Consider the following 57,671-nt stretch of genomic DNA (forward strand, 5'->3'; position numbering starts at 1 on the left):
AAAATGGTCGGGGCGACTGGATTTGAACCAGCGACCTCCTACTCCCGAAGCAGGCGCGCTAACCGAACTGCGCTACGCCCCGAATCATCCGGTAAAATATCATTTTATAGACCATAACTCAAACAAAAACAGACATTGTGACGAATTAATCCCGAATTGATCTGGTCTATATTCCCCAGAACGTTATGACTCCCTGACTTGCGAGAGTCACTATCGCGCCGGCAATCAGGATTCCAGCGGCAACTGCCGGTATCGCCATCCGCAGGGGAATCTTGAAAAGGAACGCCGCGGCGCATCCTGTCCACGCACCGGTGACCGGAAGAGGTATCGCTACGAACAAGATCAGACCAAGGGCTTCGAATCTCTCTATCAGTTTTCCCTTCCTTACCGTGCGCTTGAAGAACCAGTCAAAGAACCTGTCAAAAAGAGGGTATCTCCTTAACCAACCGGAAACCCGTTCAAAAAAGAGCAACAGAGGAATTACGGGGAGAAAATTCCCGAGTACGGCGAAGATATACGCTTCCGGCCAGTCAAGCCCTCCCTTTGTCAAAGCGTACGGAATTGCGCCCCTGAGTTCCGATACAGGAAGAATGCTTATAAGAAATGTCATCAACCTTGGAGATACGTTGCTGATAAAAGCGAAAATCGGGTAATGCACTATCCCACTCCCTTCAATAATGGAACAAAGGCGCATTGCGACAGGCGCTCTTCCTCTATGGCTTCATTTTTTTTGCTGAAAAGCACCAGGTATTCCCCGTCGGAAGCAACAGGGGCTATCAGCATACCTTCTTCGGCCAGCTGCTCAAGAAGCCTGTTCGGCCTTCCCGGCATGGCGGCCGAGACTATGATCTTGTCGAATGGAGCGTAGAATCTCCATCCATTCGACCCGTCAGCGACCTTGATCCGGATCCTGCCGGTCCTTACGGTTGAAAGTGTATCGCCAGCCTTTGTCGACAACTGAGCGAGTCTTTCCACCGAATAGACTTCTCTGCACAGGAGAGAAAGTATCGCTGTCTGATAACCTGAACCGGTACCGACTTCAAGTATCCTGTCATCAGGCTTTATCTTCAGATATTGCATCATAAGAGCCTGGATGTAAGGTTGAGAGATCGTCTGCGCGAGACCTATCGGAAACGAACAGTCGTCATACGCCCTGGCGCCTATGGCCGGGTCTACGAAGAGATGTCTCGGGACCTCCATGAACGCCTTTAGAACGCGTTCATCGCGGATGTCTCTCGAGGAAAGCTGTTCCTCTACCATCCTTCTTCGAGCTATTCTGTAATCGAACCCTTTTTCCACTGCAGATCCCACTTCTTGAGGTCGAATATCCTTTTGTAATCGGTCATTTCTATTGATAAAGGAGTGATCGAAATATAATTTTCCGATATCGCCGCAAAATCTGAATCGCTGTCCCTGTTCCAGCCGGGCTTACCGCCGCCGATCCAGTAGTATTCCTTCCCCCTTGGATCAGTCTCCTTAAGGATCGTGTCATTATAAACGCGGGAACCCAGTTTTGTGATCCTGATGCCCTTGATCTCCTCACCCTGAACCGGTGGAATATTGACATTCCACAATACCGGATTCTTTTCTTTTTTTTCGAGTACCCTGAGCGCGAGATATCGGGCTACAGAAGAAGCCGGATCGAAAGAACGTGGCTCCCAGGAAGTCACTGATACTGCTATCGATGGTATTCCAAGCAGGGAACCTTCGATAGCTGCGGCGACCGTGCCGGAATAAAAGACATCCTCGCCCATATTCGGTCCATGATTTATCCCCGAGACTATCAGGTCGGGCTGCGATGCAAGTATGCTGTTGACGGCGAGGAAAACACAGTCAGTCGGAGTTCCCGAAACGCCGAATCTGCTGTCGCTGTATTTTGTTATTCTCAGTGGCCCGTCCAGTGTTATCGAATGGCTAGTGGCGCTTTGTTCCAGTTCCGGGGCTACCGTCACAATCTCGCAGATTCCTTCCAACCCCTTAATAAGCGCTTTGATACCCTCGGCCCTTATTCCGTCGTCATTCGTCACTAAAATGGTCTTTTTCGATTCCAAGCAAGAACCTCGGTGATGTGATCAAGATACTGTCTAACCGTTAATTACCGAATAATCAGAGCCTTAACCTACCAGAAATAACTTTTGAATACCAGTCTGAAAAACCTGACAGTATCAATAAATGGATTGATCTTGCTTTTTTCGGCGGCGTATATCGACTTGATCGTTATGGAACCGATCGATGCTCCATTTCTGGCGGATTTTATAAGGATCTCGCTTTCGCCATCGAAACGGTCGGAACTCAGTTCGATATTTCTGAGCAGATCGGTCCTGATCAGTCTGTACCCCGACTGGCTGTCCCTGATAGTACATCCCGCGAGCCTGCTTATCACTTTCGATGTCAGACGGTTGGTCATTTTCCTGACAAACGGCATCTCTGCCGTCTCAGACATTCTGTTACCGACTATGATATCGTCTCCACTTTCATTGAATTTTTTCACAAAAAGGGGGATTTCCGCGGGATCATGCTGGCCATCAGCATCCAGAGTAATGACCGCTTCTATGCCTTCCAGACAGGAGAGATGATCGAAACCCCTCCGCAGGGCTTTTCCCTTTCCGGAATTGATCTCCTGCTCAAGCAGCGTCACTCCCGCCTCTGTCGCTATTTCGGCGGTACGGTCTGAAGAACCGTCATCGACAACGATGATATTTTCAGCGGCAATATATTTCTTTACATTTTCCAGGACTGAAGACAGGTGGTGTTCTTCATTATATGCAGGGATTACCGCGCCGATAGTAGAAAACATCCCACCCCCGGGAGGCTTGATATTGTTTAAAAGTGGTCGGGGCGACTGGATTTGAACCAGCGACCACTTGCCCCCCATGCAAGTGCGCTACCGGACTGCGCCACGCCCCGACAGAAGATAAAATAAACGTGTATCAGATGAAAAAACAAGCCTTAAATTCACTGCGCGGTGGAATCGTTTGAGACGCGCGTCAGACCTCATCGACCTCAAAGGCTTTCAACCAGATCTTTCAGCTCAAAGAGGTCCTGTTTAAGCGAAAGGACAATATTGAATTTTTCCGGATCGGCAAAGGGTATACTGAGCTGTTCAATGAGAGAATCAGGATTGTCCCTTGTTTCCCTGAGTTTCTGCACAGCTCCGGCGATCGTATATCCTTTTCCGTAGAGAAGTTTTTTAATGGTCATAATATATTTTATATCCCTGACCTTGTAGGTCCTGTTTCCCGCTCTGTTCTTCTTCGGCTTAAGCACGGAAAACTGGGTCTCCCAGTATCTTAAAACATGTGGTTTTACACCTGCAAGCTCGCTCACTTCGCCGATCGAATAGTACAGTTTGTTTGTTTTCTGCTTCATTCCCGATACGCTCCCTTGGTCTTCTGGGACATTTCTATCTGTACATCTCGCTTCTTGCTTTTCTTATCATAAGGTCTCTTATCGCGTTTCGTGGATTCTTGTTATTGAAAAGAACCTTGTAGACCTGTTCGGTTATTGGAAGTTCGACGTTGACTCTCGCCGACAGTTTAAGCGCGGCCTTCGTTGTCTTTACACCCTCAGCTACCATGACCATATCCTTCAGTATCGCCTTCAGTTTTCTGCCTTTTCCTATCTGCTCCCCCACATACCGGTTTCTGCTGTGTCTGCTCATGCAGGTCACTATCATATCTCCTACTCCGGCCAACCCGCTCAAAGTGTTATCCTTCGCCCCAAGCCTGCAGGCAAGCCGTTTTGTCTCCGCAAGGCCTCGAGTCAACAGCGCAGCCTTGGTATTATCTCCAAATCCCAACCCGTCGCATATTCCCGCCGCTATGGCTATTGTGTTTTTAAGCGAGACGCCGAGTTCTACTCCGATTATATCGCTGTTGGTATAGACCCTGAAATATTCGGTCATGAATATATCCTGGATCCCTGAAAGTACCCTGTTATCGGTTCCGGCGACTACGATCGATGTCGGCATTTTCCGGCTGACCTCTTCAGCGTGGCTGGGACCGAGCAGGCCGGCGATCCTTCCGTCTGGAATCTGCAGTTCCTGAGACAGGACCTCGCTCATCCTGCAAAGCGTTTTTTCTTCCAATCCTTTCGACGCGTTTATGACAATCGATCTTTTATTGAAATACCTTGAATTCCTGACAGATCTGGAGACTTTTCTCATCGTATGGCTCGGTGTCACAAACAGGAGATGCGTGTTCCCCTGGAGAGCTTCGTCGAGGTCCGAAGTGACACCCAGGGACCTCGGGATCCTTATGCCTGGAAGAAATCTTTTATTCTCATGGTCTCTGTTTATATCTTCGGCGTAAGCGGGATAAAATTCCCACAACTTCACCGAAATCCCTTTCGAATCAAGAAGCAGAGCGAGAGTCGTGCCCCAGCTTCCCGCTCCGAGCACGCAGATATTAATGTCTCGTGTCTTTTTTTTCTTTTTAATCATGCCTTTTAAAATATTTTTCCTTCCTCGCCCTTGATCAGTCTTTTTATGTTGGACCGGTGCTTGTATATGACCATTAAAGCCACGAATATGGAAAGATAGAATATCGAAACGTGCGTTCCCTGCCCCATGTAGCGGTCAGTCACGAGTATCATGACCGGAAGCATTGAGGAAGACAGGATGCTGGCAACAGAAACGATCCTGAAGATCAACAGGATGATAAGCCATATCACGAAACATATCCCTACTGCCAGTGGCGCGAGAGCGGCGAACGCTCCCGTGGTCGTCCCTACTCCCTTACCTCCGGAAAAATTGACGAATACAGAATAATTGTGCCCAAGGATCACTATCAGTGCCGCGAGAAGTGAAAAAACGAAATGTTCAAGACCAAGAAAAGAGACTATCCTGACCGCAAGGAATCCTTTTCCGATATCTATAAGAAGTACGGGGATCGCCGCTTTCGCGCCCAGTACCCTGAAAGTGTTTGCCGCTCCGAGATTGCCGCTTCCAAAACCGCGAAGATCTATCCCTTTCATCAACCTGCCCATCATATAACTTGAAGGGATCGATCCCAGAATATAGCTGGTGATGATGACGAGGACGATTTTTAACAGCTGATCCATCTCGGTCACTCCTTGGATTTGAGCGTGATTTTAATCGCTGTCCCCTCAAAGGTAAAGGTATTTCTTATGTGATTGTTGAGATAACGGATATAAGAACGAGGGAAATAGCTCGATTTGTTAACAAAAAGGGTGAAGGAAGGAGGTTCCGATCCCGTCTGGGTGCCATAATAGACTTTACCGGTGCCGGTTTTATAGAATCTTGGCGGATTCTTAGAAACTGCATCTTCGATGATCCTGTTCAATTCCGATGTCGATATCTTTTTTTCGCGTTCTTCCTGTATCTGAAAGCAGAGAGGAAATATTTTCGACAGCCTCGTTCCCTCGGTTGCTGAAATAGTCAGGATCGGAGCGTATGTCAGAAAAGGCATGGCCTCCCTGACCATTGTGATGAATCTGCCGAGAGTCCTGTTATCTTTCGTCAGCAGGTCCCATTTGTTCAGGAGGACGATCACTCCTTTTCTTTCCTTGTGAGCTACGGAAGCTATCCTTGTATCCTGCCTTGAAATATCATTGAGTGATGCGTCGACTACCATAAGTACTATATCGGCATCCTTGATGCTCTGAAGACTTTTAAGACTGCTTATCACATCGAGCCCTTTTTCAGTCCTGGATCTCCTCTTTACCCCCGCTGTGTCCACAAGGATAACATCTTTGTTATGATATTTTATTCTCAGGTTTATAGTATCTCTTGTCGTCCCTGGTTCTTCCGATACTATATGCCTGTCCTCTCCTATCAAGGCGTTTAGAAGCGAGCTTTTCCCCACGTTTGGTTTGCCGACGATGGAAATACGAAGATCAGTAGTGACATCACTCGGTTCAGGTTTCCTGGGAAGACGAAGCACTACTTCGTCAAGAAGATCCCCTATGCCCTGGCCATGAAGAGAACTGATGCTGTGGATCTCGCTGAACCCCATAGCATAGAATTCTGCCGCATCGACAGTATCCTGCCGGCTTTCCACCTTGTTCACCGCCAGGATTATCTTTTCCCTTGCCATTCTCGTAGCTTTAAGAAGATTCTCATCCTCGGCCGTTATACCGGTATCGACGTCTACAAGAAAGATAACGACTGATGATTCCAGGACCGTTCTCTGTATTCTTTCCGTTATCTGAGCCTGCAACGGATCTTCGTCACTAAGTGAGAAACCCCCGGTATCTATGACCCTGAATTCAACGCCATTCCATGACGCGGTCTCTTCCATCCTGTCTCTTGTCACTCCCGGCGTTTCGTAGGTAATTGCCTTTCTTGAGCGGGTGATCCGGTTAAAAAGCGTCGATTTACCTGAATTTGGTTTTCCAATTATCGCTACCGTCGAAAGTCTTTTCATCTAACCTGCTCCAATTATTTTACAATTTTTGACGACTTCTTTTTCGAGAAAATTACTTTCAGGGACGATGACCTTTATCCCCAGTTCGGTCTTCAGGTCAGAGACCGTCATATCATCAAGAAATCTGCCGTTGTGATTGACGCAATTCGGAGGCAGAATGACTGGTCTGTCCATCATCCCAGTTTCACGCACCGCTTTAATGATGTCACTCCCGCTTAAAAGGCCGGATACGGTCACCATATTCCCAAAAAGCCTGTTCCGAACCTTAACAAAGGCGATATCGTGCGACGGTATATACTCTTCCAGGATCGGAGCAATATACCTGCTAACCAGGATATCTCCGAGTCCTCCAGTGACTACCAGCATCGAGAAAGGCGAAATCCTTTTTTTCGCGAGATCGATCGCCGCTTCGCGTATCTCGTCAACAAAAAGCCTCGACATGCCGACTCCGTTCGACACCTGATCGAAATCACGATATTCCCCGGCAGAGGGAAATATTATTCCTGATAAAAGATAGAACTCGTCCGATGGAAAAACAAATGGGTCCCCGCCTGTCCTGTCCTTGTACTCCTGCTGCTTTATTTCTACGCGTTCGATCAGGTCGAAAGCTTCCCGTTTTTTAAACCTCCTCAGCTCAGGCAGGCCCTTCCTGTGCCTGGTCAGTCCTACAGGCACGAGAGCGAGAGATTTGCACATGGGATATAACTGGAAAAGGTCGTCGGATGTCTTGATGGCCACCGGTCCGTCATTTATGCCAGGCACGAGAACAGCCTGGGCATGCACGACTATTCCGCTTGCGGTCAGTATCTTAAGGATATCGACGATACTCCGCTCAAGAGGCCGCCCGAAGAGTTCCTCTCTTTTCCGAAGATCCGTAGAATGGACCGAAACATATATTGGAGAAAGCCGATATTCGATTATCCTGGCGATCTCCTCGTCAGTGATATCGTTAAGAGTGACATAGTTGCCGAAAAGAAAACTCAACCTGTAGTCGTCATCCTTGAGATATAGCGTCTTTCTCAGGCCCGGAGCCATCTGGTCGACGAAACAGAACTTGCATTTGCTCCTGCAGGTTATAAAAGACATCTCTTCGAATAATGGCTGATATCGATGGAAAGTCTCCATGGATATCCTTTTCGTGATCACTTTGCCGTTTTTCCTGCGAATCACAAAATCAGCCGAACCGGAACCGGATGTGTGATATATAATATCAAGCTGATCTTCTACCTCTCTGCCTCCTATTGAGAGTATCTCGTCTCCGACAGCAAGAAATCCTTTTTCCCCGAGTATATCATTGATCACTACCGGCATTTTACCACCTGAAAAAACCCCCCGCAAGTCGCATTGACCGGACGGGGGATCATCGTGTATATGGAGCGGGCAACGGGATTCGAACCCGCGACGTTCAGCTTGGGAAGCTGATACTCTACCAGCTGAGTTATGCCCGCATTTATGGCGACCAGAATGAAAATTATCAGCTTCCACCTCTCCTGTCAAGACACTTAATAAGAGTCTCAAAAGGATCATTTCTGCCGGTATCGATCCATGTCACCCCTGATTCCTTGTTGAACCAGGTCATCTGCCTTTTCGCGTACTGCCTGGTGAGAAGGATTATTCTTTCGACAGTATCTTCCTTATTTTCGACCCCCCTAATATACCGGACGATTTGTGGATATCCTAGAGTCATCATGCCGGGCCATGATCTTTCTGCTCCGCTTTTCAGAATCGAATCAACCTCTTCGACCCAACCGTTATGGAACATTTCAAGAGTTCTTTCTCCAATAATCCTTTTCAGTTCGCCGCGCTCCATTTTCAATCCAGTCTTCACCAGGTTATGGGCAAAAAGTTCTTTCTTCTCATATCTGTGCCTCGCAAAAAACTCGCTGATCGTCGTACCTGTCAGAGCGTGCACCTCAAGCGCTCGGACGATCCTGTACCTGTCGTTATGATGGATCCTTAGAGAACTTTCCGGATCGACCGCGCGTAACCTTTCATAAAGGGCCTCAGTCCCGGTTCCTTCGATGCTGGCGGCGAAAGATATTCTTTCTGCAGGCTTAAGGTCGACACTGAAAAAACCTTCGAGGACAGCCCTGAGATACATACCGGACCCCCCCACAAGGATCGGAAGCTTTCCACGGCGCAATATATCATCTATCACTTTACGCGAGAGTAGGCCGAATGTGTTCGCGTCTGATTTTTCGTCGATATCAATAATGTCTATCATGTGGTGGGGAACCTTCATCCTTTCGTCGAAAGAAGGTTTAGCCGTCCCAATGTCCAGTTTTCTGTATATCTGCCTTGAATCTATCGAGACGATTTCGGCATCGAATTCAGAGGCGACGCGCATCGCGAGAGCGCTTTTGCCTGCCGCGGTAGGTCCAATGATCAACAATGGGTCCATAATGCTCCCCGGGTCATGTCCTGTGAAATCGTTTATCAAGGTCGTCCAGTTCCACCCTGAGGATCGTCGGCCTTCCATGCGGGCATGTGAATGGGAATTCGGTAGCAAATAACTGGTCGGTCAAGCTTTCCATTTCCTGCGGTGAGAGCCTTTCCCCTGCCTTGATAGCTCCATGGCAGGCGTAGCGGCGCAACAGATCGTCCATGCTGTTTCTATCCACACCTTTTTCAGCGAGGATATCCTGAAGCAGTTTCCCATCATTCCAGTTTTTGACTCCGGCAGGGATCCCCCTTACGATTATCGAACGCGGTCCGAACGGTTCCACCTCAAACCCGATAGAGGGGAGTTTATCGGAAAACCTTTCATAATTTGAATACTCGTCATGCGAGAGTTCGAGGGTGGCTGGAAACAGAAGCGATTGCACGACAGGTTTTACTCCTTCGAAACTGCTTTTAGCCTGTTCATACAATATCCGCTCATGCGCGGCATGCTGGTCGATAATCACCATCCCTCCCCTTATCTGGATAAAGATATAGCTTTCGTGAAGCTGCCAATATAACCCCCCCGATCTGTTCATGTCGATCACATCGGCATCTTTGCCGAAAAGTGATTCCGGTGACTCCCTGAAAAGCCAATCGCTCCCTTGACCTTCTTCCGGCCTTACCCTGCCATCTGTGTCTGTCAATATATGTCTGCCGGAATATTTCCCCCTGTCAAAATCCCCTCTGCCAGACGGAAATATCGTTTTATAGACAGATTCGACCTTTTCCCTGAACGATATCGTCTTCTCCTGGAGTGATTCCCGAAGTGCTTCGGATATCGCCCGATGCAGATCTCTTTCATTCTGAAACCTTATCTCCGTTTTTGCAGGATGAGCATTGATGTCTATTTCGTCAGGAGGTATTTCCAGATAGAGGATAACGACCGGGAAGCGATCTGATGGTATCAGGGAAGCATATGCCTGCCGTAAAGCGTGACCTATCGTCTTGTCCCTTATCGCACGCTTGTTGACATAGATATACTGCATTGAACGGTTTCCCCTCGTATAAGCGGGGAGGGAGAGATAACCAGATATTTTTATCGATCCGTCGCGTTTTTCAAAATACTTCAGATTCGGAAAGATACCAGACCCGAAGACGATCTCTACCCTTTCCTCGAGAGAGGAACCGGGATACCTTAAAATATCATTACTGTTCGATCTGAACGAGAAAGTCACTTCGGGGAAAGCCAGTGAAAAGCTCTGGATCATTGCTGATATACGCCTCGACTCTGACGGGCCGGACGAGAGAAATTTTTTTCGCGCGGGAAGATTAAAAAAGAGGTCTGTCACCTCGACATCTGTTCCTGGATTTCTGGCGATCCGTTCGTCTTTGAGCTTTTCCTCTCCTCTCCAGACTATTTTTCGACCAGTCTCTTCTACGGAAGTCCTTGAGGAAATCGTCAGATTCGATACGGATCTGATGCTCGCCAGCGCTTCTCCCCTGAATCCAAGAGACTTTATCTTCGATATATCCTCTATACAGTTTATCTTGCTGGTAGAGAAATTCTCAGCCGCAAGGTGTATTTCATCGTTTTTTATTCCGGAGCCGTTATCGGAGATCCTTACAAGGTTTTTGCCACCTTCGATGATCTCCAGGGAAATCTCTGAAGCTGCCGCGTCAAGCGAGTTTTCAATGAGTTCTTTTATGACATTGACTGGCCGCTCGATTATCTCGCCAGCCGCTATTTTAACACTTGTCTCGTCTGACAACCTTTTTATTCCGGGCAAAATATACCTCTATATATCTATCGCTGATTTCTGCCATACCCCTCCGGATAACGCCGTTCACTGAACGTTGTACGATAACATACGATGCCGCCTTTCAGCAACATCGAATCTGGGATTATCTAACTGCTATTATAATTTTGATTTAGCGTCTGTTATGAGAGCCGCTGCCGACCCCGCTTTTCCCGGATACAGCGAACATGAAGACTTTGGGAAAAAGTTTTCATTATCGAACAGGCCCCGCTCTTCAAGAGTCTTTCGGATGAAACCGCTTATCCTCGTTTCAAGATCGGATATGCGCTGATAGCTTTCCAGTGATATCACGCCAAAGAGATCGATCTCGATCCATGAAAAATAATCGGTCTTTCGCACTTCTCTGCGCAATCCTACGCTAAGGCGGTTCACCAGTTCAAGAGCATGGCTGGAAGATACTTTATAATATTCGGATAATCCCCTGATATTAAATAGTGTTAGAGCGATACCATGGTGGTACCTGTTCGCTCTTTCGATTTCCTCGTTTATTCTGTCGATAAAGATCTTCTGATTTACCGATAACAGTTCGTTAAAATCGGAGGGTGTTTCCCTTCTGTCGCTTCGGGAATTCTTTTTCAGGATCGGGATGAGAATATCGCGAATTCTGTCGAGGATCTTGAGTTCATGTTGGCCGAAGATCGACGAATCCAGCGGCGATTGAGCATTCTTTTCATAACCGTTGTAACAGGCATGGATGCCCTCTGAAATCCTGAAAGGATAGGTTATTACCGATCTGTAAAGGGGGACTCTCTCGTAAGTGTCTACTTCTTTTGAAAGATAGCTTATCGTATCAGGTTTTTCAGTATTCAGGCTCAATTTTCTGATTTCATCATCATAATCCTTGAATCTCTCCCTGGCCACCTTCTCTTCGGGTAGTCCGGAATAGGTCACCGTTTCCCTGCCGTGCATTGAAAAGTAGAAACTTCCCCTGGAAGCACTTACAAGGGAAGACATGATTTCAGGAATATGCTTCAATCTCTCTTCCACTTTCTCTATACCCATAATAAAAGGAGTCATCGATGACAATTCCTCATATCTCTTCAGTTTCCTCTGCTGTTTCAATTCTTTCAGTTGCGAATAGACAAAAAATCCGACCTGGAAAGAGAGAGTGTCTTTCAGTTTTAAAAATCTCTCCATCGCGTGTAATTGCGAAAACTCCATCACGAGGACTCCAAGAGGCATATGATGTGACAGAGGAATATAGATAGATGTTATTGAGCCGCTTTGCGACTTTATTTTCAATGATGTCTCATGAACCGCTTCAGTCATGATGATCTCTTCGCCATTAAGAAAGGATTTTGCCAGCGTTCCTTTGCTGCAATGGATCCTTGGTGCCTTTTCGTCTACCGTATCATGCTGCGCGCTTCCTCCGAGGATCAACCAGTCTCCTTCATCAGTGGCGGTATATATCGTGACCGTATCGGCCTCGAGTTTTTCCGCAAGAGATGCGCTAAGAACCGTGAACTTTTCATGAAAACCAAGCTCAGACCTGAAAAGGGATTCCAGAGTGTTCCTTGTCTGATATTCAATGTCTTTTATATTTTCCGTATCGATCCTCAGGTGTTGATCAAGGATCGGTGATATCTTTGAAGCAAGAAGTTCAACAGTCGACAGGTCGTTTTCAGTTAAAAATTTCTCGCCTTTTGAAGTGGAGATATTCAGCACTCCGATAAGGTGTTCGTTGAAAAGCAGCGGAGTCGATATCGCGCTGATGATGTCAGGCCTTTCCCTTTCTCTTGAATAAAGAGTGTTTTCGCGAATATCGCTTATCAGTTTCGATATTCTTGAGGCTGCCACCTCTCCAGCTATTCCCTCCCCGATTTTCTGTCGAGTATTCTTGATCACATTACTGCTCAATCCACTTGCGTATCCGATGTACAGTTCACTTGCGTGTTCGCTGTGCAACATGATTGAACCGGAAGTCGCCCCTACAGCTCTTACCGAGATCTCAAGGAGCCATTTTAGAAGCCTTCCTCTATCGGTTATTCTTCTTATATATTTTAACGCGGTCTCAAGATGCTGCGGCCATGGTGGTTGGTTCATATTCTGTTTTGGGATATCGGCAACCAGGTGGTTCGCAGCTTCGGATGGATTGATTATCTTTAGATTTTCATTCTGAAGAAGCTGGATTTCTTCGGCGAATCTTTTTCTTCTGTCGGTGACGATAATATAATCGGCATTCCTGAATTCCGATATGAAGGATCGGTCGCTGAACTTGGGGATACCAATTATCTCGGCGATCTCAAGGGCCACTGCTCTTGGATCGCTGTCGTATACAGCGATTACCTTGTATCCGGGGTTTCTGTGAAACTCGCTGAGAATATTGAGTTCATCTTCTCCACCGCCGAGAATAGCAATATTCTTTGTCGTTTTCACGATTCACCCCTGCAATATAGATCAATTAGAATGTTCAATCGCTCTATATGCAAGAGTCAAGCCATTTTAGCAGTTATTGCGAACCTTCTGACATCTTTTGGATCTCCGCAATGATCTGCAGAGCTTGCAAAGGCGTAATTGTATTTGTATCAATCTCTTGCAGAAGGCTAACCCTCGGGTCGACTTCTCTGAAAAGATCTCTTTGCCCGGTCTCTTCCCTGCCGGAGTCTACAGGCAGCAGTTCTTCCTTTTCGATCGAATTGAATATCTTCCATGCCCTGTCAATCACTTTCTGCGGAATCCCCGCAAGTTGCGCGACATGTATCCCATAACTTCTGTCACCTGTTCCTTCAATTATCCGGTAAAGAAAGACTATGGAATCTCCCCACTCCCTCACCTCTACTTTCATGTTTCTGATTCTTCTGTATTTTTCCGCCAGAGAAGTCAGTTCGTGAAAATGAGTGGCAAAGAGAGCTTTCGGTTTTTTCCCCTCCTCTTCGAGGAGAAATTCTGTTACTGCCCAGGCTATGCTCAATCCGTCCCTGGTAGAAGTCCCCCTGCCGATCTCATCGAGCAAGACAAGGCTTGAAGATGTACAGTTATTCAAAATTTTCGCAGTCTCACCCATCTCGACCAGAAAAGTGGATTGCCCCCTGGCAAGGTTATCACTTGATCCGACACGCGTGAATATCCTGTCCATCAGACCTACCTCAGCTCTCGCCGCGGGCACGAAGCTACCCATCTGTGCCAATATTGAGATCAGAGCGGCCTGTCTGATATATGTCGATTTTCCTCCCATGTTAGGCCCTGTTATCAGGAGAAATTGCCGGTCTTCAGGTTTAAGTATTATATCATTCGGTATGAAGTTCTTTCCCGAGATCACCTCTACCACCGGATGTCTCCCCTCGGAGATGATCAGGTCGCGCGATTCGTTGACGACAGGCCTGCAATACCCTCTTTCGATCGCCAGATCGGCGAGAGAGGAGATACAATCAAGGGCGGCTATCCCCCTCGCGATCCTCTGAAGGACCATGCTTTCTTCAGCGATCTGTTCGCAGATAGCGGAAAAGATCTCTTTTTCAAGATCCGTCCTTCTCGAATCCGCGCTAAGGATATCGTTTTCACGCTCTTTCAGTTCATTGGTTATATATCTCTGCGAAGATACAAGAGTCTGTTTTCCCGTATATTCCGCCGGAACCTTGTCAAGATGTGTCTTGGAGACTTCAATATAATACCCGAATACCTTGTTATACCCGATCTTCAGAGAAGATATCTTTGTGCGCTCCCTCTCTCTGCTTTGCAGGGATGCTATCCATTTTCTTCCCTCCTCGGAACCGTCTATGAGGACATCGAGCTCATTGCTGAACCCACGCCTGATAATGCCTCCATCACGGATTCTGGCAGGAGATTCGGGATCGATGCTTCTCTCGATAAGTGACCTGGTCCTGTTTTCTTCTCCCGCGTCCTCGACTGAGCGTTTGACGATTCCCGCTGGAGGTTCTACGCACAAGCCAGTTATACCGGGAATCCTGTCAAGTGCTGTCTGGAGACTCAGCAGTTCTCTCGGACCTGCCTTCCCCGCCGTGATTCTTGACAGGATGCGTTCCATGTCGGGAAAATTTGAAAGACTCGAACGGAAATTCCTGAGCCTGATATGATCACCCTGGAAATACTCGATTCCATTCAGCCTTTCTTCTATCGTATCAATTCTCCTTGAGGGGTGCATCAGCCATTTTCTCAGTTCCCTCGCTCCAGCGGCCGTCCTGGTTCTGTCAATATTTGAGATCAATGTCGTTTCTGTCGAGGCACCCCGTAATGGTTCGATCAATTCGAGGTTACGCACAGTCTCGCTATCGAGAAAGAGAGAATCTTCAGCGACAAGCAGTTCAAGTCTTGAAATATGCTCGAACCGGTTATTTCTAAGGGTCTTTACGTGACGAAGTAGAGCTCCGGAAGCGATGACGCCAAGGGCCATCTCTTCAATTCCGAAACAGGAAAGGTTGTTTATTCCAAAATGATCGAGCAGGGATTCCCTGCATTCTTTTTCATTGAAAATCGCCGGTGACAACTCTTCAAAGCTGCATCGGGGATTGATCCTTGACAGGACAGTTTTAAGTTCCGCTGAGCCCTCAGGTACGATCGCTTCTCTTATCATGTAACCACCGAGCATATTTTCCGCGACCTGGATTCTTTCCATGGCGGCCTTGAATTCACCGGTAGAGATGTCCATCAATGCTATTCCAAGAATACCGGATCGTTCGACCGCGCAGATTATATAATTATTTTCCTTTTCTTCCAGTGTGGCGGGTAACAAAGATGTCCCAGGGGTCACAATATCGGTGACTTTTCTTTTTACTATCCCTTTCGCGTCGGATGGATTCTCGACCTGGTCGCATATTACGACTTTCTCACCGGCCTTCAACAGCCTTGATATGTATGTTTCCGCGGCATGGATCGGGATACCGGCGAGGGGAACGGGATTTTTTTTATCCCTGGATGTAAGGGTAATATTCAACAGACGGGATATGCGCCTCGCGTCATCATAGAATGTCTCGTAAAAATCTCCGACCTGGAAAAACAGGATGCCATCGCTGTGTTGATTCTTTATCTCCTGATATTGAGCCATCAGAGGGGTTTTAGCAGCCATCTAGTCCACAGGAAGGATCTTGCTGGAATACCCTGACTGTTCCATGAATCTCATCGCGTCGGCCTCGGCCTTTTCCCGGGTATTGTACCTTCCGACTCTCACGCGGTGCCACATCCGTCCCCTGGTCTCGAAGCTTTCGATTTTAAGCCCGTCAATATACACTTCAAGCTGCTCGGCGAAGGCTATCGCGTTCTCTTCAATACTGAATGCCCCGAATTGAAGCGTGTAGTACTGGGTCTCCGACTTCGTCCCGGTCTCGGCGGTATTTTTAATATCCCTCCTATCACCTCCTCCAGTTCTTTCTCCCAGCCTTGTTCTCTCACCTGAGATCGTGATCATCTCTATTTTTTCCCTGGATTTTGGTGCTTCGAGAGACTCGGGAAAGAGCCTTGCCAGGTTCCGATAGACGTTAAGAGCTTTTTCCTTCTCACCAAGGGATTCATAACACTCACCCAGCTTGAATCCGGCGACTGGATTAGAGTGGCTTGAAGCTATCATCTCATAGCGCTCGACTGCCTCGGCAAGTCTCCCGTACTTGATATCGATCTCCGCGAGAGCCATATATCCCCAGTAAAGATATACTCCCCTGTCGATCATTTCAAAATCTCCCGTTGCCCTGGAGATATCCCCGATCTCTTTCCATGACAATCCCCTGAAATATACCGCTTCAAGCCTGTCGGATGACCGTGCGTTGTCGGGGATCCTGGCAAGCAGATCGGTCACTTCACGATAATTGCCTGTTGAATAATATATTTTAGCAAGTTCGATCCTTGCCTGGAGGGCTTCTCTTTCGCTTCCAGATGATACGAGATCTCTGTAAATCGATATGGCGGAGAAGGTGTTTGTTTTCAGGCGCGCTAAAAGCAACCTTGCGTTATCGAGAGTTTTTCCGTGGAACCCTCCCATCTCTTGTTCGAGCTGCTTTTCCGCCTTCTCATATTCCTTTTTGTTGAACATATTCTGGATCGTGCGAAGGTTTGCGCTGACGGCCGAAGCTGTGATCAGCACCAGGAAAAGAACCGCAATTCCTTTGCGTATACTACCTTGATCAATCATCATATTCATTGGACCGGGTTTTTAAAACTGAAGCATTTTGTGCAGTATTTAAATGGATAGTAGTATCTCTCACCACAGGTACCGCACTTCCTCACCATTCCGGACACTGATCTATCTGCGAATTCATCGAGAGTCTTCCTTGCCTCCACGGTCCTCCCGGATCCCAGGTATGCTGAAGCAAGTCTCAGGTAAATGACTGGATCCTCGTCACTACTCTTTCTTTCTTCCTCAAGTATATTGATGCTTTCTTCAAGCATCCCCTTTTTCATGTAAAGTGAAGCGAGAGAGCCGGCTATTACCGGATCAGATCTGTTTTTTCCATAGAGGTCTTCAAGCATCTCTTCAAGTCCGGAAAAATTACCTGACTCAAAAAGCGACTTTTCCAGGTCGGGAAGGATCTCTTCGAACATGGAGATATCGATCTCGATCGTTTTTTTCCACAATGCTGAGGCTCTTCCATATTCATGCCTGTCCATCGCCATTCTAGCCGTAAGAAAGTTCGCGGGTATCGATCTGTCGTACTCTTTAAGCGCTTTTTCGAGATATTTGTCCGCTCTCTTATCCTGCTTCTTGAGCATGCAGGCGTACGCCACGGAAGAAAGATAATCGGCTTTTTTCTCCTTTCCGATCCGGGAGTCGATCGAAGAAAGGTTTTTCAGCACCTGGTACGCGCTGTCATAATCTTCGCACCTGTGGTACAGCCTGTGCAGGGAAAGCATTATCTCTGGGTCTTTCTTCGTCTTGTTTATTTTATTCAGTGCCAGGACTGCGCGGTCGGCCTTTCCCATGTCAGCGAGGTCTTCAGCCATGGCAAGCTGGATCGATTTTTCTTCTGAATAAGAAAGGTCTCTTCTAACAGTGAGCCCCCTGTGGATCTGCAGCGCTTTTTCAGGCAGCCCTTTTTCCCTTAAAAGGATCCCCAGCTGGATATAGGCGTCAATATCCGTTTCCCCGTTTTTTACCGCAAGAGTGAGAAGCTGAAGTGCGTCATCCTTTCGGCCCTCAATCAAAGCGTAAAGCGCGTCTATATATTTGCTCCTGACGCTCTTGCTTCTTCTCTTTTTCTGGAATATCAGAGTAAAAAAAAGAATAACGATCGCAGCCGCAAGAATTATCAGCAGTATCGTTTTAACTGTCAATGATCCCATAATATCACCTTAGAGTGGGTTTAATCATCCTGTTCATCGATGCTGTCTTCCTCGAGCGGGAGGTTTCTCAGGTCCGCTATCTCCTCTCTCAACTTTCTGCTTGTTTTCTTTTCACGTGCGAGGCCGATCAGAAGCTGGGCTTCCCTGATCCATGCTCCTATCGCCCAGACCACCATCCCGAAAATAAAAGTCACCAGTATGACCGCGTTAAGCTCCACATCGACGAATGTCCTTGTAAAGAGGTGATAAGTCAATTTAGTGCCGGCGTTCTTTGTTCCCACCCATATCAGAGCTACCGCGCCTGCCAGGAGTATTAGCCCCCTTACTATCCACACTTTCGCTACCTCCTTTTGTCCTCTTCACAATAAAGCGTAAAATTCCGTAATTCTTTCATTATAACCCGGACCAGATCACCGTTTTTAATATCTCCGTTTTGAAGAAGGACATTCCTGAAATGTGGCGTCCTTCCTTTGACGAAGTGATTTTCCCCTTTTTCAACTGTACCGTCAAGAAGGATTTCATCACAAGCGCCTTCAAGCTTTTTCAGTATTTCCCGCCTGATCCCACCTATTTTCCTGTTCAGGATGTCCAGGCGCTCTTCCTTGACCTCGATAGCCACGTCGTCATCAATACGATAAGCATTGGTCCCTTCTCTCGGGGAGTACTTGAAAGTAAAAGCCGAATCGAATCTTGCTTTCTCCACGATATCGAGTGTTTCCTTGAAATCGTCATCAGTCTCCGTCGGAAATCCGACGATAATGTCGGTCGTTATGGCAAGATCGGGTTTTATGTTTCGGGCATTACTGATAATATTGATATAATGCGACCTCGAATAACCCCTGTTCATCATCCCCAATATCCTGTCGCTGCCCGATTGAAAAGGGAGATGGATATGTGGACACAATCTTTTGTTGGTTGCCATCAATTCAAATATTTTCATTTCGATATCACGCGGGTGGGTAGTCAGGAACCTTATTCTATCTATATCAGTCCCTGAAATTACCCGCTCTATCAGGTCGGTGAACGCTACCCCGTCCGAGTTATACGCCATCACATTCTGGCCGAGTAGAGTAACTTCCCTTGCGCCTCGGGAATGGAGCATATTTATCTCATCGATTATCTGTTCGAACCCCTTACTTCTGACTTTTCCCCTTAGATAAGGGACTATGCAATAGGAACAGAAATTCTCACAACCCCTCGTAATAGAGAGGAATCTCGACACTCTCCTGTTTTCAACTTTTGGAAAGAGCGGATAGGTCACCGATCCGTCCATATCTGTCAGAGAACGCCTCTCTCCCGACTCAAGGAGGTCTTTCACTGTCCCCGGCAGTGTCGCGTAATTATCCGGACCCGAAACGAGCGAGAGACCCTGAACAGCTTCGAGCAGGCTATCTCCCATCCTTTGTGCCATACATCCGCATGCGACGATGAGCGCTTGTTTGTGCCTTGAAAGATCGTTCAGGCGACCCAGCGCTCTTGTCTCCGCGTTTTCCCTGACACTGCAAGTATTGACAATTATTACGTCTGAGTCGGCAGGCGAATCGTTGCTCGAAAAGCCGGCCTCGAGCATCATCCCCTCGATCACCTCGGTGTCGAAAGCATTCATCTGGCAGCCGAAACTTTCATAATACACGCTGTACTCTTTCATATTGTATTCTTTCCCGGAAGCTGTTGCGCCAATGTTATCTTCAACACAGCTTCCCGTAAAGCCTTCCTTTTGAATACCGTGATATTTCTATCTCCACAAGTTTTCCAGCCATTTCTGCCGGGGCTTCGACGGCGACTTCACAGTAATTCCCGGTCAATGCGTTATATATCCCGGCATCTTCACTTTCCGGCCCCTGGATTAGAGCAAGATCCTGTCTTCCGACCATTTTTCGCATGAAATCCAATCTTTTTCTTCTGCCGAGTTCTATCAACTTCTGGCATCTGGATCTTATCACGCGTGGATCGAGATGTCCTTCCATCGATGCCGCAGGGGTGCCTGGTCTTTTAGAATATGAAAATACATGAAAATAATCGACTTTCAGATCCGCCAGGTACGCATAGGTGTTTTCGAACTCCCTATCCGTCTCGCCCGGGAACCCGGTGATTATATCTGTACCTATGATCAGGCCGGAGGATCTGTCTTTGAGATCATCTGTAAGTATTCTGAATTGTTCTGTCGAATAGGGGCGGTTCATACTTCTTAGTATTTTGTCATCTCCGCTCTGGAGCGGGATGTGAAGGTGAGAAGCTACGCGCGGTGAATCGATTACAAGGGACGAGAGCTTTCTGCTGACTTCTACAGGTTCGATACTGCTTAGCCTTATCCTGATCCCGTCAATCGCGGAAATTATCTCTTCGATCAATCCGGCAAGATCGATACCGGAACCTGGATCCATCCCGTAGCGCCCGATATGTATACCTGTAAGAACGATTTCCATGTACGAATTGCCGGCCAGACGCCGGATTTTTCTTATCACGTCAGCTGGCGGGATGCTTCTGCTTCTGCCCCTCGCTTCTGGAATTATGCAGTAACTGCATTTCGAATCGCACCCATCCTGTACCTTCATAAAAGCTCTTGAGTGATTTGAAAAACTGTCAATATCGATATCGAAGCTTGATACGCATTCATTTTGCCTGTCGAGATCATTTCCATTCTTGATGTATTTTTCAAGAAATTCTGCAATACGCCCTTTCTCCTCGTTATTAAAAACGAAATCCACTTCTTTCATCGATTCAAGTTTTTGAAATTGCGTCTGAGCAAGACATCCGGTCGCTATGATGACGGCATCAGGTGAATTCTTTCGGGCTCTTCTGATCGCGTTTCTGCACCTCGCGTCTGTTTTTGACGTCACCGTACATGTATTGATCACATAAAAATCAGCCGGCATATCGAAATCCCTTCGTTCCCATCCCCTTCCAGTGAGGTCATGGCGGATGCACTCGGATTCGTACTGGTTAAGTTTACATCCGAGAGTTGTGATTGCGAAATTTCTCTTCATGCCCCGATCATCTCCGGAATATGCCGGTTTATTGAACCTGAAAAAGAAATGAGGGCGGTCAGCCGCCCTCATTCCACTGCTTTACTGTCAGAATACCGCCTGCAGGTTATTCTGAGGCGTCTTTCTTTTCTGGATCATCATCATCCGATGGCGATCCTTCCGCATTTTCAACGACAGGATCGATATTCTCGACGTTTTCATCGGATACTTTTTTCTCGGTATCTTTGACAACGTTCTCATCCTCGGAGGCAGATCCGCTTTCGGTCTCCCCGGAGTCTCCATCGTCCTGCTTCGTTTCTATTACCTCATCGATGATGTCATCGTCTGTATAATCCTCATAGGGTTCATCCATGTCATCATCCGAGTCACTCCGCGAAGACTCATCCGTGTCGACAGGCACATTTTCTCTTCTCGGGAACTTCGCTTTGAACTCCTCGATTTCCTCGTTTGAACGGCCTTCGAGATAAGCATTGACGCTCAAGACGATTCTCTTGTTCTGAGGATCCATCTTGATGACTTTCAGAGGAAGTTCCATTCCTACATCAAAGTATTCCGAGGGTTTTTTCACTCCCTCGATACCGAGATGCGACAGGGGAACGAACCCCTCGACATCCATTCTCAACTCAACGACGGCTCCACGGTCGAGAATGCGCGAGACATTTCCACTTGTCTCGGTTCCGATGGTGAATTCGGCAGCGAGATCGGTCCATGGATTCTCCCTGGTCTGTTTCATTCCCAGGCTTATCCGTCTTTTTCCGCTATCGATCTCAAGGACGACGACTTCGACCTCATCCCCTTTTCTCACCATCTCTGAAGGATGCCTTATCCTCTTTGCCCAGGACATATCGGATATATGCACAAGCCCGTCTATTCCATCCTCGATCTCGACAAACGCGCCAAAATTCGTGAGATTTCGGACTTTGCCCTTCAATCTCGTGCCTGACGGGTATTTTGTCTCAAGCGCTTTCCATGGATCAGGCTCAAGCTGTTTAAGGCCAAGCGATATCTTTTCATGTTCCTTGTCTATATTCAGGATCACCGCTTCTACGGCATCTCCTATGGCGACTATCTTTGAAGGATGTTTGACATGCCTCGTCCAGGACATCTCGGAGATATGTATGAGCCCTTCGATTCCCTTTTCAAGTTCGACGAAAGCACCGTAATCGGTTATCGAGACAACCTTGCCTCTTATCTTCTTCCCGGCAGGATACCTTTCCTCTACGCCCTCCCACGGGTACGGAGTCAATTGCTTCAATCCAAGAGAGATCCTCTCGCGTTCAGGATCGAAATCGAGGATCTTGACTTTCAGTTTGTCGCCGATAGCAACTGCTTCGGATGGATGGCTTACCCGGCCCCATGTGAGATCTGTAAGGTGCAGAAGTCCGTCTATCCCTCCAAGATCGACAAAAGCGCCGAAATCGGTGATATTCTTGACAACACCTTCACGCTCTTCTCCGACCTGGATCTCGGAAAGAATAGTCTTCTTCTTCTCTTCTCTTTCCGCCTCAAGAACGACGCGTCTCGAAACGACGATATTGCGTCTTCTCTTGTTCAACTTGATGATCTTGCAATCAAGTTCCTGTCCGAGCAGTTCATCAAGATTTGGAACCTGCCTCAAAGCTATCTGGGAACCTGGCAGGAACGCGTCGACGCCCATAAGCTTGACGACAAGCCCACCCTTGATCCTTCTGTCCACGTTCGCCTTGACCACGTTGCTCGTATCGTATGCTTCCTTGATCTCATCCCATGCTTTCAGGAAATCGGCTTTCATCTTTGAAAGTACGATAAGTCCGTCCTGGTTCTCCATTTTTTCCAGGAAAACATCAAAGACGTCGCCTTTCTTCACTTCTTTGCAATTGGCGAACTCATTGATCGGGATTGTTCCTTCGCTTTTGAATCCGACATCGAGAATAATCTCTTTTTCGCTGACTGAATAGACAGTCCCGCGGACTACTCTCCCCTCTTTAAGGTTCTCGGATTCAGAACCGAAAGCGTTGACCATGTCCGACCATTCCTGGTCTTCTTCGATGACAGTATCGACTGATTCGTCTGATACCTTGTCAAACATGCTGAGGTAGGAATACTTTCTGGCAGATTTTTCAGTACCGACTGATACCTCTTTCTCTTCTGTCCCGGATATACCGGGGTCCTGCAAGGATTCCTCGAATTTTTCTTCGTGCATTAATAAATCGCCCCTTTCCAAATGGATTTTTTAACAGCTAGAATGATATTAAGTCCGGAGCTCTTATGCAAGGGTTTTATTGCTATTATTGCAGGTCTTTAGGTCTACTGGATCTCTGATAATCTGGTAAGGACTTCCTCGATTACCCAGCCCGGTGTCGACGTCCCGGTCGTCAGTCCGACCTCGTCACAACCTTCAAACCATGAATCTTCGATTTCGCTGGCTGTTTCGATAAATCTGGCCGGGATGTCCATGTCAAGGCACATCTGGTAAAGTCTTCTGGTATTTGAGCTTTCCTTTCCACCCACGACAAGGATCATGTCGACTTCCTCAGCCAGGCTGAGTGTCGCCTGACGCCTCATCGTCGTAGCTTCGCAGATAGTATCGTGGACCTGGAGATCGCCTATCCTTTTTTCAAGTTCTTCTATGATCATCCTCGACTTTTCTCTCGGAAAAGTCGTCTGGATCACTACCCCGGCTTTGTCGATCCCTTCGATGATTCTGGCAGATTCTATGGAATCCAGGATCAGAGCTTTTTCCCTCGCCCTCCCCGCTATTCCTTTGACTTCCGGGTGTCTTGCGTCTCCAAGGATTATGATCTCCCGTGAATCGGCGGACATCTCTTCGACGTAGTCATGGATCCTTTTTACAAAGGGACAGGTCGTATCGATGAGTTCTATTCCCATCCTTTCGCATTTTTCGATCATTTCCGGGTCTACGCCATGCGCCCTGATAATAAGCGTATCTCCACACTTCATCTCTTCAATGGAGGAAACGGGGATCACTCCCCGGGATTGAAGCCTCTCCACTGCCTGGGGATTATGGATCACGGCGCCGGTCGAATAAAGCCTGCAACTTTCCAGCCTCTCCTCGATCAGCCTCATAGCGCGCTTTACGCCAAAACAGTAACCGGTGTGTGGAGAAGTGATTATTTTAATTTTCCGAGTCATTTTTCATCATGACCATTTCTTCCATGGTCATCTGCGCGAGCATATTGTAATCCTCTTTTTTATCATCAGAATGATAATCCGGATCTATCCTGACAGGTCTGCCTATGCGGACTTCCATCTTTTTTTTCCTCAGAAAACACGCCTTCAGATCATCAGCGCCGGATATAAATAATGGCACTATCGGCCTTCCCGTCTGGAGGGCGTAATACCCTATCCCTGATTTCAATTTCCTGATTTTGCCGTTCCTCGACCTTGTTCCTTCCGGGAACAGAAGGACAGAATCTCCCGCCATGAGTTTTTCGGTGATCGTCTTCACCGAAACCCTGTCCGCTTCACCCCTTTTGACGGGAATAGCGTTGAATTTTCTTATCAGCCAGCCGAAAAGAAAATTCTTGAACAGTTCTTTTTTGGCGAGAAACCATATTTTCCTTTTAAGGGAGGACCCTATGATCGGTGGGTCTGAATACGAGATGTGATTTGAGGCAAAAATATAATTTTCCCTGTAAGATATGTTTTCTAAACCATATCTTCTGAGGCCGAAGACGACACGGTAGAATAAATGGATTGCTGTCGAGACGATGGTCCAGTACACAGGCTTTTTTGACTGTTCATTCTTTTCTCCCGGCCATACTCGCAGATCCGCCAGCTCTTCAGCTTTTTTGATCACGATATCACTGATCAACCCGACCTGGTCTTCGATAGATATGCCAGACGTGTCCACCAGGACTGATCCGGGCGGTTTTCTAAGCGGGCTGTGCTGGCGGGTGGAATCTATCTGATCCCGTTGTTCAAGGTTATTCTTTATCGATCCGACCTCACCATCAAGCCCCATCTCCTTTAGTTGCGACACTCTGCGCTTACTCCTCGATTCTATATCGGCAACAAGATATATCTTTACGTCGGCGAACGGGAAAACTGTCGTTCCTGTGTCTCTCCCTTCGGCTACAACGCCTCCTTCTTCCGATATCGACCGCTGGATCCTGACAAGCGCTTCTCTTACTCCCCGATGCCTGCTTACAGGCGATACCGCAGAAGATACCCTCTGCGATCTGATCCTCTCACCAAGCTTTTCTCCGCCGAGGAAGAAGGACGGGACTCCCTCCACATATTTCATCTCAAGGTCGAGTTCCCTGGTCCTTGCCGTCACCATCTCCTCGTCTTCGGGATCTATTTTATTTTCCAGTATATCCCATGTCACCGCCCTGTACATAGCTCCCGTATCCAGGTATGTCAGGCCGAGTTTTTCAGCGAGCATGGACGCTGTGGTGCTTTTCCCCGAACCGGCCGGTCCGTCAATTGTCACTACCATCCTTGCCAGGATCAGTTTGGTTTTTTCATTCAGATCCATAATATCCCTGGTTATTCTCTAGCCCGGTCACAATACCTTTTTCAGGGTATCAAGGAATCTTCTGTTTTCTTCAGGTTTTCCCACGGTGACGCGGAAAGATTCATCTCCCAGGCCGAATGGAGCCATTCCCCTGATGATCACGCCAAGATCCATCATCTTTTCGACGATACCGCTGCACTCGAGTTCAGGAACGGCAAGAAGAAAATTCGTCTGAGACTCAGGAACGGTAAATCCCATACCGATCAATTCATTTCTGACAAATTCCCGTTCTGAAGCGTTTTCTTTGATCCTGCCGCTGAGTTTGTCGATATGTTTCAGGGCTGTCCTTGCCGCGATCTGCGCGATCCGGTTTACGTTGAACGGCTGCCTTACCATGTGAAGACAGGTAGCCAGGTCGGGATGGGATATCGAATATCCTATCCTGAGGCCGGAAAGGGAATGGACTTTTGAGAACGTCCTCAGGATGATTATGTTATCATAAGATTCAAGCAGTTTCTGAGAGTCGGGATAGTCATCGGCAGTCACATATTCGTAGTACGCTTCATCCAGGACGATTATTATCTCCCTGGGTATCGAAGCCAGGAAGAGATCGAGTTCTTCACCGGTGACATATGTGGCGGTCGGGTTGTTCGGATTGCAAATGAAGACCATCTTTGTGTCGCGAGTAATCGCCTTGCTTACCGCTTCGAGATCTATCCGGTAATCATCGAGAGGGACTTTGATATCATTGACCCCCGCCTGTTGACAGATCAGCGGATAAGCTATAAAACTGGGAAATGGATAAACGATATCCTCACCCGGTCCTATAAAGGCTCTTACCAGCAGATCGAGTATCTCGTTCGATCCATTTCCGACAAATATCTGCCCCGGATCAAGCCTGTAATACTCTGCCAGTTCATGACATAGGTAGTGGCTTCCAGAATTGGGGTATCTTCCGATCTGGTCCAGCTCCCTGATTATCGCCTCTTTGATCTCATCAAGCGCGGGATAAGGATTTTCATTCGAAGCGAGCTTTAATATCTCTCCCTTGATATTCTTTTCTCTTCTCAGTTCTTCGACCGGCTTTCCTGGCACATATGGTTTCACTTTTCTTAAATGCTGTTTCATCCGGTTTTTAATGTTCATTTTCGAGTCTCCTTCTACAACCCGACAAGTTCCTTTAAGTGCTTTTCTTCACCCTCTGTCAACCGGCGTATCCCTCCCGGATCAAGATCATTAAAGACCAGATCTCCTATCGCCGATCTATGCAGTGATATGACCTTGTGCCCGAAGGCGGAAAACATCCTCCTGATCTGTCTCTTTCTCCCTTCCCTCAATACGATCTCGACAGTAGTCTTTTCTCCATCTCCTTCCAGAATCCTCACCTCGCACGGTTTTGTCGTAAAGTCGTCGATCTGGACCCCTGAAGCCATTTCCCTGACAGTTTTTTTCGATACATTTCCTTTTACCGTGACAATATACGTCTTTTCGATCTTGTACCTGGGGTGGGTCAGGCGAAAAGCCAGATCACCGTAATCCGTCAGAAAAATGATCCCCGAACTGTTCAGGTCAAGCCTTCCAACGGGATACAATCTTTCATTATACCCTTTTTCCCTTGCCAGTTGCAGTACTGTTTTCCTGTTATGACTGTCGGTCACCGTGCTGAGGACACCCACCGGCTTGTTCATGACAAGCACCAGGGACCCAGGCGCGTTAATGATCTCTTCCCCGTCCAAAGTTACGATATCACGCTCAGGGTCCACCCTCGCCGACAGATCGCGGATCTCAAGTCCGTTCACAAAAACACTTCCCCGCTTTATCAGGTCCTCGACTTTCCTTCTGGAACCGAGGCCTGACGCGGCGAGAAAGCGGTTGATTCTAATCCTGGCAACCATTACCTGTCACTATCGATGCTGATCCCGCTATCCTCTTCCGGCTCTTCGCCAGGGGTAATCTCTGATTCTTCTTCCCGGTCACACAGGTCATCCTTCTCATCGCTATCGGTATCACTTTCAGAGCGCTTTTCCGTTTCATTTTCGGATCGATCGTCCTGATCGACAGGTTTTGGAATCAGGTCGATATCTTCAAGGCTTTTTTCAAGCTCTTCGATGCTGGGCAGATCGCGATAATCCTTGAGCCCCAGATATTCGAGGAACTTTGTCGTGGTAGAATAGAGATAAGGCTTTCCTATTCCCTCCCCTCGACCGGTAATCACTATCAGTTCTCTGTCGATAAGGGTCGAGAGCACCCCATCGCAATTTACCCCGCGGATAGCTTCGACCTCCAGCCTGTTGATAGGCTGTTTATACGCTATGATCGCAAGAGTCTCCAGGGCAGCCTGAGACAGCCTTGCTTTCCTCCTGCTCTTGAAAAGAGAAGCGACAAGCCGCGCGTGTTCAGAACAGGTCGTGATCTGATATCCTCCGGCGATCTCCACGATGCCGAAACTTCTTTCATTCGTTCTGTAAAACTCTTCCAGTACCCTGATAGCGTCTTTTATCGTTTTTACCGAGGAAACACCCGTAAGGGATGCTATCCGGGCCGCTGACAGTGGTCCGTCAGACGCGAAAAGAAGCGCTTCTACCTCGCTCTCGGTCTTCTTCACGTCAGGTTCGGATTCATGCTGGTATTCCATCTATTTTTCTCTCTTCATTTCCCGATTTTCCGGTTTCCTGCCTGTATAACCATATATCATTCCCCTGGGACATCTGACGAGCCGCCAGAAAACCCGATTTCACAGTTTCAAGGACAGCCAGAAATGTCACTATGACCTCAAGTTTGTCATATACCCCCGCGAAAAGTTCGGAGAAAAGGACCTCTGATCGTTTGCTCATACGGTCTCTGATCAGGTCAATCTTTTCTTCTATAGTATACTGTTCCTTCCTGATCCGGTAACTGACCTGGTTCTTGAGTTCTTCCATCACCTTTTTGAAGGCATCGACCAGGTCAAAGACTGAGACTTCCATCCTGTCGTCTTCACTCTCTTCCTGTGTGACTGAATGTCTCTGGGTCGGCCTTGGAAAAATCTTTCGCCGGTCTATCTCCTTCTGCGCGAGACAGACAGCTGCTTCCTTGTATTTTCTGTATTCAAGAAGGTTTCTGACAAGTTCTTCCCTGGGATCTTCCTCCTCTTCATCAGATTCCTCTCTTCTCGGAAGAAGCATCTGGGCCTTGATCCTCATCAGGGTCGCTGCCATTACGAAGAACTCGCCTGCCACTTCAAGCCTCAACTCTTTCATTATATCGATATATGAAAGATATTCCTTCGTGATATGTGAGACGGGGATATCATAGATGTTGATCTTGTCCCTGCGGATGAGATGCAACAGCAGGTCCAGAGGCCCCTCAAATTGTGTCAAACGGATCTGGTAAACCATCCGGCGCCCTTCTTCGCAAATATATAGCGCGCTGGCCCAATATCACCGGCACGCACGAAAAGACACGTAATGCTAAGAGAAAGTCCCATACCTGTCAACTGATTATATTCGTTTCCTAACCCCTGGGATGAAATGTCCTGTGGACCTCGAGAAGGTAATCGATATCAAGCCTCGTGTATATCTGTGTCGTTGAAATACTTGAATGCCCAAGTAATTCCTGGACAGCTCGAAGGTCAGCCCCTCCCTCGACCAGATGAGTCGCGAAGGAATGGCGAAGGGTATGCGGCGTGATTGTTGATGGAAGCCCGCTGATCTGAGCGTATTTCTTGATCATTTTCCAGAAACTGACCCTTGATATCGGTTTTCCACGATAGTTCAGAAAGAGATATTCGGATGTCCCGTTTTTCAACAGGAATGGCCTGCTCTCCTTTATATACATGTCGAGCGCTCTCGAGGCCTTTTTCCCATACGGTACGATCCTTTCCTTGCTCCCTTTTCCCCTTATTCTCGCTATCCTGGACCCGGCGTTCATCGATTCGAACTTCAGGCCGCAGGCTTCCGATGCCCTTAATCCGGCAGAGTAGGCCATCTCCATCAACGCGGTATCCCTTAACCCAAGGATATCGGGGTCCGGCGCTGACAGGAGTCTTTCGATTTCCGGCTGCGTCAGGACAAAAGGTATCTTCCGAAGATATTTCGGAGCCGAGACTCTTTCCATCTCAAGGTCTCGGATCACACCCTCGCTGTACATAAACCTGTGAAAACCCTTGATCGCGCTCATTAGACGCGATTTTGAAGAAGCAGAGACATCCTTTGTACCGTCTGATACAAACGCAAGGCTGGAATCAAGGGTTATCTGAACGACCGAGGTCATGCCTCCACTCTTTAAATACTTAATGTATTTTATCAAATCAGCCTTATATGCCATTATGGTATTTCTGCTTAAACCTTTTTCAACAATCAAATGATCGATATATCGTTCGGCCATCGTCTCAAGATTGAAGCTCTTTTTATGCGTCCCTGAAATGTTCGAATATCTTTCTGGCAACTTTCTTTCCTACTCCCTGTACAGTTTCGATCTCGGCAAGAGAGGCTTTCCTGACCTCTTCCAGGCTTCCAAATTCGATAAGAAGGGCAAGCTTTCGCTTTTCCCCTACCCCCTCTATATCGTCAAGCCCTGAATGGCTGATCTTCCTGCTTCTTAATTTCCGGTGGTACTCGATGGCGAACCTGTGAGCCTCGTCCCGCATCCTCTGGAAAAGTTTCAAAACTTCGCTTCTTCTCGGCAGAACGACCGGGTCCGGCATACCGGCGAGGAATATCTCTTCGTTCTTCTTCGCGATACCAGCGAGCTCTATACCTGTTATCCCCGATTCGCTCATCGCATCTAGAGAAGAAGAAACATGGCCCTTTCCTCCGTCTACAAGTATCATGTCGGGTTTTCGTGAGTGCCCGGTCTTCAGCGCTGCAAGCCTTCTTGTCAGCATTTCCTTCATCATCGAATAATCGTCCACACTATCGACATCCCTGATCCTGTAATGCCTGTATCCGGATTTGACAGGCGCGGCGTTTTGAAAAGTGACCATCGATCCGACCGCTTCGGATCCCTGAATATTGGATATGTCAAAAGTCTCTATCCTGAAAGGCGTTTTATTCAACCCAAGGGTCCTTTTGACCTCTACGAGCAGCTCGATCACCGGAGTCTTTCTTCCCGTCGAGGCGACAAGCTTCATCGCGGCGTTCTTTGCCGCAAGTCTCAGGAGATCGTTTCTGTGTCCGCGTTTCGGGACTCTTATCGATATCTTTTTCCCCGTCTTTTTCTTCAGCCACTCTTCAAGGACCGTTTTTTCAGAAGGCTCGACCTGCATGTAGAGAGAACGTGGTATATCGGTAGCAGAGACGTAGTAGAGACTCGAGAAAGAATTAAAAAGGTCAGGCCGGGGAATATCCTCCGTGTCGGAGAGGATAAAGTTTTCAATTCCGAGTATGCGTCCGTCGCGCACCCGCATGACCACGCCGCACGACTGTTTACCTTCAGTCGATACCGCTATATAATCCTCATCATATCCTTTTACCTCGACGGCGTTCTGTTTTTCGCTGATCTTCTCGATCGATCTGAGCTGGTCCCTTACGACAGATGCCTCCTCGTAACGTATTTTTTCAGAAAGGCGGTTCATTCTTTTTCTGAGAACCTCCTTCAACTTTCTGTTCTTTCCTTTCAAAAAAAGACTGACCTGGTCAACGATTTCGAGATATCCGTCCCGGTCAATATTGCCCGTGCATGGCCCGAGGCATCTTCCTATCTGGTAATTGAGGCATTCCCGCCTGCTTTCATTCCTGAATCGCGGTCCGCCGCAATCACGCAACGGAAATATCGACTTGATCAGCTTAAGAGTGCGCCGCACGGCGCCAACGTCGGTATACGGACCGAAATATTCCGAACCGTCATTCTCGATCTTTCTCGTTATCATCAGCCTTGGATATTTTTCTCTCCTGGTCAGTTTTAGAAAAGGGTATTTCTTGTCGTCTTTCAACCTCACGTTGTACTTCGGCCTGTATTCCTTGATCAGGTTGCATTCGAGGACGAGAGCTTCCACTTCGTTTTCGGTAGCCATATATTCCACGGAATCAACAGATTCGACGAGAACCGCCGTTTTCGCGTCAAGACTCTCCTTCGACTGGAAATAACTTCTGACCCTGTTTTTCAGGATCTTTGCCTTTCCCACGTAGATGATCCTGCCCATGGAGTCTTTCATCATGTAGACTCCTGGAGAATCAGGTATCCCTCCGAGAATATCTTTAAGTTTTTCTTTATCGATACTTGACAAAAGCGCATCCTTGGTTTATGTTACCGGAACGTTGGAGGTGATAAAAAGATGCCGAATCATAAGTCCGCATGGAAAAGCATACGTCAGGATGCCAAAAGGCGCGAAAGAAACAAAGATCACAAGTCTTTTCTGCGTAAGGCTGTAAAAGCTTTCAAAGCTGTCGAGAGTGCTGAGGAAGCGAAGGAAAAATTCCCAGGTATAGTATCGACGATCGACAAATCGGTCCAAAAAGGGATAATCCATCACAGAACAGCCGCCAGGATGAAATCCAGACTATCAAAAACAACTATGGGATCCTAGAGCTTTCGAAGCTCGACGATCTTTTCGAATATTTCCCCGACAGGGACCTCTTCAACCTGTCGGGTTTTTCTATGGAATAATTCGACTATTCCGTCGGCGAGTTTTTTCCCGATCGTCACTCTCAGAGGCACACCTATCAATTCGGAATCCTTGAACTTGACCCCCGGGCTCAGATCTCTGTCATCGAGAAGAACGCCGTACCCGTTTTCGGTGAATTCCCGCTCGAGCGCTTTCGCCGCATCGATGATCTCGCTGTTGGATACATTGACGGGGAGTATTATCAGGTCGAAAGGAGAGATCGAATCCGGCCATATGATACCATCCTTGTCATGATGCTGTTCGATCGCGGCCGCCACCATCCGGCTCACTCCAAAACCGTAGCACCCCATTATAAAATTGTGGCTCTCTCCTTTTTCATCGAGGAAGGAGGCGTTCATGCTTTCCGAATACTTTGTGCCCAGCTTGAAAATATGCCCTACTTCGACTCCATTGCTTGATCTCAACTCCTTTTTACACAAAGGGCAAAGGTCTCCTTCCCGGGCCATGACGAAATCGTCGATCATATCTATTTTGAAATCCCTTCCCGCTTCGACACCGATAAGATGCTTCTCTTTCCTGTTTGCTCCGACAATCATGCCTGAATATTTTTCAATCAGCCTGTCGGCGCAAATGACAGTCCCTTCGGGAAGTCCGACAGGGCCGGAATACCCCACCGGTCCACCCGTCAATTCAAGGACTTCTTCAGGGAGCAGAAACCGCGCTTCGGGATCATCCAGTATCCTGATCAGCTTTATATCGTTCACTTCCCTGTCTCCGGGGACGAGAAGCGCTATCATTTTTCCCATTGAATGATAGAGAAGGGTCTTTACTATTTCAGTCTCGCTTACATCAAGAAAACTAGATACATCTTCCACGGTCGAAGCCCCTGGCGTGTCTACTTCCCTGTACGCTTCCCCCGATCCTTTTCCCCTGTTGCCATCCTTTTCAATCGCTACTGCCCTTTCAAGATTTACCGCGTAGCCGCACTCGCAGCTCAATATCCTGTCCTCTCCGTTTTCAGCGAGGACCATGAATTCATGAGACTCGTTCCCCCCGATATAACCGGATTCCGCCTCGACAACCCTGAATTCCAGTCCGCATCGATCGATGATCCTCCTGTACGCTTTTTCGATCTTCCTGTATGTCTCGTCAAGAGATCTGTCATCCGCGTGGAAACTGTAGGCATCTTTCATTATGAATTCGCGGGCTCTCATCACTCCGTACCTTGGACGGATCTCGTCCCTGAATTTGGTCAGTATCTGGTAGAGGCACTGTGGCAGATCGCGGTAGCTACGCATCTCATCGCGCGCCACCATCGTGATTACCTCTTCGTGAGTCGGACCGAGAGCGAACGTCCTGTTTCTCCCGTCTTTCAGCTTGAAAAGTTCCGGCCCGAAGCTTTTAAGCCTGCCGCTTTCTTCGTATATCTCTTCCGGGTGAAGGATCGGCATCAATACTTCCTGGCATCCCGCCCTGTCCATTTCCTCCCGTATGATATTCTCGATTTTTTTCAGGACCTTGAATCCGATCGGCAGGAACGTATATACACCGGAAGTAAGTTTCTTTATCAATCCTGCCCTGAGCATAAGGATGTGACTCGGTATCTCGGCATCTCTCGGTGTTTCTTTCAATGTCGGAATACAGCTTTCAGACCAGCGCATATGTATCTTTTCCTCTTTTGTTATAGTGCTTCAAGCTAAAAATTACTGTAAATATAACCATTTCCAGTATATACTACGTCAACCCGGGTCAATATGCAAGATTGAAGTATTTATACTCTTTTTGGTTCTTTTCAGAAAGGCGAGGATCCGATGACCGGCGATTTCATGAGTTTGCTCAAAGAGGGCGTCGTCCTTTTCGACGGGGCGATGGGTACCGTTCTGTACGATCACGGGGTTTTCATCAACCGGTGTTTTGACGAGATAAACCTTTCCAACCCCACTCTGATCGAAAAGATCCATCGCCAGTACGTCGCCGCTGGCGCCGATGTCATCGAAACGAACACATTCGGAGCTAACCGCGTAAAACTTAAACTTCACGGTCTTGATTCAAAGATCGAGAAGATCAATATCGAGGGTACCCGTCTTGCCAGAAGAGCCGCTTCGGGAAAAGCTCTCGTTGCCGGTTCGATAGGCCCTCTCGGCATCAAGATCGAGCCCTGGGGCCCGACCTCCAACGAAGAGGCGGCAGGATTTTTCCAGGAACAGGGACTCGCTCTCCTCGAAGGCGGAGTAGACCTCTTCATACTCGAGACTTTCTCTGATCTGAACGAGTTGCACCAGGCGATGAACGGCGTGAAAAAGATATGCGATCTTCCGATCATCGCCCAGATGACCCTGCAGAAGGACGGATTGGGACTTTTCGGGACTGAACCTGAAGAATTTGCCATGAGGCTAAGCGAATGGGGAGCTGACGTCGTCGGAGTGAATTGCTCCGTGGGTCCGAGAATAACTCTCGAGGCGATAGAAAAAATGGCCCGGACTGTGGAGACACCCCTTTCAGCGCAACCGAACGCCGGTATCCCGCAGAATGTCGATGGAAGAAACATATATATGGCATCTCCCGAATATCTAGCCGAATATTCAAGACGCTTTGTCTCGGCCGGAGCGAGCGTGGTCGGAGGATGCTGCGGAACGACGCCGGAACATATCAAAGCGATGAGAAACGCTCTGAGTTCCGTAAAGCCCGCGAAACACCATGTGACGGTCACCATTAAGGACGAAACGCCAGATCCTATCGACAGGTCTGTCCCCATCGGCGACAAATCACTCCTCGCTTCAAAGATAACCTCAAAAGAATTCGTCAGGCTTGTCGAGCTTGTCCCCCCTCGCGGCTGTGAGCCGGACAAGGTGATCGCTTCGGCGGAAAGACTGAAAGAGAGCGGAATAGACGCCATCAATATCCCTGACAGCCCGCGCGCTTCATCGAGGATGAGCCCTCTCGCCATGGCCGTGCTCATTGAAAAGAAGTCGGGTATCGAATCGGTCCTTCACTACTGCTGCCGGGACAGGAATATCATCGGAATGCAATCGGATCTTCTCGGAGCGCACGCCCTCGGCCTCAGGAACATCCTCATAATCACCGGAGACCCGGTCAAGGCGGGAGATTATCCTGACGCTACGTCGGTCTTTGATATCGACTCTATAGGCCTGACAAATGTCTTATTCGGCCTCAACAGGGGCCTCGACATAGGTGGCCATGATTTCGGAAGCCCTACTTCTTTTCTTGTCGGCGTGGGCGTGAATCCCGGAGCGGCTGATTTTGAACTGGAGATCGACAGGTTTCACTGGAAAGTGGAGGCTGGAGCTGAATTCGCAATCACTCAACCGGTATTCGATATTGAAATATTCGAAAAGTTCCGATCGAGGATCAAATCGATGGAAATACCCATTATCGCTGGGATCTGGCCACTGGTCAGTTATAAAAACGCCGAATTCATGAACAATGAGCTTCCCGGCGTCTCCGTCCCCGACATTATAATGAGAAGGATGAAAGAAGCGCCGACCGGTGAAGAAGCTTCAAGAGAAGGCGTGTCGATCGCAGCCGGACTTCTCTCTGAACTCGCTCCCCACATTGCCGGAGTTCAGCTCAGCGCCCCCTTTAACAGGTTCAATCTGGCCCTGGATGTGCTGAAAGCTTCCGAAACAGATCCCTGATCTTTCAGGGCCCTGTATTAAAAATTGAAGCCGATGAAGAAATCAAAGTTCGTATCGGCGGCTATCGTCTTGAAATCGGTCTTCCTGACAAAATTGACCCGTATCACGGGCAGATATCCGAGATTCATCTCCACTCCAGTACCGATGCTTCCTATCCAGCCGGTATCATAGATGAACCCATCGACCTTGCCCGCATCAACAAAGACCGAACCCCTGAATACGGGAAACTCGATATGTCCGAAAGGGAACCTTATCAGAAGATCGTCGACAAGAGGAAACCTGAATTCGCTGTTAAGCAGGAAGATAGCCTTTCCGGCGTACTGCCTGAAATCATACCCCCTCAGGTCCCAGGCTCCACCGAGATAAAAAAGCTGGATATCGCTGCCCCATGCTTTACGCGTCACCAGCCTCTGCGCGAAGACGAACCTGGGGCCGAAATTTATATAATGCCTGAGATCGAACTGAAAGGTCGTGCTTTCGTATCTCGATCCATTGATGTCGAATGACCTTCCAAGGGATATATTCATCCTGTGTCCGTTGAGCGGCCCTCCCACCGTCCAGACGATATTATCCGAGGTAAAGGAAAGATGATTCGAGACGAGGGTCGTCTTGCCGACCTGCGTTCCCAGGTAGGTGATATCATCATCTCGTTCCATGTATTTAAAGATAGTCTGAAAATCGACCCGCCTGAATCTTGATATCGGGTAGCTCAGGCCGGCCATGACTCCATATCGCCTTTCAAACCTTATCAATCCGTGGACCGAACCGATATACCCGGCAAGATGAAATGCGCCGAAAGCGTAGTTCAGCCGCTCTTTTTCGTTTATGTAGGTGAACCCCAGGTTCGCGTTATCCCAGAAATCAGAAAAATCATCAGAAGCGCTGCCGAAAAGAAACACCAGATGATGATCGCTCATCACGTCGGTAAGAAAGATCTGGGCTCCGTTTCCCATGTACCCGTAATCAGGATCGACGGAAAAAGCGGCCGCGATCAGATCAAGTCCGAATCTGAGGTTGTAATCCTTGTTGAGGTACACCGATGTCGAATCACTCGGCCTGGGGTCCCAGGAAATATCGATTTTCCCCGGCATATTCCTGGCGCTGACGATATTATCGTATTCGATTATTTTCCTGTAGACGTGATAGGCTCCTTCGCTGTATGCCGAGAGGAGAAAAGTATCGCCATCGTATTCGGGGACAGGTTCAAAGGCCCCTCCGAGGAGGTTTGTCTGCCTGTAGAGGACTCCATCTTTTTGAAGGTATATGTCAAAGACCCCGTCTCTGTCCGATGAAAAGAGGATCCCGTTCCCGTCAGGCATGTACCTGGGATCGATATCCCTCTGGTGCCCGGCCGTCAGTCTTGTGATCCGCCTGGTCGCTAGGTCGATTGAGAAAATCGCCTTCTCGTCTCCAGGTTCCCCGCCTGTCCTGTCGGAACTGAATATGATCGTTTTTCCGTCAGGATGCCAGTCGGGGCTCAGGTCTTCATAATAGTCGTCGGTGATCCTCTCAAGCGTCCCGTCATCGAGATCCTTTATATACAGATCTGTCTTTCCTTTGTTATCCAGAGCGGAAAATACGACTGATTTTCCATCGCGCGAGATGACGGGAGAATTTATCATCCTGACCTCATCACACCTGACCGATGATATTATCTTTTCTTCATCCGCGCGGTAGAGGTATATCACATCCCTCTTTCCGGATTTTGAAACGAATACAAGAGTATCATTCCTTGACGATATGCGGCTTCTCAGGAGTGGTATCGATTCAAACCTGTCACTCCTTCCTCCTTCTATGATTGTCCTTTTTTTCTGCCTCCCCCTCTTGTCTTTTTCAAGTTCGAATATATCGATACTTCCCAGCCCGAATCCGGTGCAGAACGTTCTATCCTTCGAATCAGAACCCCTTATTGAAGCGGGATGATTTTCAAAAGACCTTTCTTCCGGCGAAAGCCTTTCGAGTATTTCAAAAGCCTGTCTTCGTGTCATCACGGACGGATAATATCTTTTCTTGAGGTATTCCCGGTAATCCCTGTCGAGGCGGTTCTGGCCGATGCCTATCGTGCTGAGCAGGATCAGGTCGAATTTGTCCGATTTCCACCAGTTCTCATGGATCATCCTTATTGCATCATCACCGAACCTCGTCGCGATATAGTGAAGTACCGATTCTCCATGTTTGTACATCATATAAGTTCCCATTATCCGCCACAGGTCGTCGAGGTAGTATAACCTGTCTGTAATGACCGCGTCGCGCATGAACATCTCGGCTTCGCTGTCCATCCCGCGAAGGGCGAGGAATTCCGCGAGACCTTCAGTAAACCAGAGAGGCGGATGCATGTATGTGTATCTTCGTTGCCTGTGCATCACGACACGAAGTTTTTCAAGCATGAATACGTGTACCATTTCGTGCCTGAATACTCTCTTGAGCTTCCCATAAGATCCCATGAAAGGGATCGCGACCCGTCCCTTGATGAATTCAGTGAACCCTCCCGTTCCTTCAGATATGGTGTAAGGTATTATATTCGTCTCCTTGAAATCGTGATGCGTTCCATAAAGAATTATGGGGACGCGCCTCTCGATTTCCAGGTCGAAGAAAGCAGAATATTCCTCATAGACTTCTTCGGCCATACCGGCGATGAACTCGGCGATAGCCAGCTCGTCGGGATAGTAATAGATATCCATGTGCTCGGTCTCAATAACCCGCCATCCTTTTGGGTAGTATTGTACTTTGTTTTTTCCGAATGGATACTGGGCATTTGACGGGGCGGGATTCAGAATGGCGAGAACAGTGATGAAATACAGAATTACTCGGACTCTCCGCATATATCCTCCTGGCAGGTCACAATCAAATCTGTGAGAATCCGCAGAAGATATCAAGACTTATCGTTCGTATCCCGTTACCGGTATCGTTCCGGTGAAAGATACGACTGCCGGGCCGGACAGGTGACAATCGGTCGCACCCGTATCGTCAAGAGTGAATTCAACCTGCAGGATATCCCCGCCCGAAGTCTCGCAGCTTACCGGAGATGACGTCAGGCCCATTTTTGATGTGATCACCGAGATAGCGACGGCTCCCGTACCGCAAGCCAGGGTCTCATCTTCCACTCCTCTTTCATATGTCCTGTACGAGAGCGAATGCCTGCCGCGCACCGTTACGAGGTTGAAGTTCGTTCCTTCCGGAGCGAAAGCCCGATCGTTGCGTATCAACCTCGCGAGAGCGAGGAACCGCTCACCGCCTATCTTCCGGACGTCTTCGTCAAGAAGCATCGCGTGAGGGACCCCGCAAATGGCGAACCACGGTTTTAGATCCGATCCTTCAAGCTTCAATGAGCCTGAAACCCGATCGACTCTTCCGATCAGTATCTTTACGCCATCATCGAGTATCTCCGCCCTGATATCACCTGAACCGGTCGCGAACGACATCCTTTTTCCCGCGATTTTCCTGTTGTAGGCGAATAAAGCGGCGCATCTTGCCCCGTTACCGCACATCTGAGCTTCTCCGCCGTCGCGGTTGAAATACCGCATGCGAAAATCACGGTGGTCGTCAGGCTGTATCAGGATCAGGCCGTCAGCTCCTATGCCGGTATGAAGTCTGCAGAGAGATTCGATGAGCCTGGGTGAGATATCAGGACGGCGTTCAGGATCGTCGATCATGATAAAATCGTTACCTGCTCCATGCATCTTTTCGAAATATATATTATCGCTCATCCTTCTCCCACGTTGTCAGTTCAACGGTAGCGAGGACCCTGGCTTCACCCGGGTCTATCTTAAGCGTATCGGCACTGATGACAAACGGCTCAGCGAGGACTTTTGTTGAATCCTCAGGATCAGTATATTCACCGGGGATGGAATCGGGTTTCAAATCTATGAAAGATATCCACTGATATATACCGGGAACTGCCTTTCTTACGAAATAACTGCCCGTCGTATCCGCCTGCGCGTAGTAAAAGATATCTTCCTTTTCCAGGTTGTTGAATCTTACCGCTCCCTGACCCGGAAACGCCGTCATGTTCCGGATCACTCCCTTTATTGTGCCCGGTTCGTCAGGATCGATTATATTCATATCGACACTCCCGATCGACCGATCGAGGGAAGAGAGAAGAATAGTATCAGGGTATGCTGTCGCGAATTCTTTTCCAGCCGAATACCTGCCATCAGAATCCTTGTCGATAAAAGACCATACAAGGTATCTGTTTCCTCCGGCCGGCAGCGCTCGGAACCGGTAATCACCGAATTTGTCAGCAAAAGCGGTCCTTGATTCCTTTTCCCTGTAAAGATCCGATATCGTGTCCTCGCTGATTCTCACGAGGCGCGCCACGCCACTGGAATCAGGTCTCTGCTTGAAAAGTATCTTTCCGGATATCTCTCCCGATTCAAGAGAATCTGAAGTGGAAAAAAAGAAGATGTGATTCTTCCTGCTGACGACAAGGTGATCATCCTTGAACCCTGATTTGATAAGCACGCAGATCGTCGTTTCCGGAAGTTCCTCGCGGAAATTGATGACCAGGTCGGTCCCCCTTGTGTATATCTTCTCAAAATCAAGGGCCGGATATGTCTCGATCCGGCTCTTGAAACTCTCGCCATCGACTTTTTCGGAGAAGGAAATAACGACATCGGATTCCCTTCCCACTCCGGTCGAATCTGCAGTAGGGGATGTCGAGATGACAGATGGAGGAGTCTTGTCCTCAGGCCCCCCCGTCGGCGGTTTCACGACCGCGCAGGCGGTCATCAACAAGAATACGGCCGAAAATATAAATCGTGTCCTCAAACTCTATAACTCCCTGTCCGTCGGCATAAGCAGGGCTATGATCGCCCTCTGGATATGAAGCCTGTTTTCTGCCTCATCGTAGACGACCGAATTCGCGCTGTCGATAACGGAATCTGTCACTTCTTCGCCTCTGTGAGCTGGCAGGCAATGCATGAAGAGGGCATCGCTTTTAGCCATACCCATCAGGCGGTCATTCACCTGGTATTCTTTGAATTTTTCAAGCCTCTGAGCTTTCTCCGCCTCCTGCCCCATACTGGTCCACACGTCTGCGTAGACGACATCGGCGTCTTTGACTGCTTCTGCCGGATCTTCTATCCATTCATAATCGGGATTGCCGTCGTTGGCCACCTCTTTGACGAATGAATCGTCGATCTGATATCCGGCGGGAGATGTCAGGACGAATTTGAATGGAAATCTCGCCGCGGCGTTCAACCAGCTTCTAGATACGTTGTTTCCATCTCCAATGAATACTATCTTCTGCCCCTCGATCGAACCGCGATGCTCGATCACCGTCATTATGTCACCCATTATCTGACAAGGGTGCAGCAGGTCTGTCAATCCGTTGATCACCGGAACAGTCGAGTTCGCGGCAAGTTCTTCGACCATCTTCTGATCGAACGTCCTGATCATGATACCGTCGATGAATCTTGAGAGCACTTCGCCGACATCTTTGGGAGCTTCCCTCGTTCCGATTCCTATCTCCTTGTCCGTAATATAAAGGCTGGTACCTCCCAGCTGGGTTATCGCCACTTCGAAACTGATCCTCGTCCTGAGACTCGGTTTATGGAAGATACACCCGAGGACCCTTCCCGGATGAGTAGGAGGAAGGGTGAAATTCCTGGCCAGCGGCTTCTGCTTTTTGCACAAGGCAAATATCTTTTCAAGCTCTTCCGTTGAGAAATCCCTGATTGATAGAAAATCCTTTTTGCTTAATTTCGACATCATCCCTCCTAAAGAATGTAGTTAGCAAGATCGTCATCTTCAGCGATCTTTTCGAGTTTATCCCTCACTGTCTTTTCGTTTATAGTGACCTTACTCTTCCCTTCATCCGGCAGGTCGTAGAGAAGATCCTCGAGAAGGCTGCTCAGGATCGTGTGCAGTCTCCTCGCCCCGATATTCTGCATCTTCTGATTGACCCTGAAAGCAAGGGAAGCTATCTCTTTTATAGCTCCGCGTGTGAATCTGATCGAACAACCCTCCGTCTCGATCAAAGCGGTATACTGCTTGATCAGGGCGTTCTCAGGCTCAAGAAGTATCCTTTCGAAATCGGCCGCGCTGAGAGCCTTGAGTTCCACCCTTATCGGAAATCTACCCTGCAGTTCCGGCACGAGGTCGGAAGGTTTCGACATGTGAAAAGCACCCGCCGCCATGAAGAGGATATGATCTGTTTTCACCGTTCCATGCTTGGTGTTTACACTGGACCCCTCGATTATTGGAAGAATATCCCTCTGCACTCCCTCCCTGGAGACATCCGGACCATGACTGCTTCCCGTCCTGGCGATCTTGTCTATCTCGTCTATAAATACGATCCCTGACTCTTCAACCGCCCTGACAGCCCTTGAAACGATCGTATCGATATCGACAAGATTCTCCTTTTCTTCCTGAACAAGAATCTTTCTCGCCTCCAGCACCGATACCCGCCGACCCTTTTTTTTCTTTGGGATTATCCTGTCCATACCTTCGGGGAATTTTACTCCCATCTCTTCGAATCCGGCTCCGGTAAATATCTCGATCATCGGGTTTGACCTGTCAACGATCTCAATTGTGACCTCTCGCGCGTCTAGGTCTCCCTGCCGGAGTTTTACTTTCAACTTTTCTTTGGTGCGGGCCCTTCTTTCGTCGGCTTCAGGGTCGTCTTTCAGCACGGAGACGGATCTTGCCGGCAGGAGCAGTTCCAGGATCTTTTCTTCTGCTATTTCCAGAGCTCTTTCCTCGACCTCGACAAAAAGGCTTTCCTTCTCCATGTTAATGCTTATCTCTACCAGGTCCCTGATCATCGATTCGACGTCTCTGCCGACATATCCGACTTCGGTGAATTTCGTCGCCTCGACCTTTATGAAGGGAGCCTGGGCAAGTTTAGCCAGCCTTCTTGCGATCTCGGTCTTTCCGACTCCCGTCGGCCCTATCATTATGATATTGTTCGGAAGTATCTCCTCCTTGAGGCCCTCCCCGACTCTCTTCCTTCTCCAACGGTTCCGTAGCGCGATAGCTACGGACTTTTTAGCTTCATCCTGCCCGATAATATATTTATCCAGCTCCTGTACGATCTCGCGTGGAGTGAATTCCTTCATCTCGACTACCTCATATCGTTTCGATGGTGATGTTGTCGTTGGTGTATATACAGATCTCCGAAGCGATTCTAAGTGCCTCGGCCACGATCTCCGCGGCCGGCAGTTTCGAGTGTTTTCTCAATGCCCTTGCCGCCGCCAGGGCGAAGGGACCTCCCGAGCCTATCGCGAGGATACCGTCATCCGGCTCGACGACATCCCCCCTTCCCGAGATTATAAGTGAATGTTTTGAATCTATCACTGCGAGGAGAGCTTCGAGATTTCGAAGCACCTTGTCGCTTCTCCATTCCTTTGCCGTCTCGACGGCGGCTTTCATAAGATTATTATTGTACTGTTCGAGTTTTCCCTCAAACTTGGAAAAAAGGGTCATCGCGTCGGCGGTGCTTCCGGCAAATCCGGCAAGGACCTGGCCATTGCCAAGGCTTCTGATCTTCTTAGCTCCGTGCTTGACTACCGTGGCTCCGAAAGTGACCTGTCCGTCTCCTCCGATGGCGACGTTTTTTCCTTCTCTCATGCCAAGAATCGTCGTTCCTTTAAACATTTCACCCTCCACACTGGGACTTCCGAATTAATATATTCAAATAGCCCGTACAATCAACCGATTATTTCCCAAAGCCTTGACGCGATCCTGACAACTGGCGGTCTTACCATGATCTCAGGCTCTCGGATGCGCCTTGTCATATATCTCCCGAAGCCTTTCAGTGGTGACATGCGTGTAGATCTGCGTCGTAGAGAGATTCGCGTGCCCGAGAAGGTCCTGGACCGCTCTGAGGTCAGCCCCCGCGTCTAGAAGATGCGTAGCGAACGTATGCCGCAGCACATGCGGGCTCATCTTTGACATCGTTCCGACCTGCTGCAGATATTTCTTCACGATCCTCTGTATCGTTCTCCTGCTGATCCTCTTTCCGCCGGGGCCGGAGATAAGAGGCCGGTTGTTCTCTCCTCCAAGAAACTCTATACTCCGGGACCTGTCGTTGAAGACCGACCGCGGGACCCCGTATTCATTCTCAATATACCTTTTAAGGGATATCGCCGCTTCTCCTGATAGCGGAAGAAGCCTTTCCTTGTTTCGCTTGCCGAGGACCCTTATCACGCAACTGCTGAAATCGCAGTCTCCGGTATCACACCCTGTCAATTCGGCGAGCCTCATCCCTGTTCCATAGAGAAGTTCCAGGACCGCCCTGTCGCGAATTCCCTTTTTGCTTGTAAGATCAGGTATATCCATCATCTTCTGCATTATCTCCCTCGCGGCGAATACCGGAAGATCCCTCCCTCTCTTCGGATTGGACATACCCGAGACGGGATTTTTCTCAAGGACTCCTTCTTTTACGCAGAAAGAGAAGAAAGATTTAAGTGAAGCTATCTTTCTTGAGACGCTTCTCGCCGAATATCCGTTTCTTGACAATGATCCAAGAAAAGATCTGACACAGAAGGAGTCTATCTCTTTGAATCGCGGCCTCGACCCCGTCTGGTCCCTGACATGATCGAGGAACTGCAGAAGGTCCCCTTCATAAGCTCTCAGAGTAGCTTCAGAGACCCTTCGTTCGATCCCCAGATAAATGATGTATTTCTTTAAAAGATCGATCATCATCCGGTGAATATATCACAGTGATAATCATGCTTACAAGATATTACGGGAATCACACTTTACCCAGAAATCCGGCGATCGCCGAGAGAGATCTTTCGTATTTTAGTGATTTCCTGTCTGTTCTCTTTCCCTGGACCGGAGGAAGGATCCCGAAGTTGGCGTTCATCGGCTGGAAAGGAGCCGGCGCGTTCGCCAGGTGACGCTGAAGAGCTCCGAGGATCGTCTCTTGTGGAAAGATCTCCTCTTTTTTACCCCTGCTCCTGTTGAAAAGATTCCTCGCCGTAAGCAATCCGTGAGCTATGGATTCGACATACCCTTCGACGCCGGTCATCTGGCCCGAAAAATAGATCCCGTCGTGCTGTCTTGACATCTGAACGCTATCGAGCAGCCTGGGCGAATCGATATATGTATTCCGGTGGATCGATCCCCAGCGCAGTATTTCCGCATTTTCCAGACCTGGTATTATTTTCATGAGTTCTTTCTGGCCCTGTCTCGTCATTCTTGTCTGAAAACCGACAAGCCCGGCCATTGTACCGCTATGAGTCTCCTGTCTCAGTTGCAGGACGGCGTATGGTTCCTTTCCGGTGCGGGGATCTGTCAGGCCCTTTGGCTTGAGAGGCCCGTACCTTAGGGTCTCCTTTCCCCTTTCAGCCAGTACCTCTATCGGAAGACACGCGTCGAAATATTTCTTTTCCTCAAATTCATGTACTGGCGCGAGAGAAGCGCCGGAGAGAAACCTGATCAATTCATCGTATTGTTCCTTTTCGAAGGGGACATTCCAGTAATCAGCCGTTCCCTTGTCATACCTTGAAGCTTTGAAGACGCGCGAGTGATCGATGCTCTCCACATTGACCGATATCGATATGGCGTCGTAGAAGAACAGCGTTTCACTGGAATATCTTTCAATAATGGAATCGGAAAGGTCTTTTGATGTCAACGGTCCGGTGGCGATTATCGCTGGCCCCTCGATATCAAGATTCTTTTGTTCTTTACGGATGATATCGATATTTTCGTGATTTTCGATAGCGGAAGTGACGCTGGAACCGAACGCATCCCTGTCGACAGCCAGAGCGTGCCCGGCAGGGATCATATTCTTTCTTGCCAGATCAAGAAGCCTGCAGCCGAGGATATCCAGTTCTTTTTTCAAAAGTCCGGAAGCAGTCTGAGGCGATTCGGATTTAAGGGAATTGGAGCATACCAGCTCGGCCAGAAAGGCCGTTTTGTGAGCGGGAGTATTTGACACAGGCCGCATTTCCAGAAGACGGACTCTCATTCCCCTGTCGGCCAGCTGGAGGGCGGCTTCAGAACCAGCAAGACCCCCGCCGACGACAGTCGCGTCGTACATCAGATGTCGACCTCGCTCTTGCAGGCGGGGCATTTGAGGTACTCTCCCTTTTTCTTTGACGTCTTCTGCACAAGGAATGCTTCGCCGCATTCAGGACATTTTTTGTCGGTCGGTTTGTCCCAGCTCGCGAATTTGCAATCAGGATATCTGCTACACCCGTAGAATACCTTTCCGCGTCGGGTCTTCTTTTCAGCGATCTTGCCATCGCATCCATCCTCCGGACACGGAATACCGAGAGTCACTGTTTCGGTATATTTGCATTCCGGATAATTGGAACAGGCGATAAACCTTCCGAATCTCCCTGATTTGTATTTAAGTTCGCCGCCGCATTTCGGGCACTGCTTATCGAGCTTTTCTTCCTCTTCTACCGATTTCGCGAACTTGCATTCCGGATATCCTGGACAGGCCAGGAATATCCCGTTACGGCTCCATTTTCTTATCAGTTTCTTACCGCATTTTTCACATTTCTCTTCAGTTTCTTCCTGGAACATCTTTTTATATTCAGCCTGTTTACCCTTGAATTGTTCAAGATCGGCCGAAAGCGGTTCGTAGAAATATCTGACCGCGTCCTGCCACTTGTCCAGTGATTCCTCGACCTTGTCGAGTTCGTCTTCCATCCTCGCGGTGAAATCGATTTCGAAAATATCGTTGAAGATCGCGGAAAGGGACCGCCAGACAACTTCCCCGAGTTCGGTGGGTTTCAGGGACTTACCCTCCCTTACGGCGTAATCCCGGGACAGAATGATGCTGATAATGCTCGCGTATGTACTCGGCCTTCCAATACCCTTGTCTTCGAGTTCCTTTATAAGGGAAGCTTCGGTAAATCTCGCTGGAGCCTCGGTGAATTTTTGAGTACCGTCGAAATCCTTGATGAACAGTTCCTCCCCGCTTTCCATGTCGGGGATCCACGAGTCTTCCTCTTTTTTCCTGTCGGGAAAGATCGCCAGGAATCCTTCCGATTTTATCTTTCTTCCGTTTGCCCTGAGAAGATATCTCTCGCCCGATTTTATGTCGGCTTCCCGTGTGCTGTAAACAGCCGGAGCGGCTATTGATGCGAGAAATCTCATCCAGATAAGACTGTACAGCGCAAGCTGGTCTTTTTCGAGATATGGCGCGACATTTTCGGGAGTCTTGAACGAATCAGTGGGCCTGATAGCTTCGTGAGCGTCCTGGCTCCCTTTCAGCTTTTTATATCCCCTTTTGCCTTGAAAGACAAATGAGCTTCCGTATTTTTCCTCTATGAACGCCTTTCCCTGCTGAAAAGCGTCGGTACTGATCCTGGTCGAATCGGTCCTCATATAACTGATCAGTCCGACAGAACCCTCTTCGCCGATCGTCAGCCCCTCATAAAGCTGTTGCGCCACTACCATCGTTTTTTTCGCGGAGAATCCGAGACGGCTTGCCGCCTCTCTCTGCAAAGTGCTGGTGATGAACGGCGGCTGGGGATTCCTGTTTTTATCCTTTTCGACTACTTTATCTACGAAGAGCTTTCCGGTCCTGATATCGGAGAGTATCTGCTCAGCTATCTCACCAGATGGTATTTCTGGCGTATTTCCATCGATCTTGAAGAGACGGGCTGGAAACTCCGCGCCTTCAGCCGTCTTGAGGACTCCATCGACTGTCCAGTATTCCTGTGGCTTGAAATCCCGTATCAGGTTTTCCCGCTCGCAAAGCAGGCGAAGTCCGACTGACTGGACTCTACCCGCCGACAACCCGCGGTAAAAGACTTTCCACAACGCCGGACTGACGAGATACCCGACCAGCCTGTCGAGGATCCTTCTCGCCTGCTGGGCGTTCACCTTGTTCATATCCAGATCACGCGGATTTTCAACAGCTTCCTTGATAGCGTTTGCCGTTATCTCGTTGAATATTATTCTTTTCGATGGCACACCGGTCTTTTTAAGTATTTCGTTCAGATGCCACGCTATCGCTTCTCCTTCACGGTCCATATCAGTCGCCAGCAGGATCTCGGAACTTTTACCGGCAGTGTCCCTGAGTTCCTTGATTATTTTGCTCTTGCTGCGGTCATTGACATACTTCGGCTCAAAATCCTTATCGAGGTCTATTCCAAGTTCCTTTTTAGGCAGATCCCGGATATGGCCTACGGAAGCTTTCACCTTGTATCCCTTGCCAAGGTATTTTTTTATTGTCTTTGCCTTGGCCGGCGACTCGACTATGACGAGTATCTGGTCCAATATGATCTCCCATTCAATTAAGATTCTTCAACGAATCGCCTGAGCCCTCTACTATTTCTCCCGGCACTTCAGGGGCGAACCTCATCACAAGTTCTTTTATTTCATTGACCGACACGGGAAGACTGAATTCCATACCCGCGTTTTCTATGATTATGCTGAGCTGTGCTTCACTGAGCCAGCCTGCCATCTGCAGCTTTATCAGGTAACCCTGGGCATCCGTTGAAAGAAGGATCTTTTCTCCCTCTCCAAGGACCCTGTTCTTCGTGTACAGCGCCGATCCTGATCCGAAGTCTTCTTCAAGTATCCCGAAATCGAGAATTGTAATCGCCTGATCGATCTCATCCCTTGAATAACCCATCTTTTCGAGCTCGTTGTTCATTCCATCGGGATCAATCAAATCGCTGGACTCAAAATCCATGATGTATTCGATGATCTCCTTGATGCGCTTGTTCATCCTTCTCCCTGCCCGGTACCAGATCCATTACGTTTTGAAAAACGAATAATGCCTATACAGCTTCCTTTCCGCAACACTTTTTATACTTTTTCCCGCTACCGCAGGGACACGGATCGTTTCTTCCTACTTTCGGCATATCGCGCTGTACAGGCTCCGCGATCTTCTGCGGCGGCGGGATCTGCCCGCCCTTAACCTGCCTGGATCCAGTGGTTTCAGGAGCCGCGCTACTCTTCGCGCTGCCGTAGGCATCGGTCACCTGGTGGATCGCCACTCCGGAACTTGCCACTTTATTCCTTTCATTCCTCGGGTCCCTGTCAAACCTGGCGTGAAAAAGTCCCCATAATATCGATCGGTCGATATCGTCCAGCATGTCAGAGAATAACTGGAATGCTTCCTGTTTATATTCGACAAGGGGATCCTTCTGGGCGTACGACCTGAAATGGATCCCTTCCTTGAGGTTGTCCAGTTCGCGAAGGTGATCCATCCATTTCTCATCTATACTCTGAAGCATGATCAATCGGCCCAGCTGACCGAGGATCTCGGCAGGTATCGCAGATTTCCTGATCTCATAAGCGGCTATCGCCGTGTCACGCAGATGATCGAGCAAGACCTGCTGGTCCTTGATCGAATTTTCCGAAAGCGATTCCACCTCGAACGGCACAAGAAACGTATTTTCAAGATCAGCCGTGGCGCCGGAAATATCCCATTCTTCAGGGCTGAGATTTTCGGGAAGGAATCTCTCGGCGATATATCCTATGACGCTTTCCACAAGGTTCTTCACCATTTCATCTATATCTTCGACTTCTAGCATCTCGTTTCTTCTGCCGTATATGACCTCGCGCTGCTTGTTCATCACGTCGTCATACTCGAGAAGTCTCTTTCGGATCCCGAAGTTGTACATTTCGACGCGTTTCTGCGATTTCTCTATCGCCCGCGTTATAAAGGGGTGAGTTATGACCTCTCCCTCTTCGATCCCGAGCTTGTCCATCACCGTCGATATCCGTTCAGAACCGAAAAGCCTCATAAGATCGTCTTCCAGGGATGTGAAGAACCTTGAAGATCCAGGATCTCCCTGCCTTCCGGCGCGTCCTCTGAGCTGACGGTCTATGCGTCTCGATTCGTGCCTCTCTGTCCCTATTATTTGCAGGCCGCAGGGCACATCCTCGGCGCAATCAGTTTTTTTGCCCGTATTCGGACATTCATCGCAGGCGCTGGGAGTCTCACAGAGAATGCAGCATCTCTCGCATTGGACAATCTCCCTGTCGAGCTTTATATCGGTTCCTCTTCCAGCCATGTTGGTGGCTATAGTGACAGCTCCTTTTTTCCCGGCCAACGACACGATCTCGGCTTCACTCTGATGCTGTTTCGCGTTCAGCACGTTATGCGCGATGCCTTCTCTTTTAAGCATCCTGCTCAGCGTCTCAGAGACTTCCACGGTTACCGTTCCTACAAGTACGGGGAGCCCCTTTTCATTGAATCTTTTTATTTCCTCAAGAATAGCTTTGTATTTCTCTCTTTTTGTCCGGAATATGACGTCATCGTAATCAATTCTGCGAACAGGCTTGTTTGTCGGTATGACATTGACGTCAAGTTTATATATCTTGTGGAACTCCTCTTCCTCTGTTTCGGCCGTACCAGTCATTCCGGCGAGTTTCTCGTACATCCTGAAATAGTTCTGAAGGGTTATAGTCGCGAATGTCTGCGTCTCCCCCTCGATCCTGACCTTCTCCTTCGCTTCCAGGGCCTGGTGAAGTCCGTCGCTGAATCTTCTGCCCGGCATCAATCTGCCTGTGAATTCATCGACGATCAACACCCGTCCGTCCTGAACGACGTACTCGACATCTTTTTCGAAGAGGGTGTAGGCTTTGAATAACTGCGAAAAACTGTGAAGTATCTCGCTTTTTTGAGCATAACTCCTGTAGGCAAGATCCTTTTTCCGGATACGTTCCTTTATATCGATCGACTCGTCAGATTCTATTTCCTTGATAATCAGGCTGAGATCGGGAAGGACGAACAACTCCTGATCCTCTACCGAAAGGACAGCCCGACCCTTGTCGGTAAGGTCTATAGTGTTCGATTTCTCGTCTATTACGAAATAGAGTTCCTCATCGAGCTCATGCAATCTCTTCTCTCTCATGAAATCCGCTTCTGCCCTGAGCATCAGTTTTTCATACCCTGGTATTTTCCGCAGTTTCATGAATTTCTTGTTTTTCGGGTCTCCCCTCCTGGCCAGCAGAAGCTTCACTCCGATATCGTCGTCTTCCTCCCCTTCTACATCTTCCTGGATTTTTTCCAGATCGTTCATGAAATCATTTACCAGTCGCTTCTGCATGCGCACCAGGTTATCGACCTTGTTCCTTAGAAAAGCGAAATTCTCGTTTTTTGACGAGCCCTGGACAGGTCCCGATATGATCAGCGGCGTCCTTGCCTCATCGACCAGCACGCTGTCCACCTCGTCTACTATCGCGTAATAGTGATAAAGCTGGACCTGGTGCTCCTTCTGCATCTTCATGTTATCCCTGAGATAGTCAAAGCCGAATTCGTTGTTGGTACCGTAGATTATATCGCAACTGTAAACAGCTTTCTTCTCCTCTGGCGGCATATCGTTCTGAAGACATCCGACTGTCAATCCGAGGAACCTGTATATCTCCCCCATCCACTCGGAATCCCTTTTCGCCAGATAATCGTTGACCGTGACCAGGTGAACGCCTTTTTTCACAAGAGCGTTGAGGTAGAGCGGCATGACCGCGACAAGGGTTTTGCCTTCCCCTGTCGCCATCTCCGATATCGAACCCTCGTGCAGGACGATCGCTCCGCCTATCTGAACGTCAAAAGGGACCATTTCCCAGGTGATATCATGCCCAACGACCTTCCAACTCTTGCCCAGATGCCTTCTGCACGCTTCATAGACCAGCCCGAAAGCCTCAGGCATTAACTCGTCAGTCGTCTCGCCCCCGGCAATCCTCTTTATGAATTCCCCGGTTTTTTCCGGAAACTTCTCGTCTGGAAGATCGGAGTATTTTTCAGCCCATTCCCTGACGGCTGCTATACCAGGTTCGAGCCTTTTCATCAGACGCGTCTTGCGATCTCCTACAAACTTGTTAAGAATATTTTTCAGCAATATAATAACCTCCAGTCAATCTGGAACATAGTACACTCTCCGGCCATAATCAAGCACGCTGAAAACTTATCAGTAATCCGTTTTTTCGGGAATTGTCTGCTGTCATCCATCCTGACGTATGGTCATCAGAGTTCTCCCTTGACAGAGACGGCATGCAGATATCCCTGATTTGACCCGAAAAATATCCTGTCGCCGTCCGTGGCCGGGGAGGAATAAACAGGAGATTCGATCTTGTACTCGCCCAAGAGACTGCCGGTCTTGATATCAATCGCATATACTTTTGAGTTATAAACTGTTACAATGATCATATCATCCATTATCAGAGGCTTCGATCTTACTGCCCCTCCCAGATCAGCCTTCCAGGCGAGCCGGCCGTTGTATGTTATCGCGTAGAAGACTCCGTCTTCCGACCCTATATAAAGGTTTACCCCGTCAGTCTCTGGTTTTCCGCGCATCTTGCTGCCACCGGGGAACCTCCACATCAGGTGGCCGTTCGAGATGGAATAGGCATAGACGTACTTGTCGTCAGACCCGAAGAACACCAGGTCCTTATCGACAGCCATCAAGGGATTTGAATATATCCCTCCACCCGGTTTTACCCTCCATTCGATCCTTCCCGCCTGACTGAGCCTGACAAGCGATCCGTCAGTAGTCGCCGCTATGATGCAATCTTCCGATACTGCCGGGGACGCCCATATTCCGCTGCCCAGCTTTTCGATCCAGTTGCGCTTGCCGCCCGCAAGGTCAAGAGAGATAAGGTTCCCTTCCATCGTCCCTAGCACGACAGTCCCGCCCGTGATCCTCGGTGTCGTAATTATCTTTTCCTGCGAATCATAATTCCATAGCCTCTCGCCTGTCGAACGGTCGAGACGAAATATGTTGCCGGTATAATCAGCCCCAATACACAGGGGGCCGCTGAAGAACGGTGAAGAGCCGACACCCTCCTCAGCTTTATATTTCCATCTTAACGTCCCGTCTGTTCCGTAAGAATATATATACGCGTCCCTGCATCCGAATACGATCTGCCCGTCGTCGACCGATGGAGATGATGTCACTGGAGCGTCGAATTTCCTTTTCCAGGATTCGACGAACTCCCCGGGGCGCATTACCCGGCCAGTATCCTTTACCGTGGGCTGATCCGCGACACTGTCACTTCCATCCTGATTACGCGTCTCGCTGCCTGCTGGCCCGGCAATATTTGTTTCCTCTTCAGGAGCTACAGTATTTTCATCCTGGACCGACAGGAGCGGTTCATCCCGCAATGTGTCCGACGTACGATACCTGTCGAACGGTTTAAATATGAAAAGTATTGCGACTATTATTGCCAACCCACCCGTAATATAAGGTGCCTTGCTCCTGATCATGCTTCTACTCCTTGAATCTTTCGCGGTTGTTTTCGGGTCTCTTTCATCACCATCCCAGTGCATAACGGGGAAGGTCGTTTCCGAACCTGTTGAAATGATCTCCGGGTCAGTGAACTTTACAGAGGGGAAAAAAAGGTTGTCTCTGATCGACACGATATTCTGCCCTATGAATTCCTGGGACGGAGCAAAAACGAGAGTATGTCTCCCTTTTGCGATCCTGAACCTGTAAAGGCGAAAATAATCATCGACGCTTTTCTCGAAGAGTTCTGCCTGAAAACGCTCTTTACCCACGGCGCTTTCTTTCAATCCGGGCAACGTCTTTACAGGTCCCTCGAACTTTCTGGCAGAATCATAATAAAGTATCTCCGTGGCTTTACTGCAGAGAAGGCTGACCTCACGCCCTCTTCGAATCATGATGACGACCAACGATCCGGAAAGAGATTCTTCGCTGAACTCAAGGTTATCGACGGAAGCCGAGAAACTCTCGATCACCTTCTGAAAATATCGGGAAGGATCCCCCAGCCTTGAATTTGAAAGGGAAAGCCGGAAAAGCCTCTGGATCGCCTGTTCCGATTCCCTCTCCGGAGTGGAGAAAAAGACAAAAAACTCCTCACCGCGGGAATTGGTAGGGTTTTCATGATATACGAACGATTCCCTGTCCTTATCGCTACCCTGGCAGATAAAACACGTATTTCTCATATTCAACCACCTCACGACGTGACCCTAGCCGTAAAATGGCAAAAAATCAATACAAAACAACGGGATTTCCATTACTCTCGGGCGAGGAGATCTCAGGAATGACTGAAGATGTTCTTAAAGGCAGAGAAAGCTTTGGTGATCGGCCCAGTCTCCACTTCTCCGGAATCTGACAGTTTTGAAAGGAATTTCTTCGCTATGGGGTTCTGCGGATCCCATTTCAGGGCATCCCTGAAATACTTGACAGCCTGGTTTTTCAGTCCCGCCTTAAAATAGACGAATCCAAGGTTGGCGTGATAGTCCGCGTTATAGAACTCCATCTGAATCGCTTTTTTGCAGTAATCGCGCGCTTCATGAAGATTTGAATTCGTCATCGCCAGGCAGAATCCATACCAGCTCTGATATGAAGGATTGCCCGGGATGAATTTCAGGGCCGATTTCAGCAGAAGCGTGGCTTTTTCGTAATTTCCGCTTCTCATCGCTTCTTTTGCCTGTACAAAGGCGAGCGACGCGGATTTCAGATCCTTTTCCTTGATCGCGGCAGTATCGCTGGAACTGACCTTCTGTTTTCGCAGGGTCTCGTTATATTCGCTTCTTTTTTTCTTGTCGCTCAGTACTGAGTAAGCTTCGTTGATAAGCTGGAAGATCTTTTTCTTGTCGGGATCGTTATCATTTACGTCAGGATGGCACAGCTTTGCCAGCCTGAAATAGTTCTTCTTGATCTCATCGTCAGTCGAAGTCGGTTGTGATTCCAAAACCCTGTAATAATCTTTCACCACTGTGATCTACCTCTTGCTCGGTTCAGGCTGAAGTTCGTCGTAAAGATTAATCGCCAGTTCATTCGCCGGATCAGCTTTAAGGATCAACTTCAGATGTTTTATCGCTTCTTCCGCGGAACCCTTTTCATACAATGTCAAAGCTATATTCATCCGGGCTTTTAAATATTCCGGGTTGATCTTCAGCGCCGTTTCGAATTCCATCATCGCGTCATCTATCATCCCGGCGTTCGCGTAGGCGATGCCGAGGAGATTGTGAAGGTCGGGATAGTCGGGATTAAGCGAGAGCGCCTTCTTCATCTCAGCCATAGCCGATTCGTAATCGCCGGACTGGATCGATTCCAGCGCGATCTGCTTGCTTATCTGCGAGGATGACGGCCTTTCCTCAAGCAATCTGTCAAAGAGGTTCAGGATCTCGTCCTCTTCCTCGTCCGCCTTGACTTTTAGAATCAGGGTATTAAGATGGGACTTGAAAAAATTCGGTACCGAGGACAGGCTTTCTCTTAGCTGTTCGATCGTTCTGTTGAAATTACCATCCGAATAGTAGCTCCTGGCGAGCATTATCCTGGCTTTGAAGTAATTCGGGTTTATCGCCAGAGCCCTTTTAATGCTTTCCCGGGCATTTATCCTGTTTCCACCCGTCTCGTACATCATTCCAAGCCGGTAATGGACATCGGCGTACCGAGGCTGGAGCTCTATCGCTTTTTCCAGCTCCCTGGCCGATTCATTGAACTTTCCATCTTTTTCCAGTTCGATCGAATACTCCATGTACGCTTCGACGATATACATCCTGAGAAGTTCCTGGTCTTTACCTCCGACCTCGCCGTCTTTTCTTGAGAGATGGCTTTCGAATTCCCTGCAGGCCTTTTTGTATTCACCCTTGTTCAGATATGCAAGTGCTTTTTTAAGATGACTTTTGGGCATAAAACCGGCGAATCCGTCTATAAACATACTGTTGACCTCTCGTTGTCTATCCGGCGAGAATGTAATTCCACAAACCCAAAGCCGGTACAAGCAAGTCGCAGGCCAATCATTGAATATCGCTTAAGTTATTTATCCAGTGGAGAATAGGTGGTGGAATCATCATCCTGAATCAGGATGTTATGCTGGTCTGTATGCGGGTCTCGCAATCAAACTGTTCAAGGCAGTCGCATTTTGCGATCTGTTCAGGTATCACTCCCATTCAATAGTACTTGGAGGTTTTGAACTTATATCGTATACGACCCTGTTTACGCCGTCTACCTTGTTGATTATCTCGTTCGAGACGCTCTGCAGAAATTCATGCGGCAACTTTGCCCAGTCCGCAGTCATTCCGTCCGTGCTCGTGACGGCTCTTAAAGCGACGGCATTCTGGTAAGTCCTTTCATCCCCCATGACGCCGACGCTCTTTACCGGAAGAAATACCGCGAAAGCCTGCCAGACCTCATCGTACAGGCCATCTCGCTTCAGACCGTCAATGAATATCCTGTCGACCTGCCGAAGGGTCGCGAGATCTTCTCTCCTGATCTCGCCGGGAATCCTCACTGCCAGTCCCGGGCCGGGAAAGGGATGCCTCTTGATCTGGCCGTCAGGAAGCCCAAGGTATCTTCCCACTTCCCTTACCTCGTCTTTGAAAAGCATCGAAAGCGGTTCTATCAGTTCAAACTCCATATCATCCGGCAACCCTCCGACATTATGGTGCGACTTGATCGTCTCGGATGGACCCACGGTCGAACGACTCTCGATCACATCGGGATATAAAGTGCCCTGGGCAAGGAATTTGAATGGGCCGTGTATTTTACTCTGCTGGTCGAAGATATCGATAAAGCAGTTGCCGATGATCTTCCTTTTTTTCTCAGCGTCAGTTATTCCTTCCAGCCTGCTTAAAAATTCGTCAGAGGCATCGACGAAGACAAGGTCCGCCGTCAGGTATCCTGAGAGCAGTTTCTGAACTTCCTCGGCTTCCCTGTCCCTCAGCAGACCGTTGTCTACAAAGACCGGGCAAAGCTGCCTGCCTATCGCCCTGTCGACGAGGGCTGCCATGACCGAACTGTCGACGCCACCGCTTACCGCGCAAAGCACTCTCGAATCGCCGACTTTTTCACGGATTTTCGTTATCTCGTAGTCGACATATGATTCAGAGCCCCAGTTCGGGGAACAATGGCATATCCTGAAAAGAAAGTTCCTTATGATCTCCTGTCCGAAATCGGTATGATAGACTTCCGGATGGAACTGAAGCCCGAATATCATCCCCGATTCATCCTCCATCGCGGCGATCGGGCATCCTTCTGATGAAGCAGTCGGGGAAAAACCCTCCGGAAGCGTATTTACCCTTACGCCGTGGCTCATCCATACCTTCTGGCTTTCAGGCGTCCCCTGAAAAAGGCTTGACCCGGCTCGGACATCTATGACGACAGGCCCGAATTCCCTGTGATCCGATTTTTCAACGACAGCGCCTCTCTCGAGCGATATCAGCTGCATCCCGTAACAGACGCCAAGGACGGGGATATTGAGAGAATAAATATCAGCTTTCAGTCCTGGAGCGTCTTTGTCGGCAACGTTGGCAGGCCCCCCCGACAGGATTATTCCCGCCGGTTTTTCCGACCTGATCTCATCAATCGTCGCCGAGTTCGGCAGAATCCTCGAAAAGACATTCTCAGACCGGATCTTCCTTGCGATCAGCTGAGTATACTGCGAACCGAAATCAAGTATGACGATCGATTCTCCGCTCCAGTCCGTTTTGTCCAAATCATGCTCCTAATGTCTGAAATGTCTTCTTCCGGTAATGACCATAGCTATACCGAGTTTCTCGGCAGCCTTGATCACTTCATCATCCCTTATCGATCCACCCGGTTGAATGATCGATGTCACTCCCGCTTCGGCAAGCTGCTCTACTCCATCCGGAAAGGGGAAAAAGGCGTCCGACCCGGCTGATGTACCCGCAATCTCCATCCCTTCCCTTCGGGCCTTGTCAACCGCGATCCTGCACGAATCTATCCTGCTCATCTGCCCGGCGCCGACCCCGACAGTCCCTTCCCTGTCGCAGATAACTATCCCGTTGGATTTCAGGTGCTTGACTATCTTCCATGAGAGGATCAGTGCCTTTTTCTCGTTGTCAGTGGGTTTTCTTGATGTAACGTATTTCATGTCATCGAGTTCGGGAAAACCAGAGTCGCTTCTCTGGACAAGCAACATATCTCCCGCTTCCCGGCTTGTCCATCCGCCGGTTTCTCTCTCCCACTCAGGCTCGGGAACCGTTATGAGACGCAGGTTTTTCTTCTTTTTCAATCCCTCAAGAGCGCTGTCGGTGAACCCCTTGGCAAGTATCACTTCGACAAAACCGTCTTTTGACGCGGCAGCGAGATCTTCGTCTACAACTCCGTTGACCGATACGATCGAACCAAAAGCTGAAAGGGGATCGGTCTTTCTCGCCCTGATAAAACTTTCGTAAACGGAATCGCAGACGGCGGCGCCGCATGGATTCATATGTTTCAGGACGGCGCAGGAGTTTATTCCAAGGTCGACGCTGAGCAGAAAGGCGGCCCACATATCCTGGATGTTGTTAAAGGATAGTTCCTTTCCCTGATGCTGGACAAAGCGGTGAAACTCTCCCTTCGGGTTGTCCGACAGATATAATCCG

Annotated in this window: 46 protein-coding genes and 3 tRNA genes (1 of these 49 running past the window's edge); 2 read left to right on the forward strand and 47 right to left on the reverse strand. The window is 48.6% G+C overall.

Features of this window, described 5'->3' with window-relative positions; genetic code table 11:
* Nucleotides 1-4 precede the first annotated feature (4 nt).
* From JW814_00005 to uvrC, 30 genes are all read right to left on the reverse strand, one after another.
* Nucleotides 5-82 (reverse strand) — tRNA-Pro (locus JW814_00005).
* An 84-nt stretch (nt 83-166) separates the two neighbouring features.
* Nucleotides 167-694, reverse strand: coding sequence for a small multi-drug export protein (locus JW814_00010; protein ID MBN2069814.1), 528 nt, complete (start codon nt 692-694; stop codon nt 167-169).
* Complete coding sequence (locus JW814_00015) at nt 658-1,260, reverse strand: protein-L-isoaspartate(D-aspartate) O-methyltransferase (GenBank protein MBN2069815.1); 603 nt, start codon at nt 1,258-1,260, stop codon at nt 658-660. The genes JW814_00010 and JW814_00015 overlap by 37 nt, the downstream gene beginning before the upstream one ends.
* A gap of 11 nt (nt 1,261-1,271) precedes the next feature.
* Nucleotides 1,272-2,051, reverse strand: coding sequence for a 5'/3'-nucleotidase SurE (gene surE, locus JW814_00020; protein MBN2069816.1), 780 nt, complete (start codon nt 2,049-2,051; stop codon nt 1,272-1,274).
* A gap of 68 nt (nt 2,052-2,119) precedes the next feature.
* Complete coding sequence (locus JW814_00025; GenBank protein ID MBN2069817.1) at nt 2,120-2,797, reverse strand: glycosyltransferase family 2 protein; 678 nt, start codon at nt 2,795-2,797, stop codon at nt 2,120-2,122.
* A gap of 33 nt (nt 2,798-2,830) precedes the next feature.
* A tRNA-Pro gene (locus tag JW814_00030) sits at nt 2,831-2,907 on the reverse strand.
* 96 nt (nt 2,908-3,003) lie between these two features.
* Nucleotides 3,004-3,369 carry a MerR family transcriptional regulator gene (locus JW814_00035; GenBank protein ID MBN2069818.1) on the reverse strand — a complete coding sequence of 122 codons (366 nt, stop codon included), beginning with the start codon at nt 3,367-3,369 and terminating at the stop codon, nt 3,004-3,006.
* Between the two features lie 34 nt (nt 3,370-3,403).
* Entirely contained in the window at nt 3,404-4,411 is a 1,008-nt protein-coding gene (locus JW814_00040; GenBank protein MBN2069819.1) for an NAD(P)-dependent glycerol-3-phosphate dehydrogenase, read from the reverse strand.
* A gap of 35 nt (nt 4,412-4,446) precedes the next feature.
* On the reverse strand, nt 4,447-5,061 hold the full coding sequence (plsY, locus tag JW814_00045; GenBank protein MBN2069820.1) for a glycerol-3-phosphate 1-O-acyltransferase PlsY: 615 nt from the start codon (nt 5,059-5,061) through the stop codon (nt 4,447-4,449).
* A gap of 5 nt (nt 5,062-5,066) precedes the next feature.
* Nucleotides 5,067-6,386 (reverse strand): ribosome biogenesis GTPase Der, encoded by a 1,320-nt coding sequence (gene der / locus JW814_00050; protein MBN2069821.1) that lies wholly within the window; start codon nt 6,384-6,386, stop codon nt 5,067-5,069.
* A complete protein-coding gene (locus JW814_00055) occupies nt 6,387-7,697 on the reverse strand; it encodes a DUF512 domain-containing protein (GenBank protein ID MBN2069822.1) in 1,311 nt (436 codons plus the stop codon).
* Nucleotides 7,698-7,758: 61 nt separating this feature from the next.
* Nucleotides 7,759-7,834 (reverse strand) — tRNA-Gly (locus JW814_00060).
* 26 nt (nt 7,835-7,860) lie between these two features.
* On the reverse strand, nt 7,861-8,787 hold the full coding sequence (gene miaA, locus JW814_00065) for a tRNA (adenosine(37)-N6)-dimethylallyltransferase MiaA (protein ID MBN2069823.1): 927 nt from the start codon (nt 8,785-8,787) through the stop codon (nt 7,861-7,863).
* Nucleotides 8,788-8,800: 13 nt separating this feature from the next.
* Complete coding sequence (gene mutL, locus JW814_00070; protein ID MBN2069824.1) at nt 8,801-10,555, reverse strand: DNA mismatch repair endonuclease MutL; 1,755 nt, start codon at nt 10,553-10,555, stop codon at nt 8,801-8,803.
* A 129-nt stretch (nt 10,556-10,684) separates the two neighbouring features.
* Entirely contained in the window at nt 10,685-12,961 is a 2,277-nt protein-coding gene (locus JW814_00075) for a GAF domain-containing protein (GenBank protein MBN2069825.1), read from the reverse strand.
* A gap of 73 nt (nt 12,962-13,034) precedes the next feature.
* Nucleotides 13,035-15,608, reverse strand: a complete 2,574-nt coding sequence (mutS, locus tag JW814_00080; protein MBN2069826.1) for a DNA mismatch repair protein MutS — start codon at nt 15,606-15,608, stop codon at nt 13,035-13,037.
* Nucleotides 15,609-16,616, reverse strand: a complete 1,008-nt coding sequence (locus tag JW814_00085; protein ID MBN2069827.1) for an SPOR domain-containing protein — start codon at nt 16,614-16,616, stop codon at nt 15,609-15,611.
* A 53-nt stretch (nt 16,617-16,669) separates the two neighbouring features.
* Nucleotides 16,670-17,812, reverse strand: coding sequence for a hypothetical protein (locus JW814_00090; protein MBN2069828.1), 1,143 nt, complete (start codon nt 17,810-17,812; stop codon nt 16,670-16,672).
* Nucleotides 17,813-17,832: 20 nt separating this feature from the next.
* Complete coding sequence (locus JW814_00095; protein ID MBN2069829.1) at nt 17,833-18,147, reverse strand: hypothetical protein; 315 nt, start codon at nt 18,145-18,147, stop codon at nt 17,833-17,835.
* Nucleotides 18,148-18,152: 5 nt separating this feature from the next.
* Nucleotides 18,153-19,460 carry a tRNA (N6-isopentenyl adenosine(37)-C2)-methylthiotransferase MiaB gene (gene miaB, locus JW814_00100; GenBank protein MBN2069830.1) on the reverse strand — a complete coding sequence of 436 codons (1,308 nt, stop codon included), beginning with the start codon at nt 19,458-19,460 and terminating at the stop codon, nt 18,153-18,155.
* 40 nt (nt 19,461-19,500) lie between these two features.
* Nucleotides 19,501-20,799 carry a tRNA (N(6)-L-threonylcarbamoyladenosine(37)-C(2))-methylthiotransferase MtaB gene (gene mtaB, locus JW814_00105; GenBank protein ID MBN2069831.1) on the reverse strand — a complete coding sequence of 433 codons (1,299 nt, stop codon included), beginning with the start codon at nt 20,797-20,799 and terminating at the stop codon, nt 19,501-19,503.
* Between the two features lie 106 nt (nt 20,800-20,905).
* Nucleotides 20,906-22,867 (reverse strand): 30S ribosomal protein S1, encoded by a 1,962-nt coding sequence (locus tag JW814_00110; protein ID MBN2069832.1) that lies wholly within the window; start codon nt 22,865-22,867, stop codon nt 20,906-20,908.
* 218 nt (nt 22,868-23,085) lie between these two features.
* The gene (ispH, locus tag JW814_00115; protein ID MBN2069833.1) at nt 23,086-23,931 is read right to left on the reverse strand and encodes a 4-hydroxy-3-methylbut-2-enyl diphosphate reductase; all 846 of its coding nucleotides are present in this window, start codon (nt 23,929-23,931) and stop codon (nt 23,086-23,088) included.
* The gene (locus JW814_00120) at nt 23,915-25,279 is read right to left on the reverse strand and encodes a (d)CMP kinase (GenBank protein MBN2069834.1); all 1,365 of its coding nucleotides are present in this window, start codon (nt 25,277-25,279) and stop codon (nt 23,915-23,917) included. Before JW814_00120 ends, ispH begins: the two co-directional genes overlap by 17 nt.
* 27 nt (nt 25,280-25,306) lie before the next feature.
* Nucleotides 25,307-26,404, reverse strand: coding sequence for a histidinol-phosphate transaminase (gene hisC / locus JW814_00125; protein MBN2069835.1), 1,098 nt, complete (start codon nt 26,402-26,404; stop codon nt 25,307-25,309).
* 14 nt (nt 26,405-26,418) lie between these two features.
* Nucleotides 26,419-27,153: an rRNA pseudouridine synthase gene (locus tag JW814_00130; protein MBN2069836.1), complete on the reverse strand. Its 735-nt coding sequence runs from the start codon at nt 27,151-27,153 to the stop codon at nt 26,419-26,421.
* Nucleotides 27,153-27,893 (reverse strand): SMC-Scp complex subunit ScpB, encoded by a 741-nt coding sequence (gene scpB, locus JW814_00135; GenBank protein ID MBN2069837.1) that lies wholly within the window; start codon nt 27,891-27,893, stop codon nt 27,153-27,155. The genes JW814_00130 and scpB overlap by 1 nt, the downstream gene beginning before the upstream one ends.
* Nucleotides 27,877-28,635, reverse strand: a complete 759-nt coding sequence (locus JW814_00140) for a segregation/condensation protein A (protein ID MBN2069838.1) — start codon at nt 28,633-28,635, stop codon at nt 27,877-27,879. The genes scpB and JW814_00140 overlap by 17 nt, the downstream gene beginning before the upstream one ends.
* A 115-nt stretch (nt 28,636-28,750) precedes the next feature.
* On the reverse strand, nt 28,751-29,683 hold the full coding sequence (locus JW814_00145) for a tyrosine recombinase XerD (protein MBN2069839.1): 933 nt from the start codon (nt 29,681-29,683) through the stop codon (nt 28,751-28,753).
* On the reverse strand, nt 29,646-31,463 hold the full coding sequence (uvrC, locus tag JW814_00150) for an excinuclease ABC subunit UvrC (GenBank protein MBN2069840.1): 1,818 nt from the start codon (nt 31,461-31,463) through the stop codon (nt 29,646-29,648). The genes JW814_00145 and uvrC overlap by 38 nt, the downstream gene beginning before the upstream one ends.
* A gap of 48 nt (nt 31,464-31,511) precedes the next feature.
* Between uvrC and rpsT the strand changes: the two genes are divergently transcribed.
* On the forward strand, nt 31,512-31,763 hold the full coding sequence (gene rpsT, locus JW814_00155) for a 30S ribosomal protein S20 (protein ID MBN2069841.1): 252 nt from the start codon (nt 31,512-31,514) through the stop codon (nt 31,761-31,763).
* Here the strand turns inward: rpsT and JW814_00160 are convergent.
* The gene (locus tag JW814_00160; GenBank protein MBN2069842.1) at nt 31,760-33,463 is read right to left on the reverse strand and encodes a proline--tRNA ligase; all 1,704 of its coding nucleotides are present in this window, start codon (nt 33,461-33,463) and stop codon (nt 31,760-31,762) included. The two genes, rpsT and JW814_00160, sit on opposite strands and share 4 nt — an antisense overlap.
* Before the next feature lie 150 nt (nt 33,464-33,613).
* Between JW814_00160 and JW814_00165 the strand changes: the two genes are divergently transcribed.
* Complete coding sequence (locus JW814_00165) at nt 33,614-35,458, forward strand: bifunctional homocysteine S-methyltransferase/methylenetetrahydrofolate reductase (GenBank protein MBN2069843.1); 1,845 nt, start codon at nt 33,614-33,616, stop codon at nt 35,456-35,458.
* A 17-nt stretch (nt 35,459-35,475) separates the two neighbouring features.
* On the opposite strand, the gene JW814_00170 is transcribed toward JW814_00165, so the two are convergent.
* From JW814_00170 to purH, 16 genes are all read right to left on the reverse strand, one after another.
* Complete coding sequence (locus tag JW814_00170; GenBank protein MBN2069844.1) at nt 35,476-38,280, reverse strand: PD40 domain-containing protein; 2,805 nt, start codon at nt 38,278-38,280, stop codon at nt 35,476-35,478.
* A gap of 57 nt (nt 38,281-38,337) precedes the next feature.
* Nucleotides 38,338-39,165 carry a diaminopimelate epimerase gene (locus tag JW814_00175; protein MBN2069845.1) on the reverse strand — a complete coding sequence of 276 codons (828 nt, stop codon included), beginning with the start codon at nt 39,163-39,165 and terminating at the stop codon, nt 38,338-38,340.
* A complete protein-coding gene (locus tag JW814_00180) occupies nt 39,155-40,225 on the reverse strand; it encodes an Ig-like domain-containing protein (protein MBN2069846.1) in 1,071 nt (356 codons plus the stop codon). The genes JW814_00175 and JW814_00180 overlap by 11 nt, the downstream gene beginning before the upstream one ends.
* Before the next feature lie 3 nt (nt 40,226-40,228).
* Nucleotides 40,229-41,170, reverse strand: a complete 942-nt coding sequence (gene argF / locus JW814_00185; protein MBN2069847.1) for an ornithine carbamoyltransferase — start codon at nt 41,168-41,170, stop codon at nt 40,229-40,231.
* Between the two features lie 5 nt (nt 41,171-41,175).
* Complete coding sequence (gene hslU / locus JW814_00190) at nt 41,176-42,516, reverse strand: ATP-dependent protease ATPase subunit HslU (GenBank protein ID MBN2069848.1); 1,341 nt, start codon at nt 42,514-42,516, stop codon at nt 41,176-41,178.
* 10 nt (nt 42,517-42,526) lie between these two features.
* Nucleotides 42,527-43,054 carry an ATP-dependent protease subunit HslV gene (gene hslV / locus JW814_00195; protein MBN2069849.1) on the reverse strand — a complete coding sequence of 176 codons (528 nt, stop codon included), beginning with the start codon at nt 43,052-43,054 and terminating at the stop codon, nt 42,527-42,529.
* A 114-nt stretch (nt 43,055-43,168) separates the two neighbouring features.
* On the reverse strand, nt 43,169-44,101 hold the full coding sequence (locus JW814_00200) for a tyrosine recombinase XerC (GenBank protein MBN2069850.1): 933 nt from the start codon (nt 44,099-44,101) through the stop codon (nt 43,169-43,171).
* Nucleotides 44,102-44,153: 52 nt separating this feature from the next.
* Nucleotides 44,154-45,446: a methylenetetrahydrofolate--tRNA-(uracil(54)-C(5))-methyltransferase (FADH(2)-oxidizing) TrmFO gene (gene trmFO, locus JW814_00205; protein MBN2069851.1), complete on the reverse strand. Its 1,293-nt coding sequence runs from the start codon at nt 45,444-45,446 to the stop codon at nt 44,154-44,156.
* The gene (topA, locus tag JW814_00210; protein ID MBN2069852.1) at nt 45,446-47,641 is read right to left on the reverse strand and encodes a type I DNA topoisomerase; all 2,196 of its coding nucleotides are present in this window, start codon (nt 47,639-47,641) and stop codon (nt 45,446-45,448) included. Before topA ends, trmFO begins: the two co-directional genes overlap by 1 nt.
* Nucleotides 47,642-47,654: 13 nt before the next feature.
* Nucleotides 47,655-48,095, reverse strand: a complete 441-nt coding sequence (locus tag JW814_00215) for a DUF494 family protein (protein MBN2069853.1) — start codon at nt 48,093-48,095, stop codon at nt 47,655-47,657.
* 52 nt (nt 48,096-48,147) lie between these two features.
* The gene (gene secA, locus JW814_00220) at nt 48,148-51,216 is read right to left on the reverse strand and encodes a preprotein translocase subunit SecA (GenBank protein MBN2069854.1); all 3,069 of its coding nucleotides are present in this window, start codon (nt 51,214-51,216) and stop codon (nt 48,148-48,150) included.
* Nucleotides 51,217-51,341: 125 nt separating this feature from the next.
* Nucleotides 51,342-53,279 (reverse strand): PQQ-binding-like beta-propeller repeat protein, encoded by a 1,938-nt coding sequence (locus tag JW814_00225; GenBank protein MBN2069855.1) that lies wholly within the window; start codon nt 53,277-53,279, stop codon nt 51,342-51,344.
* A 92-nt stretch (nt 53,280-53,371) separates the two neighbouring features.
* Nucleotides 53,372-54,055, reverse strand: coding sequence for a DnaJ domain-containing protein (locus JW814_00230; GenBank protein ID MBN2069856.1), 684 nt, complete (start codon nt 54,053-54,055; stop codon nt 53,372-53,374).
* A gap of 6 nt (nt 54,056-54,061) precedes the next feature.
* Nucleotides 54,062-55,003: a tetratricopeptide repeat protein gene (locus JW814_00235; GenBank protein ID MBN2069857.1), complete on the reverse strand. Its 942-nt coding sequence runs from the start codon at nt 55,001-55,003 to the stop codon at nt 54,062-54,064.
* A gap of 222 nt (nt 55,004-55,225) precedes the next feature.
* Complete coding sequence (gene guaA, locus JW814_00240) at nt 55,226-56,779, reverse strand: glutamine-hydrolyzing GMP synthase (GenBank protein MBN2069858.1); 1,554 nt, start codon at nt 56,777-56,779, stop codon at nt 55,226-55,228.
* Between the two features lie 9 nt (nt 56,780-56,788).
* On the reverse strand, nt 56,789-57,671 hold the 3' portion of the coding sequence (purH, locus tag JW814_00245; protein ID MBN2069859.1) for a bifunctional phosphoribosylaminoimidazolecarboxamide formyltransferase/IMP cyclohydrolase. Its footprint extends 680 nt past the window's final position; only the last 883 of its 1,563 coding nucleotides appear in the window; its start codon lies beyond the right edge, outside the window — the gene reads right to left on this strand; its stop codon occupies nt 56,789-56,791.

It is taken from the genome of Candidatus Krumholzibacteriota bacterium (assembly GCA_016932415.1).
Classification (GTDB): Bacteria; Krumholzibacteriota; Krumholzibacteriia; order Krumholzibacteriales; family Krumholzibacteriaceae; genus Krumholzibacterium.

Coding starts and splice junctions, on each gene's coding strand:
- JW814_00010 (MBN2069814.1), bottom strand. CDS start 694: ATGCGCCTTTGTTCCATTATTGAAGGGAGTGGGATAGTGCATTACCCG.
- JW814_00015 (MBN2069815.1), bottom strand. CDS start 1,260: ATGGTAGAGGAACAGCTTTCCTCGAGAGACATCCGCGATGAACGCGTT.
- JW814_00025 (MBN2069817.1), bottom strand. CDS start 2,797: ATGTTTTCTACTATCGGCGCGGTAATCCCTGCATATAATGAAGAACAC.
- JW814_00035 (MBN2069818.1), bottom strand. CDS start 3,369: ATGAAGCAGAAAACAAACAAACTGTACTATTCGATCGGCGAAGTGAGC.
- plsY (MBN2069820.1), bottom strand. CDS start 5,061: ATGGATCAGCTGTTAAAAATCGTCCTCGTCATCATCACCAGCTATATT.
- der (MBN2069821.1), bottom strand. CDS start 6,386: ATGAAAAGACTTTCGACGGTAGCGATAATTGGAAAACCAAATTCAGGT.
- JW814_00055 (MBN2069822.1), bottom strand. CDS start 7,697: ATGCCGGTAGTGATCAATGATATACTCGGGGAAAAAGGATTTCTTGCT.
- miaA (MBN2069823.1), bottom strand. CDS start 8,787: ATGGACCCATTGTTGATCATTGGACCTACCGCGGCAGGCAAAAGCGCT.
- mutS (MBN2069826.1), bottom strand. CDS start 15,608: ATGGCTGCTAAAACCCCTCTGATGGCTCAATATCAGGAGATAAAGAAT.
- JW814_00090 (MBN2069828.1), bottom strand. CDS start 17,812: ATGGGATCATTGACAGTTAAAACGATACTGCTGATAATTCTTGCGGCT.
- miaB (MBN2069830.1), bottom strand. CDS start 19,460: ATGAAAGAGTACAGCGTGTATTATGAAAGTTTCGGCTGCCAGATGAAT.
- mtaB (MBN2069831.1), bottom strand. CDS start 20,799: ATGAAGAGAAATTTCGCAATCACAACTCTCGGATGTAAACTTAACCAG.
- JW814_00110 (MBN2069832.1), bottom strand. CDS start 22,867: ATGTTTGACAAGGTATCAGACGAATCAGTCGATACTGTCATCGAAGAA.
- ispH (MBN2069833.1), bottom strand. CDS start 23,931: ATGACTCGGAAAATTAAAATAATCACTTCTCCACACACCGGTTACTGT.
- JW814_00120 (MBN2069834.1), bottom strand. CDS start 25,279: ATGGATCTGAATGAAAAAACCAAACTGATCCTGGCAAGGATGGTAGTG.
- hisC (MBN2069835.1), bottom strand. CDS start 26,404: ATGAACATTAAAAACCGGATGAAACAGCATTTAAGAAAAGTGAAACCA.
- JW814_00130 (MBN2069836.1), bottom strand. CDS start 27,153: ATGGTTGCCAGGATTAGAATCAACCGCTTTCTCGCCGCGTCAGGCCTC.
- scpB (MBN2069837.1), bottom strand. CDS start 27,893: ATGGAATACCAGCATGAATCCGAACCTGACGTGAAGAAGACCGAGAGC.
- JW814_00140 (MBN2069838.1), bottom strand. CDS start 28,635: ATGGTTTACCAGATCCGTTTGACACAATTTGAGGGGCCTCTGGACCTG.
- rpsT (MBN2069841.1), top strand. CDS start 31,512: ATGCCGAATCATAAGTCCGCATGGAAAAGCATACGTCAGGATGCCAAA.
- JW814_00160 (MBN2069842.1), bottom strand. CDS start 33,463: ATGCGCTGGTCTGAAAGCTGTATTCCGACATTGAAAGAAACACCGAGA.
- JW814_00165 (MBN2069843.1), top strand. CDS start 33,614: ATGACCGGCGATTTCATGAGTTTGCTCAAAGAGGGCGTCGTCCTTTTC.
- JW814_00170 (MBN2069844.1), bottom strand. CDS start 38,280: ATGCGGAGAGTCCGAGTAATTCTGTATTTCATCACTGTTCTCGCCATT.
- JW814_00175 (MBN2069845.1), bottom strand. CDS start 39,165: ATGAGCGATAATATATATTTCGAAAAGATGCATGGAGCAGGTAACGAT.
- argF (MBN2069847.1), bottom strand. CDS start 41,170: ATGATGTCGAAATTAAGCAAAAAGGATTTTCTATCAATCAGGGATTTC.
- hslU (MBN2069848.1), bottom strand. CDS start 42,516: ATGAAGGAATTCACTCCACGCGAGATCGTACAGGAGCTGGATAAATAT.
- hslV (MBN2069849.1), bottom strand. CDS start 43,054: ATGTTTAAAGGAACGACGATTCTTGGCATGAGAGAAGGAAAAAACGTC.
- JW814_00200 (MBN2069850.1), bottom strand. CDS start 44,101: ATGATCGATCTTTTAAAGAAATACATCATTTATCTGGGGATCGAACGA.
- trmFO (MBN2069851.1), bottom strand. CDS start 45,446: ATGTACGACGCGACTGTCGTCGGCGGGGGTCTTGCTGGTTCTGAAGCC.
- JW814_00215 (MBN2069853.1), bottom strand. CDS start 48,095: ATGAACAAGCGCATCAAGGAGATCATCGAATACATCATGGATTTTGAG.
- JW814_00225 (MBN2069855.1), bottom strand. CDS start 53,279: ATGAGAAATACGTGTTTTATCTGCCAGGGTAGCGATAAGGACAGGGAA.
- JW814_00235 (MBN2069857.1), bottom strand. CDS start 55,003: ATGTTTATAGACGGATTCGCCGGTTTTATGCCCAAAAGTCATCTTAAA.